The 56,314-nt window shown below is 65.2% G+C and carries 52 protein-coding genes, 7 tRNA genes, 1 pseudogene and 1 riboswitch (1 of these 61 cut by a window edge); of the genes and pseudogenes, 27 read left to right on the forward strand and 33 right to left on the reverse strand.

Annotated features, from left to right (window positions below):
* Positions 1 to 156: 156 nt before the first annotated feature.
* Both QK290_RS09130 and QK290_RS09135 read right to left on the reverse strand, forming a co-directional pair.
* Positions 157 to 393, reverse strand: a pseudogene (locus QK290_RS09130) (ParB N-terminal domain-containing protein); the annotation flags it as partial.
* Positions 394 to 400: 7 nt separating this feature from the next.
* A complete protein-coding gene (locus QK290_RS09135; RefSeq protein ID WP_282330459.1) occupies positions 401 to 811 on the reverse strand; it encodes a hypothetical protein in 411 nt (136 codons plus the stop codon).
* Positions 812 to 1,506: 695 nt separating this feature from the next.
* Between QK290_RS09135 and QK290_RS09145 the strand changes: the two genes are divergently transcribed.
* The 7 genes from QK290_RS09145 (at position 1,507) to QK290_RS09175 (ending at position 8,152) form a co-directional block, all read left to right on the forward strand.
* Positions 1,507 to 2,865: an amidohydrolase family protein gene (locus QK290_RS09145; protein WP_282330368.1), complete on the forward strand. Its 1,359-nt coding sequence runs from the start codon at positions 1,507 to 1,509 to the stop codon at positions 2,863 to 2,865.
* A gap of 33 nt (positions 2,866 to 2,898) precedes the next feature.
* Positions 2,899 to 3,666 carry an IclR family transcriptional regulator gene (locus QK290_RS09150; RefSeq protein WP_282330369.1) on the forward strand — a complete coding sequence of 256 codons (768 nt, stop codon included), beginning with the start codon at positions 2,899 to 2,901 and terminating at the stop codon, positions 3,664 to 3,666.
* Positions 3,667 to 3,720: 54 nt separating this feature from the next.
* On the forward strand, positions 3,721 to 4,977 hold the full coding sequence (locus QK290_RS09155) for a M20 family metallo-hydrolase (protein ID WP_282330370.1): 1,257 nt from the start codon (positions 3,721 to 3,723) through the stop codon (positions 4,975 to 4,977).
* Between the two features lie 65 nt (positions 4,978 to 5,042).
* Positions 5,043 to 6,389: an MFS transporter gene (locus QK290_RS09160; RefSeq protein ID WP_282330371.1), complete on the forward strand. Its 1,347-nt coding sequence runs from the start codon at positions 5,043 to 5,045 to the stop codon at positions 6,387 to 6,389.
* Between the two features lie 117 nt (positions 6,390 to 6,506).
* A complete protein-coding gene (locus QK290_RS09165) occupies positions 6,507 to 6,662 on the forward strand; it encodes a hypothetical protein (protein ID WP_282330372.1) in 156 nt (51 codons plus the stop codon).
* Between the two features lie 381 nt (positions 6,663 to 7,043).
* The gene (locus QK290_RS09170) at positions 7,044 to 7,451 is read left to right on the forward strand and encodes a hypothetical protein (protein ID WP_282330373.1); all 408 of its coding nucleotides are present in this window, start codon (positions 7,044 to 7,046) and stop codon (positions 7,449 to 7,451) included.
* Entirely contained in the window at positions 7,430 to 8,152 is a 723-nt protein-coding gene (locus tag QK290_RS09175; protein ID WP_282330374.1) for a nucleotidyl transferase AbiEii/AbiGii toxin family protein, read from the forward strand. The genes QK290_RS09170 and QK290_RS09175 overlap by 22 nt, the downstream gene beginning before the upstream one ends.
* 679 nt (positions 8,153 to 8,831) lie before the next feature.
* Here the strand turns inward: QK290_RS09175 and QK290_RS09180 are convergent.
* Positions 8,832 to 8,913 (reverse strand) — tRNA-Leu (locus tag QK290_RS09180).
* Positions 8,914 to 9,117: 204 nt separating this feature from the next.
* Here QK290_RS09180 and QK290_RS09185 point away from each other — a divergent pair.
* Positions 9,118 to 9,723, forward strand: a complete 606-nt coding sequence (locus QK290_RS09185; protein WP_056345656.1) for a response regulator — start codon at positions 9,118 to 9,120, stop codon at positions 9,721 to 9,723.
* Positions 9,724 to 9,785: 62 nt separating this feature from the next.
* Here QK290_RS09185 and pyk read toward each other — a convergent pair whose 3' ends face one another.
* The 11 genes from pyk to hisI all read right to left on the reverse strand — a co-directional run bounded on the left by pyk (position 9,786) and on the right by hisI (position 25,074).
* Positions 9,786 to 11,267, reverse strand: coding sequence for a pyruvate kinase (pyk, locus tag QK290_RS09190; protein ID WP_282330375.1), 1,482 nt, complete (start codon positions 11,265 to 11,267; stop codon positions 9,786 to 9,788).
* 71 nt (positions 11,268 to 11,338) lie between these two features.
* Positions 11,339 to 12,796: a glutamate synthase subunit beta gene (locus QK290_RS09195; protein WP_282330376.1), complete on the reverse strand. Its 1,458-nt coding sequence runs from the start codon at positions 12,794 to 12,796 to the stop codon at positions 11,339 to 11,341.
* Positions 12,789 to 17,402 (reverse strand): glutamate synthase large subunit, encoded by a 4,614-nt coding sequence (gene gltB, locus QK290_RS09200; protein ID WP_282330377.1) that lies wholly within the window; start codon positions 17,400 to 17,402, stop codon positions 12,789 to 12,791. The genes QK290_RS09195 and gltB overlap by 8 nt, the downstream gene beginning before the upstream one ends.
* 263 nt (positions 17,403 to 17,665) lie before the next feature.
* Positions 17,666 to 18,820: a prolipoprotein diacylglyceryl transferase gene (lgt, locus tag QK290_RS09205; RefSeq protein WP_282330378.1), complete on the reverse strand. Its 1,155-nt coding sequence runs from the start codon at positions 18,818 to 18,820 to the stop codon at positions 17,666 to 17,668.
* A gap of 5 nt (positions 18,821 to 18,825) precedes the next feature.
* Entirely contained in the window at positions 18,826 to 19,632 is an 807-nt protein-coding gene (gene trpA / locus QK290_RS09210; RefSeq protein ID WP_282330379.1) for a tryptophan synthase subunit alpha, read from the reverse strand.
* The gene (trpB, locus tag QK290_RS09215) at positions 19,632 to 21,038 is read right to left on the reverse strand and encodes a tryptophan synthase subunit beta (RefSeq protein WP_282330380.1); all 1,407 of its coding nucleotides are present in this window, start codon (positions 21,036 to 21,038) and stop codon (positions 19,632 to 19,634) included. Before trpB ends, trpA begins: the two co-directional genes overlap by 1 nt.
* A 74-nt stretch (positions 21,039 to 21,112) precedes the next feature.
* Positions 21,113 to 21,934, reverse strand: coding sequence for an indole-3-glycerol phosphate synthase TrpC (trpC, locus tag QK290_RS09220; RefSeq protein WP_282330381.1), 822 nt, complete (start codon positions 21,932 to 21,934; stop codon positions 21,113 to 21,115).
* On the reverse strand, positions 21,934 to 22,221 hold the full coding sequence (locus QK290_RS09225; RefSeq protein ID WP_104062004.1) for an HGxxPAAW family protein: 288 nt from the start codon (positions 22,219 to 22,221) through the stop codon (positions 21,934 to 21,936). Before QK290_RS09225 ends, trpC begins: the two co-directional genes overlap by 1 nt.
* A 117-nt stretch (positions 22,222 to 22,338) precedes the next feature.
* A complete protein-coding gene (locus tag QK290_RS09230) occupies positions 22,339 to 22,941 on the reverse strand; it encodes a Trp biosynthesis-associated membrane protein (RefSeq protein ID WP_282330382.1) in 603 nt (200 codons plus the stop codon).
* Positions 22,938 to 24,542, reverse strand: coding sequence for an anthranilate synthase component I (locus tag QK290_RS09235; RefSeq protein ID WP_282330383.1), 1,605 nt, complete (start codon positions 24,540 to 24,542; stop codon positions 22,938 to 22,940). The genes QK290_RS09230 and QK290_RS09235 overlap by 4 nt, the downstream gene beginning before the upstream one ends.
* A 124-nt stretch (positions 24,543 to 24,666) precedes the next feature.
* On the reverse strand, positions 24,667 to 25,074 hold the full coding sequence (hisI, locus tag QK290_RS09240) for a phosphoribosyl-AMP cyclohydrolase (protein ID WP_282330384.1): 408 nt from the start codon (positions 25,072 to 25,074) through the stop codon (positions 24,667 to 24,669).
* A gap of 135 nt (positions 25,075 to 25,209) precedes the next feature.
* On the opposite strand from hisI, the gene QK290_RS09245 reads away from it, so the two are divergent.
* On the forward strand, positions 25,210 to 25,854 hold the full coding sequence (locus tag QK290_RS09245) for a TIGR03085 family metal-binding protein (protein ID WP_282330455.1): 645 nt from the start codon (positions 25,210 to 25,212) through the stop codon (positions 25,852 to 25,854).
* A gap of 102 nt (positions 25,855 to 25,956) precedes the next feature.
* On the opposite strand, the gene hisF is transcribed toward QK290_RS09245, so the two are convergent.
* The 14 genes from hisF to QK290_RS09315 all read right to left on the reverse strand — a co-directional run bounded on the left by hisF (position 25,957) and on the right by QK290_RS09315 (position 37,113).
* On the reverse strand, positions 25,957 to 26,733 hold the full coding sequence (gene hisF, locus QK290_RS09250; protein ID WP_282330385.1) for an imidazole glycerol phosphate synthase subunit HisF: 777 nt from the start codon (positions 26,731 to 26,733) through the stop codon (positions 25,957 to 25,959).
* Between the two features lie 58 nt (positions 26,734 to 26,791).
* Positions 26,792 to 27,652 carry an ATP phosphoribosyltransferase gene (gene hisG, locus QK290_RS09255; protein ID WP_104061999.1) on the reverse strand — a complete coding sequence of 287 codons (861 nt, stop codon included), beginning with the start codon at positions 27,650 to 27,652 and terminating at the stop codon, positions 26,792 to 26,794.
* A gap of 100 nt (positions 27,653 to 27,752) precedes the next feature.
* A complete protein-coding gene (locus QK290_RS09260) occupies positions 27,753 to 28,016 on the reverse strand; it encodes a phosphoribosyl-ATP diphosphatase (protein WP_056345618.1) in 264 nt (87 codons plus the stop codon).
* A 113-nt stretch (positions 28,017 to 28,129) separates the two neighbouring features.
* Positions 28,130 to 28,615, reverse strand: a complete 486-nt coding sequence (ribH, locus tag QK290_RS09265; RefSeq protein ID WP_160670188.1) for a 6,7-dimethyl-8-ribityllumazine synthase — start codon at positions 28,613 to 28,615, stop codon at positions 28,130 to 28,132.
* A gap of 17 nt (positions 28,616 to 28,632) precedes the next feature.
* Complete coding sequence (gene ribA, locus QK290_RS09270; RefSeq protein WP_282330386.1) at positions 28,633 to 29,364, reverse strand: GTP cyclohydrolase II; 732 nt, start codon at positions 29,362 to 29,364, stop codon at positions 28,633 to 28,635.
* Positions 29,365 to 29,374: 10 nt separating this feature from the next.
* Entirely contained in the window at positions 29,375 to 30,091 is a 717-nt protein-coding gene (gene ribB / locus QK290_RS09275; RefSeq protein ID WP_282330387.1) for a 3,4-dihydroxy-2-butanone-4-phosphate synthase, read from the reverse strand.
* Positions 30,088 to 30,723: a riboflavin synthase gene (locus QK290_RS09280; protein WP_282330388.1), complete on the reverse strand. Its 636-nt coding sequence runs from the start codon at positions 30,721 to 30,723 to the stop codon at positions 30,088 to 30,090. Before QK290_RS09280 ends, ribB begins: the two co-directional genes overlap by 4 nt.
* Complete coding sequence (gene ribD / locus QK290_RS09285; protein ID WP_282330389.1) at positions 30,723 to 31,841, reverse strand: bifunctional diaminohydroxyphosphoribosylaminopyrimidine deaminase/5-amino-6-(5-phosphoribosylamino)uracil reductase RibD; 1,119 nt, start codon at positions 31,839 to 31,841, stop codon at positions 30,723 to 30,725. Before ribD ends, QK290_RS09280 begins: the two co-directional genes overlap by 1 nt.
* A gap of 174 nt (positions 31,842 to 32,015) precedes the next feature.
* A riboswitch (FMN riboswitch) is annotated at positions 32,016 to 32,169 on the reverse strand.
* 40 nt (positions 32,170 to 32,209) lie between these two features.
* Complete coding sequence (gene rpe / locus QK290_RS09290; protein ID WP_282330456.1) at positions 32,210 to 32,890, reverse strand: ribulose-phosphate 3-epimerase; 681 nt, start codon at positions 32,888 to 32,890, stop codon at positions 32,210 to 32,212.
* Between the two features lie 18 nt (positions 32,891 to 32,908).
* Positions 32,909 to 34,486: a transcription antitermination factor NusB gene (locus QK290_RS09295; RefSeq protein WP_282330390.1), complete on the reverse strand. Its 1,578-nt coding sequence runs from the start codon at positions 34,484 to 34,486 to the stop codon at positions 32,909 to 32,911.
* Positions 34,483 to 35,403, reverse strand: a complete 921-nt coding sequence (gene fmt, locus QK290_RS09300; protein ID WP_282330391.1) for a methionyl-tRNA formyltransferase — start codon at positions 35,401 to 35,403, stop codon at positions 34,483 to 34,485. The genes QK290_RS09295 and fmt overlap by 4 nt, the downstream gene beginning before the upstream one ends.
* Positions 35,400 to 35,978 (reverse strand): peptide deformylase, encoded by a 579-nt coding sequence (gene def / locus QK290_RS09305; protein WP_282330392.1) that lies wholly within the window; start codon positions 35,976 to 35,978, stop codon positions 35,400 to 35,402. The genes fmt and def overlap by 4 nt, the downstream gene beginning before the upstream one ends.
* A 108-nt stretch (positions 35,979 to 36,086) precedes the next feature.
* The gene (locus tag QK290_RS09310; RefSeq protein WP_185263309.1) at positions 36,087 to 36,947 is read right to left on the reverse strand and encodes a cytochrome; all 861 of its coding nucleotides are present in this window, start codon (positions 36,945 to 36,947) and stop codon (positions 36,087 to 36,089) included.
* A gap of 94 nt (positions 36,948 to 37,041) precedes the next feature.
* Positions 37,042 to 37,113 (reverse strand) — tRNA-Val (locus tag QK290_RS09315).
* Positions 37,114 to 37,341: 228 nt separating this feature from the next.
* Here QK290_RS09315 and QK290_RS09320 point away from each other — a divergent pair.
* The 6 genes from QK290_RS09320 (at position 37,342) to QK290_RS09345 (ending at position 38,304) form a co-directional block, all read left to right on the forward strand.
* Positions 37,342 to 37,414 (forward strand) — tRNA-Gly (locus QK290_RS09320).
* Positions 37,415 to 37,461: 47 nt separating this feature from the next.
* Positions 37,462 to 37,532 (forward strand) — tRNA-Cys (locus tag QK290_RS09325).
* Between the two features lie 39 nt (positions 37,533 to 37,571).
* Positions 37,572 to 37,646 (forward strand) — tRNA-Val (locus QK290_RS09330).
* A 58-nt stretch (positions 37,647 to 37,704) separates the two neighbouring features.
* A tRNA-Gly gene (locus QK290_RS09335) sits at positions 37,705 to 37,777 on the forward strand.
* Between the two features lie 44 nt (positions 37,778 to 37,821).
* Positions 37,822 to 37,893, forward strand: a tRNA-Val gene (locus QK290_RS09340).
* 153 nt (positions 37,894 to 38,046) lie between these two features.
* Positions 38,047 to 38,304, forward strand: coding sequence for an antitoxin (locus QK290_RS09345; RefSeq protein WP_282330393.1), 258 nt, complete (start codon positions 38,047 to 38,049; stop codon positions 38,302 to 38,304).
* Between the two features lie 113 nt (positions 38,305 to 38,417).
* Here the strand turns inward: QK290_RS09345 and zapE are convergent, their stop codons facing one another.
* Positions 38,418 to 39,455: a cell division protein ZapE gene (zapE, locus tag QK290_RS09350; RefSeq protein WP_282330394.1), complete on the reverse strand. Its 1,038-nt coding sequence runs from the start codon at positions 39,453 to 39,455 to the stop codon at positions 38,418 to 38,420.
* 215 nt (positions 39,456 to 39,670) lie between these two features.
* On the opposite strand from zapE, the gene QK290_RS09355 reads away from it, so the two are divergent.
* Genes QK290_RS09355 through ybaK form a run of 3 tightly spaced genes read left to right on the forward strand, consistent with a single transcriptional unit; the run spans position 39,671 to position 41,576 of the window.
* Complete coding sequence (locus QK290_RS09355) at positions 39,671 to 40,582, forward strand: sulfurtransferase (RefSeq protein ID WP_282330395.1); 912 nt, start codon at positions 39,671 to 39,673, stop codon at positions 40,580 to 40,582.
* A 10-nt stretch (positions 40,583 to 40,592) separates the two neighbouring features.
* Positions 40,593 to 41,054 carry a SufE family protein gene (locus QK290_RS09360; protein WP_282330396.1) on the forward strand — a complete coding sequence of 154 codons (462 nt, stop codon included), beginning with the start codon at positions 40,593 to 40,595 and terminating at the stop codon, positions 41,052 to 41,054.
* Between the two features lie 24 nt (positions 41,055 to 41,078).
* The gene (gene ybaK / locus QK290_RS09365) at positions 41,079 to 41,576 is read left to right on the forward strand and encodes a Cys-tRNA(Pro) deacylase (RefSeq protein WP_282330397.1); all 498 of its coding nucleotides are present in this window, start codon (positions 41,079 to 41,081) and stop codon (positions 41,574 to 41,576) included.
* Here ybaK and QK290_RS09370 read toward each other — a convergent pair.
* Entirely contained in the window at positions 41,573 to 42,838 is a 1,266-nt protein-coding gene (locus QK290_RS09370; RefSeq protein ID WP_282330398.1) for an alpha/beta fold hydrolase, read from the reverse strand. The genes ybaK and QK290_RS09370 overlap by 4 nt on opposite strands.
* Before the next feature lie 157 nt (positions 42,839 to 42,995).
* Between QK290_RS09370 and QK290_RS09375 the strand changes: the two genes are divergently transcribed.
* The 9 genes from QK290_RS09375 to QK290_RS09415 all read left to right on the forward strand — a co-directional run bounded on the left by QK290_RS09375 (position 42,996) and on the right by QK290_RS09415 (position 53,164).
* Positions 42,996 to 43,487 (forward strand): hypothetical protein, encoded by a 492-nt coding sequence (locus tag QK290_RS09375; protein ID WP_282330399.1) that lies wholly within the window; start codon positions 42,996 to 42,998, stop codon positions 43,485 to 43,487.
* A 14-nt stretch (positions 43,488 to 43,501) separates the two neighbouring features.
* On the forward strand, positions 43,502 to 44,011 hold the full coding sequence (gene msrB / locus QK290_RS09380; protein WP_282330400.1) for a peptide-methionine (R)-S-oxide reductase MsrB: 510 nt from the start codon (positions 43,502 to 43,504) through the stop codon (positions 44,009 to 44,011).
* Between the two features lie 152 nt (positions 44,012 to 44,163).
* Positions 44,164 to 45,531, forward strand: a complete 1,368-nt coding sequence (locus QK290_RS09385; protein WP_282330401.1) for a DUF6421 family protein — start codon at positions 44,164 to 44,166, stop codon at positions 45,529 to 45,531.
* Positions 45,528 to 46,289, forward strand: a complete 762-nt coding sequence (locus QK290_RS09390; RefSeq protein WP_282330402.1) for an SDR family oxidoreductase — start codon at positions 45,528 to 45,530, stop codon at positions 46,287 to 46,289. The genes QK290_RS09385 and QK290_RS09390 overlap by 4 nt, the downstream gene beginning before the upstream one ends.
* Positions 46,290 to 46,379: 90 nt before the next feature.
* Positions 46,380 to 47,495, forward strand: coding sequence for a low specificity L-threonine aldolase (locus QK290_RS09395; RefSeq protein ID WP_282330457.1), 1,116 nt, complete (start codon positions 46,380 to 46,382; stop codon positions 47,493 to 47,495).
* A 61-nt stretch (positions 47,496 to 47,556) separates the two neighbouring features.
* Entirely contained in the window at positions 47,557 to 48,207 is a 651-nt protein-coding gene (locus tag QK290_RS09400; RefSeq protein ID WP_282330403.1) for a DUF3000 domain-containing protein, read from the forward strand.
* Between the two features lie 31 nt (positions 48,208 to 48,238).
* Entirely contained in the window at positions 48,239 to 49,567 is a 1,329-nt protein-coding gene (locus QK290_RS09405) for an HRDC domain-containing protein (RefSeq protein WP_282330404.1), read from the forward strand.
* A 121-nt stretch (positions 49,568 to 49,688) separates the two neighbouring features.
* Positions 49,689 to 50,990: a thiolase family protein gene (locus QK290_RS09410; RefSeq protein ID WP_282330405.1), complete on the forward strand. Its 1,302-nt coding sequence runs from the start codon at positions 49,689 to 49,691 to the stop codon at positions 50,988 to 50,990.
* Positions 50,987 to 53,164: a 3-hydroxyacyl-CoA dehydrogenase NAD-binding domain-containing protein gene (locus QK290_RS09415; RefSeq protein WP_282330406.1), complete on the forward strand. Its 2,178-nt coding sequence runs from the start codon at positions 50,987 to 50,989 to the stop codon at positions 53,162 to 53,164. Before QK290_RS09410 ends, QK290_RS09415 begins: the two co-directional genes overlap by 4 nt.
* Before the next feature lie 94 nt (positions 53,165 to 53,258).
* Here QK290_RS09415 and QK290_RS09420 read toward each other — a convergent pair whose 3' ends face one another.
* The 3 genes in view from QK290_RS09420 to QK290_RS09430 are tightly spaced (at most 10 nt apart) and all read right to left on the reverse strand, a layout consistent with a single transcriptional unit that may run on beyond the window.
* Positions 53,259 to 54,785, reverse strand: coding sequence for an ABC transporter ATP-binding protein (locus QK290_RS09420; RefSeq protein ID WP_282330407.1), 1,527 nt, complete (start codon positions 54,783 to 54,785; stop codon positions 53,259 to 53,261).
* Between the two features lie 2 nt (positions 54,786 to 54,787).
* Positions 54,788 to 55,531 carry an energy-coupling factor transporter transmembrane component T gene (locus QK290_RS09425; RefSeq protein ID WP_282330408.1) on the reverse strand — a complete coding sequence of 248 codons (744 nt, stop codon included), beginning with the start codon at positions 55,529 to 55,531 and terminating at the stop codon, positions 54,788 to 54,790.
* 10 nt (positions 55,532 to 55,541) lie between these two features.
* Positions 55,542 to 56,314, reverse strand: partial view of an ECF transporter S component gene (locus QK290_RS09430; protein WP_282330409.1) — the 3' portion only. It continues 76 nt past the right edge of the window; 773 of the gene's 849 nt are visible here — the last part of the coding sequence; the start codon falls outside the window, past its right edge — the gene reads right to left on this strand; the stop codon is at positions 55,542 to 55,544.

Consider the following 56,314-nt stretch of genomic DNA (forward strand, 5'->3'; position numbering starts at 1 on the left):
CGTTTTGGTCTGGGCAAGCTCATCCGGTTTCATGCCTCGAAAATTAACAGGATCGGTCAGGGATTAAAAGCCGCCACGCCGACCTAACTAAGTACTATTAGATGCCCGCAGCGATGGCCGGGCAGAGGTTTGCATGAAGGCGATTAGAGTCCGATGCCTCTCGGCGTCTTTCGCGCTGTCGATGATCATGACCGGGATGGCTGGCCTTACCGCTTCGACGGCGGCGCGGGTTCGGCGCTGTCACCTGAGGACGTGCACCGCGCCGTCGTCCCTGCGGGCGGCAATGACCGGTTCCATAACGCCCTATTCCTTCATGCTGTCCACGAGGCCGGCGGAAAGGGTTGCGTCCTTGCGGACGTTAACATCAACGGTCAGCGTGAACAGGTCGAGCATTCGAGGGTTATAGGACAAAACGTGTGTAAATCCCGGGCATGTCATGACCGTCCTGCCCAGCCTTTCCGGTGCCAGAGGCCTTCGTCGGCGCTGAGCCTGGTGATGTAGTGCTCCGGACCGGGGCCGGCTCCGTTGGTGCTGCGGTTTCGGTCTTGGATGGGTGGTGGTGGTGGTGGGTTTCGATGAGCTTTGGCGGGCGGCGCCGGTTGTTCGCCGTGCAGGTAGTGCTACCATTCGATCGCCCGTTTCTGGTATTCCTCTCCCATGCCCAGTGTGCCCTGAGCTGGGCGTTCGTTCCGCCTTCGGTCTTGCTCGTCGTCGAGGCGATGTCCAGACCGACGTACTCGCCGCCCAGGTACTTGAAGGGCGTTCCGGCCTGGCCGAGGCGTTCCAGGAGCCGGTGGGCCTTGAGGAGCATGTCGTGCGTCTACCACCAGGACTCGTTCGCCCGCACCCATCCCGGGACCGTGGCGTTGGGGCTGCGGCAGGCATTCCAGTCAACGCGGTCGCTCCTGGCACCGTTGCCACGGCGATGACACGCGAGCTGCTCGCTTCAGAACAAGGTCGCGCGATGTTCGACGCTGCCCCTTTTCTCCGCTTCAAAGGCCCCACGCCAACTGCCGCACCCCGCGTAGAGGGGGTGCGGTTCTTCGTTGTCCTGAGAAAATTGATCCAGCCGGAGGGGTGGACGCGTGTTGGCAACCGGTCATGCCTGCGCTCGTTGCTGGAGTCCTGCCCAGGGCGCGCAACACGCCTGGTCTCTGGAGTCTTCACAGCGATTCCACCTCCCTTCATCCCTTACATGGTCCGAACGGCCGACAGCCACATGACCGGAATGAGTAGTCCTCCTGCAGAAGGCCTTAAGGCCCCTGACGGAACGGGGGTAAGGGCAGGAATCGACCGGCCATGAAGTCACCGCAGGCAGAGACACGGACCGCCCGTCCGCATCCCCTGAGCTGGCAGGGGATCGCGCCGATGCATCCGACTTCCTCGTCCCCGGCCCCATAAAAGTAGCCTTAACGAAGACCGTCCGTCAGGCAAATCTAAGATTAACGGTTCTCAATCTACGGGAATCAGTTGTCCACTTTTCTCATTCTGACTCATTCTGAATCCATGAATGAATCACGCATCGACTTGGTCGTCACCGGACTGGTGCAGGACGGCCCCGAGTGGATCCGCAAGGACATCCACGTCCTCAAAGGCAGGATCCACACCATCGCCGATACCGGCACCCGCGTGGAGGCAGCCCGCCGCATCGACGTCAAGGACGCCTACGTCCTCCCCGGAATGGTGGATGCCCACGTGCACTCCCTGTCCCACCCGGGTGAAGGAATCGCTGCCTCCACACGCTCCGCCGCAGCCGGAGGCGTGACCACGATCGTCGAAATGCCCTTCGACCTCACCGGCCCCATCAATTCCACGGAACGCTTCAACGTCAAGCGCGAGCTCGCCGAGAACGAGGCGTTCGTCGACGTCGCACTGATGGGGACGCTGGCGCCCGAAGGAGGCTGGCGTTCCGCCGAGGCCCTCGCCGAAGCCGGCGCTGTCGGTTTCAAAGTTTCACTCTTCGACACTGACAAGGACCGTTTCCCGCGCATCACCGACGCCGAGTTGCGCAATGTCATGGCAGCAACCGCCGGAGCGGGCCGCACTGTCGCGGTACACGCGGAAAACAACGAAATCGTCCAGGCAATGCTCGCAGTCGAACGGGAGCTCAATCCCTTCGACCCGAAGGCCCACGTACGCAGTCGCCCGCCCGTCAGCGAAACCCTCGGCGTCCTGACCGCCCTCGAGGTGGCGCACGAACAGAACGCCCGCCTGCACCTGTGCCATCTCAGTCTGCCGCGTTCGGTGGATCTGGTTCAGTGGTACAAAACACAGGGCCTCGATGTCACGTTGGAGACCTGCCCGCATTACCTGACATTCACCGAGGATGACCATGACGCCCAGCGTGGCCGGCTGAAGATCAACCCGCCCCTGCGTAAGAGCATCGACCGCGAGGGGATGTGGGAGCGGATAGTTTCCGGATCCATCGACGTGGTTTCCTCGGACCATGCTCCGTGGCCCACGGACTACAAGGACCATGAGGGCATCTTCGCCAACCATTCTGGCGCCCCGGGTGTCCAGACTTCCATGGCCATCACACTCTCGGGTTCGCTGTCCCGTGGCAAGGAAGACTTTAACGCCGCAGTCCGCAGCCTCACGGAGTCGCCCGCACAGCGTTTCGGCCTTGGTGACACCAAGGGGCGTATCGCTGTTGGCTATGACGCTGACTTCGCGGTCTTCGACCCCGACTCCGGGTGGGACATTGATGCCGGGGACATGTATTCGAACGCAGGTTGGACGCCGTATCAGGGCATGAAGACCAGTGGTCGGGTGACCACGACCATCTCCCGCGGTACCGTCGTTTGGGATGGCAATGAACTGCTCGGCGGGCGGGGACGGGGAGAAGTTGTCGGTGCTGTGTCCTGAGCCAGCCCGCACCCCTGACCGAAAGGCGCCCAGGTGAGTTTGACCTCGCTGCAGCGAGGATTGGAAATGCTCACCAAGGTGACCCAGCTTGGTCCCATGCGGGTGGACGAAATCGCGGTCGCCCTGGACATGCCAAAATCCACGGCCTACCGCTACGTGAAAATGTTCAAGGACGCCAATTTCCTGTATGAGATCGACGGCGTCTACTCGGCCGGGCTGATGATCTCAAGCCGGGACGAACAGAGCGAAAAGCAGCACATTGTGGAGATGGCCGCTCCGGCCATGAAGGAACTGCGGGAGCTCACGGACGAGACAGTCATTCTCACGGTCCGCGTGCAGGCGGCCGCACTGTGCCTGGAACGGCTGCCCGCCGGCCGGACCAACATGCTCTCCTTCTACCGCGGATCCGTGCGGCCGCTTTACGCGGGCGCGAGTGCCACGGCACTGCTGGCCTATGCTCCTGCGGACGTCATTGAATCAGTCCGAAAGGGAACCATGCGCAGGTTTACAGGCCTGACGCCCTCTCCGGAGCGTTTGGGTCAGATACTGCCAGCCATCCGCTCCAACGGCTATGCCGTCAGTGAAGGTGAAGTCGATCCTTTCATGGTGGGCGTGGCTGCGCCGGTGTTCCGCCACGGGCACTGCATCTGCGTGTTGTCGGTGGCCGGAAAACAGAGCTCCCTCCAGGGTCAAAAGCTCGACGACGTGGTGCAGCAAGTGCGTGGTGCCGCGGACAAGCTGGGCCCGGCCCTCGAATCCGACGCCGGCAGCGGCGCCTGGATGACTGAAGAAGGCTGGTAGGCGCGTGGATCACCCCTACTTACCATCCGCTTTGACTACAGAATTGGAAGAAAAATGACTGAAACTCAAGTCAATGTCCTGGTGCCGGATACGGACCGGATGTGGGCCGACATCATGGAGCTTTCCTGCATGGTGGATGACCGAAGCCCCGGATGGTCCCGCGAAGTCTTCTCCGAGCCGTACAAGGCATCCCGGCAGTGGACCCTCAAGCGCATGCTCGACGCCGGTCTGGAAGCGTCCATTGACGCGGCCGGCAATATCGTGGGCCGCCTGTCAGGCACGAACCCCAGCGCCCCGGCGATCATCACGGGCTCCCACACCGACACCGTTCACTCGGGCGGCCGCTTCGACGGAATCGTCGGGGTCATGGGCGCGATCGAGGCAGCTCGCTTGCTTCAGGAATCCGGAACCCGGCTCACTAGCGACCTGGTGGTGGTCGACTTCCTGGGCGAGGAAGCCAACCCCTTTGGCGTCAGCTGCATCGGGTCCCGGGCGATCGCGGGAGTTTTGGACCCGGCGCACCTCGAACGACAGGATGAGGACGGCGTTTCCATGGGGGCTGCCATGGCCAAATTCGGGCTTGACCCGGCCGCCGCCGTCGCCATGGCCTGGAAGCCGCGAGACGTGAAGTCCTACATTGAACTCCACGTCGAGCAGGGTCCGATGCTGGAAAACGCCGGAACCGAGATCGGTGTCGTCACATCGATCGCCGGCATCGAGCGGCTCATGGCCGTGTTCACCGGCCGGGCAGACCACGCAGGCACCACGCCGATGAACCAACGTGCAGACGCCCTCATCGCCGCTGCTGAAGCGATCCTGACGGTCGAGCGTGTCGGCTGCGGAGCGCCCGTCCACGGCGTCACCACCACAGGCAAGATTGCCACGGGCCAGGGCGCCTTCAATGTTGTTCCGGATTCGTCCACGATCTGGGCAGAGATCCGGAGTATTGATCCAAGCTGGCTAAGCGGTGCACGACGCCGGATCGCCGACCAGATTGCCGAGGACGCTGCCAAACGCGGCGTGGAAGTCGCTATCGACCTCCTAAATGATCAGGATCCCGTCCCCGCGTCCAAGTCGATGCAAGACACGGTCGCCCGGGCGGCCGATTCGCTTGGGCTGAGCTGGGCGGCTGTGCCTAGCGGTGCCGGCCACGACGCCGCACATATGGCGCATCTTGGCCCCATGGGCATGATTTTTGTCCCGTCCAAGGGCGGCAGAAGCCACTGCCCGGACGAATGGACCGACAAACTGCATCTTGGCTCCGGCGTACAGGTGCTGGCCTCAACGTTGCTCCAGCTGGATAACGCCTAACCGGAGCCAGCCTCCGCCGGCACCCTCACTCTTCAATCCAAACAATCACCCAAGAAGGTATCCCCATGACAACAATCCCGCCGTCGACGATGGAGTCGCAGGACAAAGAACTGGCGGTGAAGCGCCGCGGCGCACTCCGCGGAGGCATCTTCGGCTATTACGTCGACCAGTTCGACATCTTCCTGCCGATTATTACGTTGGCGCCTGCCATGAGCTACTTCAATGGAGCCGGCGCGTCTGCCGAGAACGTCGCGCTTTTCAGCTCGCTGATCTTCATCTCAACCCTCGTTGCCCGCCCTCTGGGCGCGGCAATCTTCGGACATTTCGCCGACAAGACCGGCCGCCGTCTCACCACGCTGATCGCCATCGGCGGCTTCGGCGTTGCCACCCTGCTGATGGCATTGCTCCCCGGTTTCGCAACGATGGGCCATTTCGGCTTGTATGCCCTCATCATTCTGCGATTCATCGGCGGCTTCTTCCTGGGCGGCGAATATTCGATCGCGATCCCCCTTGCGATGGAATGGTCGCCGAAAGAACGCCGCGGCCCCCTGAGCGGGATGATTACGTCCATGGCGTCCATCGCCAACGTGACGCTCGCCCTGATTACTTTCGGCCTCCTCTCGATCATGCCCGCTGCCGGACCGGATTCTGCATACGCCGTGTGGGGCTGGCGCGTCCCCTTTATTGGCGGCGCCCTCCTTGCGTTCGCACTGTTCTTCTATTACCGCAACAACGTCCATGACACTCCGAACTTTGAAACCTCGGAAAAGGCCGAGAACCCGTTCAAGGCCCTGTTCAAGGGTGTCCACCGCCGCAGCCTGATCCAGATCTTCATCCTCATGACCGGAATGTGGATCCTGAGCAACCTCAGCAACGCGGTACTCACAGGCCGCCTCAAGGCGGACGCGCATATTCCCGACCAGACTGTCAGCCTCATCATGTCGATCGCTCCGTTGATCACGGCCGGCTGTTTCATCGCTTCGGGTTTTATCTCGCAGAAGGTGGGCCGCCGTACGTTCTATCGCTGGTACGCCGTGCTGATCACTTTGGTTGCACCGGCTATGTATGTCCTTGCGATGACCGTGGGCAACAGCAACGTTATGCTGACTGCCGTACTCGCCGTCCTGGTACAGGTGACCAGCCTGTGCGTCTTCGCCCCCGTGGGGGCATACCTGAGCGAACGCTTCCCCTCCAGTATCCGGGCCAGTGGATACGGAGTGGGCTACAGCTTGGCCGTCATCCTGCCCGCGTTCTACGAGTTCTACATCAAAGCGCTGGGCAACATCATGCCGGACAGGTTCGCCGTGGCCTCCCTGATCTGCCTTGCAGGAGTACTTGTCTGGATCGGCGCCACGATGGGTCCGGAGACCAAGGACGTCAACCTGGCGGACGACGCAAGCTTCACCGTCTGATTTCATCTTGACCGAGGGCGGGAGTGGCGGGAGATTCTCGCTGGTCCCGCCTTCAGCATGTGCATCGCAAGCAATGGACACACCTCGCGAATGTGGACTGGGCACCCCAAGGAGGCAGTGCAGCTTCGCAGCACCCGTGGCCTGGCACCGCCCCGGCGCACCATCAGCACAACGCTCGACGACCGGCTCACCGCAGCGTTCCCTACGCTATTCAATCCCAACGTTTGTGGGACCGAAGCGCCGGACAGCCGTGAACGTGGCAAGCACGAATGAGCCCGCACACGCTTCGACGTCATTCTCACACAGGACGAAGTCTGAACTCGCAGAAAGTCCGTATTTTGTGGTGTCGCAAAGCCGTATTCAGAACTGGCACGACCGAACGAGATAAACGACCTGCCACGCATCGTCGAGGCCTGGCCTCTCTTGAGAACTCCGAAAATGCGGCCTCGTATGGTGTCATGACACTGCTCTTTCGGGGTGTCATGACACTGCTCTTTCGGGGTGTCATGACACCCTGTAGACTTGGCAGTGAAGATCAAACCCCCTGATAGACGGGAGCGCGTCATGTCGGCAGGGACGCCTCGGCACACGATCCGCGTCAGTGATGACTTGTGGAACGAAGCCCACCGCAAAGCAGCGTGGGAAGGTACGTCCGTGTCCGAACTCATCCGTACCCGGCTCCGCGATTATGTCTTGGCCCCGGTCGAGCACCGGCACACCATCGCGGACTCCCTCGTGTACCTGGTCCCGTACGCTTTCGAGGACCTTCAAGGACCCGTCGTCGGAACAGTGGAACTCCCGCTCCATCTGGACTGGGGACCAGAACGAACGTACAACGTGGACGATGACGGCAGCTGCTCAGTTTTGTACCAACTCACCCTTCAAAATTCCGGGTCCATCGAGGAAATCTGCCGCATCGTCCAGGCAGCACGGCTGAGCGCCCTGTGGCCGACCATGATTCTTCCTGCACGGTGCAGGCACCTCTGGGAAACATCCTTTCCCGCACTCCCCGTCTTCCACGAAGCCAAGGAACATCACTCGTGGACGACTCTCAGCGCGTAGCAGCAAAGCTCGCCCTTGCCGTTCTGGCAGCTGATGGCTTCGTCCTCGCCGGCGGTCAAGCCCTGTTTGAACACGGCATCACCCAGCGCCCCTCAGAGGATATCGACCTCTTCGCCCTGCACCGCCGCCACACACCGGCAACCTTCGCCGCCTCGGTACAGAAGATGACAGACGCGCTCGAAGATTCCGGATACACGGTCGAGATCACCCGACAGTACGACGGGTTCGCCAGCGTCACCGTCGGACATGACCAGGAAGCCGTCGTCATCGATCTTGGCCTGGACTGGTGGGAGAACTCACCCGCCATCATCGATATCGGACCGATACTCTCTCTGAAGGATTCGGTAGCATCCAAGCTGCTGGCCGTCTACGGCCGGGGGTACGCCCGCGACTACCTCGACGCCTACTCCATCATCTCCAGCAGACGCTTCACGCACCAGGAGCTCATCAGGCTCTGCCAACGTCGAGACCCGCACCTGGACCTGCCACTGTTGGCCGCATCCATCACCAGGCACCGGGCCCTCCCCACCACAGAATTCATCAAATACGGCCTGCCGCCCAGTGAACTCCCCACGCTCAGTTCCACGCTCCTCAGCTTCGCCGAGACAATTCACAAAGCCGCCCAAACCCCCAGCGCAGCGCATAACGCCCCCGACCTCCTCGGACCGGGAAACGCAGAGCCCGGCCCGGAACTGCTCTAACCCTGGCCGATTCCTGCCGCCAGCGCGGATGAACCCGGGTGCTTCTTCAAGCTGATCCATGCCTGACCTTTCAGGTTTCACCCGCACCCGGACGGTGTCTGACCGGCCACTCCGTCTCCGGCGTCACGGACTCCCTGATCAAACACTTCGAACCCCAACCCGCCGGCACCGCCCGCCGACAGACGCGACCTCGGCGACCAAGAATGGACCAGCACCCGGTTCGACGTCATCCTCGCACCGCTGAGGCCTAAAGTTGCCAGAGAGCCGGGGTGTGCACATTGCGCACACCCCGTTCTTGGTCAAGCACCCAGGTGTGGACACTGTCCACACCCTTTTGGACGGACATTCGGCCCGAATCCCACCCTTCGGGTCGACAGATAGAGGCTAATCGAGGAGAAAATCCTCAAGAACTTTCCCTTTAGTCATGTCCACTCCACAACGCCGGGACATGAACAAGTGAAGGCCAACCACGGCCATCAAAAAGGTTAGAAAGGAGACCCCATTACCCCCCGATCCCAGCAGCGGAGCGCCCACCAGCCAGAGCCCTGAACCCGCCACCCACACAACTTCACAGGCCACCGCGGCGCCAGGCACAGACCGCGGCCAGTGTCAGAGGGACCCGCGGAGGGTCAATGTCAACACATTAAAAGCAAAACCCCCTCTGACGAGGGGGAATGCGTGCCCGAGGTGGGACTCGAACCCACACACCTTTCGATACCGCATTTTGAGTGCGGCGCGTCTGCCAATTCCGCCACTCGGGCGCGGAATACGTTGTGCAAACCGGTACGCCCACAGCTGATTGTGAGCAACGCGATCGCTTCACGTACGCGGAATCACTCTACATGCAGATAGGCTGAATTCCAGAATCGCGCCGCTGACGCCGCAATAGACCATGCAGATCAAAGTACGGCCAAGGGCGCACCTAAGATGGTGATGTCCTCGCCGTACATTTCCAAGGAGATCCCGTGACTGAACAAACGGAGTCAAAACCCACGTCCCAGCCGGCGCGCCGCGTCATTGTGGCCGAGGATGAAACCCTCATTCGACTCGACATCATCGAGATCCTGCGCGGCGAAGGCTATGACGTGGTAGGCGAAGCCGACAACGGCGAGAAGGCCGTGCAACTGGCCGAGGAACTCAAGCCGGACCTCGTCCTGATGGACGTCAAGATGCCCATTATGGATGGCATCACCGCGGCCGAGAAGATCGTCAAGGCCCGCATCGCCCCCGTAGTGCTGTTGACTGCTTTCAGCCAGAAGGAACTCGTGGAGCGCGCCCGCGACGCTGGCGCCATGGCCTACGTGGTCAAGCCCTTCACCCCGGCAGACCTCATTCCTGCCCTGGAAATCGCGCTCTCCCGCCACGAGGAAATCAAGGCCCTCGAAAGCGAAGTGTCTGACCTGCAGGAGCAGTTCGCCACGCGCAAGCTCGTCGAGCGTGCCAAGAGCCTGCTGACCACCAAGATGGGCCTGACGGAGCCGGAAGCATTCCGCTGGATCCAGAAGACCTCCATGGACCGCCGCCTCAGCATGCGCGAGGTTGCCGAGACCATCATCAACCAGGTGAACTAAGCCACTAAGCACATAAAAGGAAGGACCCCTGCCAGCCGGCAGGGGTCCTTCCTTTTAGGCTGCTATGCCGTCGGCCACGGCCCGAGCTTCTCCCTGGGTGCGCCAGCCTCGCCGCCGAGACGCGAGGAGTCGGCCAAGTCGCCCACCTTGTGCGCCTTCAGCGAATTGGTGGAGCCTGCCTTTCCGGGAGGGGACCCGGCGGCAATGATCACGAGGTCACCGTCCTCGACGAGCTTCATTTCGAGCAGGCTGCGGTCAACCTGCGCGGTCATCTCGTCGGTGTGGCCCACCATGGGGACCAGCACCGGCTGGATGCCCCAGGTCAGTGCCAGCTGGTTCCACACGTGCTCCACCGGGGTGAAAGCGAACACCGGCCGGATAGGACGCAGGCGTGAGAGGCGGCGTGCGGAATCCCCGGACTGGGTGAAAGTACAGATGTACTTTGCTTCCAGCTGGTCGGCGATTTCGACGGCGGCCCGCGTGATGGCCCCACCACGGGTCTTTGGCTTGGTGCCAAGCGGCGGAACGCGTTCCAGGCCGTGCACCTCGGTGGATTCAATAATCCTGGCCATGACCTTGACGGTTTCGATCGGGTACTTGCCCACGCTGGTCTCGCCAGACAGCATGACGGCGTCCGCACCGTCGAGCACGGCGTTGGCGCAGTCCGAAGCTTCTGCGCGGGTGGGGCGCGGGTTGTCGATCATCGATTCGAGGACCTGCGTGGCCACGATGACCGGCTTCGCCCAGCGGCGAGCCAGTTCGATGGCGCGCTTCTGCACGATTGGCACTTCCTCCAGCGGAAGTTCCACTCCGAGGTCGCCACGGGCCACCATGATGGCGTCAAAGGCGTCGATGATCTCGTGGAGCTGCTCCACTGCCTGCGGCTTTTCGATCTTGGCGATGACCGGCACACGGCGGCCTTCTTCGTCCATGATCTCGTGCACGCGGACGATGTCCGAGGCGTCACGGACGAACGACAAGGCAATCAGGTCAACACCGCGGCGCATGGCCCAGCGGAGATCGTCCTCGTCCTTTTCGCTCAGTGCCGGCACGTTGACCGCAACGCCGGGAAGGTTAATGCCCTTGTTGTTGGACACCATTCCGCCGACGGTGACGACGGTGACAACCTTGACGGCGTCGACCTCGGTCGCCCGCAGGGCCACCTTGCCATCGTCGATCAGCAGCGCATCCCCCACGTTGACGTCCTCGGTGAGGCTCTTCAGCGTGGTGGAGCAGATGTCCTTGGTGCCAGGAACGTCTTCGGTGGTGATGGTGAAGATGTCACCCTCCGCCAGGGCATGGGGTCCGTCCACAAAGCGTCCAAGACGGATCTTCGGGCCCTGGAGGTCAGCCATGACTGCCACAGGCTTGCTCAGCTGGGCTGCTGCCTTCCGGACATTCTCGTACGTGTGGTCGTGCACGGCGTAGTCACCGTGACTCATGTTCATCCGGGCAACATCCACACCGGCTTCCAACACCGCGAGCGTGTTCTCAAAGCTGGCAATTGCCGGGCCGAAAGTGGCCACAATCTTAGCGCGTCTCATATACCTACCCTAGTAGTGTCCTGCATTGGTTAAGTTGTTGTGGAGGTTAATCCCCGGCGAACTGACTGGTATCAGAGAACCGTGATGGCCCGGTCTGTCGGAGCCACCGGCGCTGGCAGAATGGTGCTGCCCATGAGGAAATTGTCCACGGCGGCGGCGCAGGCACGGCCTTCGGCGATGGCCCACACTATGAGCGACTGCCCGCGGCCGGCATCACCGGCAACGAAGATTCCCTCCGTGTTGGTCATGTAGTACCCGTCGCGGGTCACGTTGCCGCGCCCGTCGAACTCGGCGCTGACCTGCTCGGTGATGCCCGCAGGCTCCGCTCCGGTGAAGCCCAGCGACAGGAACACCAGGTCCGCCGGGATGATCCGGTCGGTGCCCGCTTTGGGGAGCCGCTTGCCGTCAACGAATTCCGTTTCTGCAACCTTGACGCCGGTGAGCTTGCCGTTCTCTCCGACAAACTCCACGGTGGAGGCGAGGTACGTGCGTTCGCCGCCCTCCTCATGTGCGCTGGCCATTTCGAACAGGGTGGGGAACGTGGGCCAGGGCTGGTGCCCGGCACGATCCGCCGGTGGCTGCTTGCCGATGGCCAGGGTGGTCACCGATGCGGCTCCATGGCGATGCGCAGTACCGAGGCAGTCAGCACCGGTATCACCACCGCCCAGGATCACCACGTGCTTGCCCTTCGCGTGGATCTGGTTCTCCACCGTCTCCCCCGCGACAACACGGTTGGCCGGCACCAGGTAATCCATGGCGAAGTGCACGCCTTCAAAGTCACGGCCCGGGATGGGCAGGTCCCGCGGGACGGTAGCGCCAGTGGCAACCACGACGGCGTCGTAGCGGCGTCGCAGCTGCTCCCACGTCACGTCGGTGCCTACAGCGACGCCGGTGCGGAAACGCGTCCCTTCGGCCTTCATCTGCTCAACGCGGCGGTCCACCTGCTCCTTCTCCATCTTGAAGTCGGGGATGCCGTAGCGGAGGAGGCCGCCAATCTTGTCGTCACGCTCGTACACGGCAACGGTGTGCCCCACCCGGGTCAGCTGCTGCGCAACGGCCAGGCCGGCAGGGCCGGAGCCGACGACGGCAACGGTCTTTCCGGTCAGGCGCGTCGGAGGCAGCGGGTTGACCCAGCCGTTTTCGAACGCTTCGTCGATGATGGAGACTTCAACCTGCTTGATGGTCACCGCAGGCTGGTTGATCCCCAGCACGCAGGACGCCTCACACGGTGCAGGGCAAAGCCGGCCGGTCCACTCGGGGAAGTTGTTGGTGGCGTGCAGCCGCTCAATCGCTTCCTCGCCCTTGTCCCGCCAGGTGAGGTCGTTCCACTCGGGGATCAGGTTGCCCAGCGGGCAGCCCTGGTGGCAGAAAGGCACGCCGCAGTCCATGCAGCGTCCGGCCTGGGCCTTCAGGACACCCTTTTCCTGCGCCTCGTAGACTTCCTTCCAGTCCATGATGCGGACCGGAACGGGGCGGCGCGGCTGGGTTTCACGCTGGCGTACTTTAAGAAATCCGCGTGGATCAGCCACCGGTTACCTCCAGGATTCGAGCCCATACTTCTTCGCCATCGGGGTCAAGGCCCTCTTCGATGGCGTCCAGTCGGGTTTGCTGGACTGCCGCGTAATCGCGCGGCAGCACTTTGGTAATGCGGGCAGCCGTGTCGTCGAAGTTCTCCAGCAACCGTGCCGCGTGGAGCGATTCCGTTTCCTCGACATGCTTCACCAGCAGACCGTGGACAATGTCCCGGTCTTCGGCGTCGAGTTCAACGAGCTGGAGTTCGCCGGACTGCAGCGCGTCCTTGTTGACCTGAGTGGTCTGCAGGTCCAGCACATAGGCCGTGCCGCCGGACATGCCGGCGCCGAAGTTACGGCCGGTGCGGCCGATGATCAGCGTCTGCCCGCCGGTCATGTACTCGCAGCCGTGGTCACCGATGCCTTCAACAACGGCGGTGGCTCCGGAGTTGCGGACCAGGAAACGCTCGCCCACCTGGCCGCGCAGGAACATCTCGCCGCTGGTGGCGCCGTAGCCGATCACGTTGCCGGCAATGACGTTACTTTCGGCCTTGAACACGTTGGTGCGGTCCGGCCGGACGATGATTCGTCCGCCGGAAAGGCCCTTGCCCACGTAGTCGTTCGAGTCACCGAAGAGACGCAGCGTGATGCCAGCGGGCAGGAAGGCACCCAGCGACTGTCCCGCGGTACCGGTCAGGGTGATGTCGATGGTGTCCGTCGCCAGCACGTCCGTGCTGAACGTCTTGGTCACGGTGTGGCCCAGCATCGTGCCTACCGAGCGGTCCGTGTTGATCACGTCCACCGCGATCTTCACCGGGCTGCGGTCGGTCAGCGCCTCCGTAGCCATGGTGATCAGCCGCTGGTCAAAGTGCTTGTCCAGCTCGTGGTTCTGAGAGGTCATGTTCCGCAGCGGAGCGTCGTCGTCGAACTCGAGCCCGTGCAGGATCGGGTCCAGGTCCAGGCCGTCAGCCTTCCAGTGGTTGACCGCTTCGCGGGCGTCCAGCACCTCGGCGTGGCCGATCGCCTCCTCGATGCTCCGGAAGCCGAGTTCCGCGAGGATCTCGCGGACTTCCTCGGCCAGGAATTCGAAGAAGTTGACCACAAATTCGGGCTTGCCGGTGAAACGGGCCCGAAGTTCAGGGTTCTGTGTCGCGACGCCCACCGGGCAGGTGTCCAGGTGGCAGACGCGCATCATGATGCAGCCTTCCACCACCAGCGGGGCGGTGGCGAAACCGAACTCCTCGCCGCCGAGCAGCGCGGCGATTACAACGTCGCGGCCGGTCTTGAGCTGTCCGTCCACCTGGACCACCACGCGGTCCCGCAGGCCATTGAGCATCAGCGTCTGCTGCGTCTCAGCGAGCCCCAGCTCCCACGGAACACCCGCATGTTTCAGCGAGTTCAGTGGGGACGCGCCGGTTCCGCCGTCGTGGCCGGAGACGAGTACGACGTCGGCCTTCGCTTTGGTGACACCCGATGCCACAGTGCCGATCCCCACTTCGGAGACGAGCTTGACGTGCACACGGGCCGAGGGGTTGGCGCGCTTCGCATCGTAGATGAGCTGCGCGAGGTCCTCGATCGAGTAGATGTCGTGGTGCGGCGGCGGCGAAATCAGGCCGACGCCGGGTGTCGAGTGGCGTGTCCGGGCAACCCAGGGGTAGACCTTTTGCGCCATCAGCTGGCCGCCTTCGCCGGGCTTGGCACCCTGGGCCATCTTGATCTGGATGTCATCAGCGTTGGTCAGGTACAGGCTGGTGACGCCGAACCGGCCCGACGCGATCTGCTTGACGGCAGAGCGGCGCTTCGGGTCGAGCAAGCGGTCCACGTCCTCGCCGCCTTCACCGGTGTTGGACTTGCCGCCCAACTGGTTCATGGCGATCGCGAGGGTCTCGTGGGCTTCCTTGGAAATGGACCCGTAGCTCATGGCGCCGGTGGAGAAGCGCTTCACAACGCTGGAGACGGGCTCCACTTCCTCCAATGGGACCGCAGGACGGTCGTTCTTGAACTTGAGCAGCCCGCGCAGGGTCATCAGGTTCTCGGACTGGTCATCCACGCCCTTTGTGTAGGCCTTGAAAATGTCATAGCGGCGCTCACGCGTGGCGTGCTGGAGCCGGAAGACGGTCTCCGGGTTGAACAGGTGCGGCTCGCCGTCGCGGCGCCACTGGTATTCGCCGCCGCCCAGGAGCGGGCGGTGCGGCATTTCGATGCCGCCTTCGGGGTAGGCCATCTGGTGCCGCGCCGAAACCTCGGCGGCGATGACATCCAGGCCCACGCCGCCCAGCTGGGAATGCGTGCCGGCGAAGAACTCGTCCACCAGTTCCTGTCCGAGGCCCAGGGCCTCGAACGTCTGCGCGCCGGTGTAGGACGCAACCGTGGAAATGCCCATCTTGGACATGATCTTCAGGACGCCCTTACCGAGGCCCTTGATCAGGTTGTAGACGCCGTCCTGCGGCGTGACCCCAACAACGTCACCGGCGGTGATGAGCTGCTCCACTGACTCCATGGCCAGGTACGGGTTCACGGCAGAGGCACCGTAGCCGATCAGGACAGCCACGTGGTGCGTCTCGCGGACGTCGCCGGCCTCGACTACCAGCGCGGTCTTCGTGCGGTTGGCGCTGCGCAGCAGGTGGTGGTGCACGGCGCTGACCAGCAGCAGCGAAGGAATCGGGGCCCACTGCGCGTTCGAGTCACGGTCGGACAGCACAACGTACTGCACGCCGCGGTTGATCGCACCGGACACCTGCTCGCAGATCTCGGTGAGCCGGGCACGCAGCGCGTTCTCGCCGCCTTCGGGGCGGTAAAGGCCGCGGACCTTCATGGCTACCCGGTCGCCGTCGGGCGTTTCGATGTTTGCGATCTTAGCGAGCTGGTCGTTGTTGATCACCGGGAACGGCAACATGACCTGCGGCTGGCGGACCTGCTTGGTATCCAGCAGGTTGCCGTTCGGGCCAATGGCGCACGTCAGCGACGTGACCAGCTCTTCCCGGATGGCATCCAGCGGTGGGTTGGTGACCTGCGCGAAGGACTGCACAAAGTAGTCGAACAGCAGCCGGGGACGCTTGGACAGCACCGCAATCGGGGTGTCCGAACCCATGGCACCCAGCGGCTCGGCGCCGGTGCGGGCCATCGGGCCGAGCAGGATCTTGAGCTCTTCGGTGGTGTACCCGAAGGTCCGCTGGCGGATGTTGACGGACGCGGCGGTATGGACCACGTGCTCGCGCTCGGGGAGGTCCTTGAGGTCAATCAGGTTGTCCTTGACCCACTCGGACCACGGGTTCGCGGCAGCGACCTCGGCCTTGACCTCTTCGTCGTCGATGATACGGCCGGCCTCGGTGTCCACCAGGAACATCTTGCCCGGGGAAACCCGGCCCTTTTTGACCACCTTGGAAGGTTCGACGTCGATCACGCCCACCTCGGAGGCGAAGATGATCAGCCCATCTTCGGTGATCCAGTAACGTCCGGGGCGCAGTCCGTTGCGGTCCAGGGTGGCGCCGACGAGGTTGCCGTCGGTAAAGGAGACGGCCGCGGGGCCGTCCCACGGCTCCATCAGCAGGGAGTGGTACTCGTAGAACGCACGCCGTGCCGGATCCATGGTGGCGTGGTTTTCCCAGGCCTCGGGGATCATCATCATGATCGAGTGCGTGATGGGGCGGCCGGAGAGCCAGAGCAGCTCAGCGACTTCGTCGAAGGACGCGGAGTCTGATGCACCAGGGGTGCAGATGGGGTACAGCTCTTCCGGGGAGTCACCCAGCAGCGGGTTCGCGAGCTGGGACTGGCGTGCGCGCATCCAGTTCCGGTTGCCCTTGACGGTGTTGATTTCACCGTTGTGGGCGATGGTCCGGAACGGCTGGGCCAGCGGCCACGACGGGAACGTATTGGTGGAGAAACGCGAGTGGACGATTGCCAGCTTGGTCTTGAAACGTTTGTCGGAAAGGTCCGGGTAGAACGGCTCCAGCTGGGCCGTAGTGAGCATTCCCTTGTAGACGATGGTCCGCGAGGACAGCGACGGGAAGTACACGCCGAACTTGTTCTGGGCGCGCTTGCGGATGCGCCAGGCGCGTGAGTCCAGCTCGTTGCGGTCCAGTTCCTCGCCGGTTGCCGAGGCCAGGAAGGGCTGTGAGAAGTAGGGCATGCAGGCGCGGGCCATGGCGCCCACGAGGTCAGCGACGATCGGCACTTCGCGCCAGCCGAGCACGGTCAGGCCTTCATCGGAGGCAAGGCCTTCAATGCCGGCCTTGGCGGCGTCGGCTTCTCGCTGCTCGGCAGGGAGGAAGGCGGTACCGGCCACGAACTGTCCCGGCGCGGGGAGTTCGAATTCTGTGACGGCGCGGAAGAACTCGTCCGGGATCTGCATCAGCAAGCCGGCGCCGTCACCAGTTCCCTCGTCGGCACCCACAGCTCCACGGTGCTCCAGGTTGCGGAGCGCGGTCAGCGCGGCGTCGACAATGTCGTAGCCGGGCTCGCCGCGGAGCGTGGCGATGATCGCCAGGCCGCATGCGTCTTTTTCGTTCTCTGGGTTGTATAGACCCCGGGCCTCGGGCAGCGCCGCGAAGCGCTTGAACGGCGACATGGCAGCCTCAGGCTGGTCCGGTTCGGACCAGCTGGGAGTGTGAAGAGTTTGACTCATGGGAGACGTCCTTCCTCCTGATCGTGCGTATGGAAGGGACACCGTTGGCCCCACTCGTCAGCGCCTCCGTGATGGGCACAACAAAGTGTTATTTACAGGAAATTGTAGGCCAGACCGGCCTGCTGACTGAACAGTTACGCAGGCCCCCGGCCCGGGCTTGACCGGCCAGCTGCTGTCTGCTGAACGGATGGGCCCTGTTGCCACGACGCTGTGGTGTGTGGGCGCTCCGAGTGTTGACTCTGCTACCCTGCCGTGCTGGCGTCCTACTTGCTTGTGCCAGCCTCCGGCGCGGATTCCGTTGCCTTGTGGCCGGAACTTCCGGATACCGGCGACTCCGGAGTTGGCTGGTAGCCGTCCCCGGATGCCGGGTCCTCCTCCGTTGGGGCGGAAGGGATCCGGGCACCATTTTGGTTATCTGGGAGATTATCACGCGATTCACTATCTGAGACAGGAAAGTCCGCATCGCGGACGGGATCCTTTTCTTCTCCCGCAGCGTCAATGACGTCGTCTGCTGCCGGTGCGCGGCCGGCCAGGAACGGTGTGTCCGGTTCCGGGCGGCCTTTCAGTCCCACGAGGACAAACACGATGAGTGCTGCCACAAAGACAAAGATGCTGGTCCAGACGTTGAGCCTGGTGGTGATGCCGAAGAGGTTGATTTGTTCGGCGTCGTCGATCCGCATCGCTTCGATCCAGACCCGGCCCAAAGTGTAGTACATGGCGTAGAGCCAGAAGAGCCGGGCACGGCGGAAATCGAATCGGCGGTCCAGTGCCAGCAGGATGAGCACGCCGGCGACGTTCCAGAGCGACTCATACAGGAACGTGGGGTGGAAGAGGGTGTCGGCCGGCATGCCGGCCGGAAAGTTGGCGTTGTCCGCATCAATCTGCAGGCCCCACGGCAGGGTGGTGGGCCCGCCGAAAAGTTCCTGGTTAAAGTAGTTACCCCATCGGCCAAGCGCCTGGGCCAGCAGCAGACCGGGCGCAGCGGCGTCCAGGAAGGCGGTGAGTTTCACGCCTGTCCGGCGGCACCCGATCCAGGCGCCCAGGACGCCCAGAACCACGGCACCCCAGATTCCGAGTCCGCCACGCTGGATCTGCGGGATGAGCCACAGGTCCCCGGTCCCGTCGAAGCCGGGCCCGAAGTAGGCGTCCGGAGAGGAAACCACGTGATAGAGGCGGCCGCCGATGATGCCAAAGGGAATCGCCCAGATGACAATGTCCCAAACGCTGCCTTCGGGCGCACCGCGGCGGGCCCACCTGACGGACGTAAGCCACAGGCCCGCGATGATCCCGGCGAGGATGCACAGGGCATAAGCGTGGATCCGCAGAGTCCCCCACGGCAGCGGGATGTCGAAGCCGGACCAGTCCGGGCTGGGGATGCTGGCCGGCACCAGGGCGGCGGCCTGAAGGAGAATCTGCATGGTGGTTAGGCTTCTTCCCTGACGAGTCCCGCGCTCAGGTCCCGGGTGAGGTCCGCGACGGCGGCGACTCCCCCGTCACGGATGGCGGCCACGAGCGCTGTGCCAACGATGACACCGTCCGCGTAGGCTGCGATCTCGCGGACGTGGCTGGCGTTGGAGACACCGAGTCCCACGCACACGCGTTCGGCACCGGCGGCGTGCGTGTCGGCGACGAGCTTCTCTGCGCTGCTGCTGACAGCCAGGCGCGTACCCGTCACGCCCATGATGGAGACGGCGTACACAAAGCCCCTGCTTGCCTTGACCGTCATGGCCAGGCGTTCGGGGCTGGAGGACGGCGCCACGAGGAATACGCGGTCCAGTCCGTACTTGTCCGACGCAGCGAACCATTCCGATGCTTCGTCCGGGATGAGGTCGGGCGTGATGAGCCCGGCTCCCCCGGCCTCGGCCAGCCGGCGGGAGAACTCGTCCACACCCAACCGGACCACGGGGTTCCAGTAGGTCATCACCAGCACGGCGACGTCTGTGGCCGCCGTAATGCCGGCGACCACGTCAAAGACGCTTTCGACCCGGAATCCGTTGGCTATCGCTTCGGTGGTGGCAGCCTGGATGACAGGGCCGTCCATGACCGGATCCGAGTAGGGAATACCGATTTCGATCAGGTCGGCACCGTTCTTCGCCATGGCAATGCCTGCGTCGATGCTGGCCTGGACGTCCGGGTACCCGGCAGGAAGGTAGCAGACGAGCGCTGAGCGTCCGGCGTCCCGTGCTCGGTCGATGGCGGCGGCGGACTTGCTGGCCGTCTGTTCAGTCATCAGTTCTGGTCCTCGTTATTGTCCGCGGCGCTGCTGGCAGGAGCGGCTGTGGCGGGAACGGCTTCAGTCTCTGCCCGGTCGGCAGGGCCCTTGGGCTTACGGGTGGACAGGTTGGTGCCCTTGACCTTGCCCTCCTCATCGAGCATGTCAAACCATTCGGCGGCGGTCTCAACGTCCTTGTCGCCGCGGCCGGAAAGGTTCACAATAATCACCGTTTCGGACGGGTTGGCAGTGCCTTCGGTGAGGCGCTTGCCAACCTTGATGGCACCCGCGAGGGCGTGTGAGGACTCGATGGCGGGAATGATGCCCTCCGTCCGGCACAGCAGCTTGAACGCATCCATTGCTTCGCTGTCGGTGATGGGCCCATAGCTGACGCGTCCAATATCGGCCAGGTAGGCGTGCTCCGGGCCAACACCCGGGTAGTCCAGGCCTGCCGAAATCGAATGCGACTCGATGGTTTGGCCGTCGTCGTCCTGCATGAGGTAGGAGCGTGCGCCGTGCAGGACGCCGGGCTTGCCAAGGGTGATGGTGGCTGCGTGCCGGCCGGTGTCCACTCCGTCGCCGCCGGCTTCAAAGCCGTAGATCTTAACGGACGGATCATCCAGGAATCCGTGGAAGATGCCGATTGCGTTGGAACCGCCGCCGATGCAGGCGCAGACGGCGTCGGGCAGTTTGCCGGTCTGCTCCAGGATCTGGGCGCGGGCTTCCTCGCCGATGACCTCGTGGAAAAAACGGACCATGGCCGGGAACGGGTGCGCCCCGGCGGCGGTACCCAGCAGGTAGTGGGTGTTGTCCACGTTGCTGACCCAGTCCCGGAGGGCATCGTTGATGGCGTCCTTAAGGGTCTGCGAACCGTTCACCACGGGCACCACGGTGGCGCCCAGCAGCTGCATCCGGGCGACATTCAGCGCCTGCCGGCGGCAGTCCTCGGCGCCCATGTACACAACGCATTCCAGGCCGAGGAGCGCGGCGGCGGTGGCGCTGGCAACGCCGTGCTGCCCGGCACCGGTCTCGGCGATGACGCGGGTTTTGCCCATGCGCTTGGCCAGCAGGGCCTGGCCCAGGACGTTGTTGATCTTGTGGGATCCGGTGTGGTTGAGGTCCTCGCGCTTAAGGAAAATCCGGGCGCCGCCGGCGTGCTCGGAAAACCGCTTGGCTTCGGTCAGCAGCGAGGGACGGCCGGAGTAATTCTTGTTCAGGTCCGAGAGCTGGGCAAGGAATTCGGGATCTGCCTTGGCCTTTTCAAAGGTATCTTCGAGCTCGTCCAAGGCGGCGATCAGCGATTCCGGCATCCAACGCCCGCCGTAGCCACCGAAGTATGGCCCCGGGGCGTGCTTCAGCGAGCCGCCCTGCAGGAAAGCGTCCGCAGCGTTGTTGTCAGCGTTTTCTGAGGGTGCGTCAACCATCAGTCTCACCGTCCTGTTCAAGTTGGTCGTTCGGAAGTGTTGTACCGCCGGCGCCAGGCCGGCGGGTGCCCGGACTAGGCCCGGGCGGCGATGGCGGCAGCGCCGGCCGCCGTGAATTCGGCGATCCGGTCACGCGGCGTTGAGTCGCTGACCAGGGCCTCGCCCACCAGGATGGCGTTGGCGCCGTTGGCGGCGTAGTGCGTCACGTCGTCCACGCCGCGCACACCGGATTCGGCGATGACCAGCGCTTCGGCCGGAATCAGTCCGGCGAGTGAGGCGAAAACTGAACGGTCGACGTCGAGCGTCTTCAGGTTGCGCACGTTGACGCCGATGATGCGCGCCTCAGCCGCCACTGCACGTTCGATCTCCTCTTTCGTGTGCGTCTCCACGAGCACGTTCATGCCGAGTTCGCGGCTGAGGGCGCTGAACTCCCGGAGTTGGCTGTCGGCGAGCGACGCCACGATGAGCAGGATCAGGTCCGCGCCGTGGGCGCGGGCCTCCCAGATCTGGTACTCGTCGAGCGTGAAGTCCTTGCGGAGCAGCGGAATGTCCACGCGGGCACGCACGGCGTCCAGGTCCGCAAGGGACCCGTTGAAGCGCCGCTGTTCGGTGAGGACGCTGATCACTGCTGCGCCGCCGTCGGCATACTGCTCTGCCAGCGCTGCCGGATCCACAATTGTGGCGAGGTCACCCTTGGACGGGCTGCGCCGCTTGATTTCCGCGATGACCTTCAGCTGGTCCCGCTGCACCGCGGTGCCGCCGAGTGCCGACCAGGCGTCCCGGGCGGGTGCCGCGGCCGCAGCCATGTCCTTCAGTTCCGCGAGCGGAACGAGACGCTTCCTGGCCTCCATATCCTCCCTGACACCGGCATTGATGTCATCGAGAACAGTCGCCATCAGTGGCCGGAGCTCTTCAGCTTGCTGCCTTCGACACCGTAGCCGGCCTTGCGCATGACGTAGCCGAGGATGAGGCCGAGGACCATCACGGCCGCGCCCGCGATGAAGATGGGGGTGTTGGCAATGACAAAGGCGATGGACGCTATGAGGGCGCCGACCAGCATAACGATGACGCAGGTCCAGGCCGCGGGGCTGTTGCCGTGGCCAAGTTCCTGGCTGTGGTCAACGACGCCGGGGGCAACGGTCCGGGTGCCTGATTTCGATACGGAAGCGGGTGCTTTGCTCATGTGAATCTCCTCGGGATGAATACTGCTTACATTCTGCCATTTTTTGGCCGCGACCTGACCATCGGCAGACCGGGCTCAGGTTTTAGCGCGCTGCACGGCTCTGGCTGCGGGCGGGGTTCAGGTGGGGTCGTCGCCGCGCGAGAGCCGGTCCCAGCTGTCGATCTCGTCCACAGGACCAGTGGCGGCTGGCGCGCTGCCGGCGGGCGCCCCATAGGTGGCCGCGTCATATTTGGTCCGCGATTTCCAGTGCCGGCCAGCGGGGATGATCAGCAGGGCGGCCAGCGCCAGCAGGGTGGCGGCGACGACAGCGAGGACAGGGAAGGCGGTAACAGCCACTTCCGCGTGGCCGCCGGTGACCCCTGTGGCAGCGGCGATCGAACCCTGCGCGGCGCCCAGCGGGTCAGCCAGCACAGTGGCGGCCGCGGCGATGATGCCTACGGAGGCAAACACGATGAGGGCGATGATGACCCACCGAGCGAACTTTCCGGCGATGGATGCTGCCAGTCCGCCTGCCAGGGCAACGACAGCCAGGGCCGTCACCGCGGTAGCGGCCTTGCTGCCCTGGACCGGAAGGGTGTTCTGGTCCCCCGCGGCCTGGCCCACCTGGTTGGCGTCCAGGCTGACAGTAATCCAGGTCTGGGTGGTGGCTCCGAACACGGCCAGGGCAAGGAAGGCAATCAGCAGTACCAGCGTGGATTTCCTGGCCCAGGCCGGCGTCATACGGCGCCCTGGCTTTCACCGGCGGAGGTGCCGGCGTCGCTGGTCTGAGAGGTGGCGGGGAGCGATTCCGCCGCAATGTTGTGCAGCGATCCGGCGGTGTGCACGGCCCGGAGAGGAGCGGCGGCCTTGTTCACGGTCTCCAGCGCTTCTGTGGGGTTCACCGAGTCCGCCACGATGCCTCCGCCGGCCTGGACATAGGCGCGTCCTTCGCGGAGAAGGGCCGAGCGGATGGCAATGGCCATATCCATGTCGCCGGCGAAGTCGAGGTACCCCACCACCCCGCCGTAGATGCCGCGGCGGTGCGGTTCCAGCTCATCCAGCAGACGCAGAGCCCTGGGTTTCGGGGCACCGGACAGGGTGCCCGCGGGGAAGGTGGCTTTCAGGACGTCGTAGGCGTTGGCGGCCGGGGACAGCTTGCCCACCACAGTGGAGACCAGGTGCATGATGTGGCTGAAGCGCTCCACCTCCATAAACTGGGTGACGTCCACGGTTCCCGCGACGCAGACCTTGGACAGATCGTTGCGGGACAGGTCCACGAGCATCAGGTGTTCGGCGCGTTCCTTCTGGTCGGCCAGCAGTTCCTCCGCAAGGGCTTTGTCTGCCTCCACGGTTTTGCCGCGAGGCCGTGAACCGGCGATCGGGTGGGTGATTACTTCCTCACCGGTCACCGTCACCAGAGCCTCGGGCGAGGACCCCACGATCGAGTACTCCCGCCCGTCGGCGTCCTCGAGGCTGAAGATGTACATGTACGGGCTGGGGTTGGTGTTTCTCAGGACCCGGTACACGTCAAGCGGCGAGGCCCCGCATTCCATCTCGAAGCGGCGTGAAATCACCACCTGGAACACTTCGCCGTCCACAATGGCTTTCTTGCCGCGGTCAAGGGCGGCCAGGTACGAGGGTTCGTCCCACCGTTCTTCGACGCTGGCAGCGAAATCCAGGGCGGCGGGTTCCAGTACGGAGACCGGCTGGGCCACGGGCGTGCTGATCCGGGTGAGGAGGGCCTTGACCCGTGCTACGGCATCTTCCCAGGCCTCGTCCACACGGTCGGAGCTGCCATCGAAGTTGATGGCGTTGGCGATCAGCAGCACGGTGCCGTCATGGTTGTCGTGCACTGCCATGTCGGTGACCAGGTTCAGCGCCATCTCGGGCAGGTGGAGGTCATCCTCCGGCGGGCTGGTCAGCCGTTCCCAATGGCGGACGGTCTCCCAGCCCAGGAAGCCGACGAGTCCGGAAGTGAAAGGCGGCAGTCCGTCAAACCTGTTGGTCCGCAGGGCTTCGATGGTGTCGCGGATGGCGTCCACGGGGTTGCCGTCCAGGGGCACGCCCGCAGGTGGCTGGCCCAGCCAGTGCGCCTGGCCGTTCTTGGTGGTCAGGGTTGCCCGGGACTTCGCGCCGATGAAGGAATACCGCGACCACGTGCCGCCCACCGCCGCGGACTCCATCAGGAACGTGCCGGGCTGGCCTTGCGCCAGCTTCCGGTAGAGGCCGATAGGCGTTTCCGCGTCCGCCAGCACTTTGAGCGTGACGGGGATGACCCGGCTGTTGCCGGCGAGTTCGCGGAACTCCTCGAGGCCCGGGCTGATGATTCCAAGGTCCTGCATGGCTATGCTTCGCCGCCTGTTCTTGTGTGTCGACTGGTGACTGCCGCCGGGTGTGGAACCGCGCCAGTCATTGCTGCCAATAAGTGTGTGCCCACCGGGCGGTCATCCGCCCATAGGCCGTGGATCAGAGCGCCTCGCCTGTCTGGACTTCCAGGTCCCTGCCGTCGAAGCAGGTCCGGGTGCCGGTGTGGCATGCCGCGCCGACCTGGTCCACGCGGATCAGGAGGGCATCGCCGTCGCAGTCCACGGCAACGGATTTGACCCACTGGACGTGGCCGGAGGTGTCGCCCTTGCGCCAATACTCCTGGCGGGAGCGGGAATAGAACGTGACCCGGCCGCTGGTCATGGTGCGGTGCAGTGCTTCGTCGTCCATCCAGCCCAGCATCAGCACCTCGTTCGTATCGAACTGCTGCACAACGGCGGCCACGAGCCCGGCGCCGTCACGCTTAAGCGCGTCCGCGATGGCGGGTGGAAGCGGGCTTGTGGCGGGGGCCGGGACAATTACGGGGGCGGAGGCGGGCTGCTCAGACATCAGACCAAGTCTAGTGCCTGATCAACGGCCCCCGAATATGCACAAGCAGGCATGCAAGCAGTGTATGAACAAGGGCACCCCCGGCTGGCGGTTCCGATGCCCAACTTCGCTGCTCTCGTGCTAGTTTCACAAGTGATGCATTTCGTCGAACCGTCCCGAGAAGTCCTGGCCGAAACCCTGCTGGCGGCCGGCCCTGATGCCCCCACCCTCTGCCGAGGCTGGCGCACCAGGGACCTAGCCGCGCACCTTTACCTGCGCGAACGCAAGGCGGCCGTGGGCCTGGGCCTCATCATCAAAAGCCTGTCCAAGGCTTCTGATAAGGCCACAGCCAGGCTCGCGGCGAAGCTTACAACCGGTGCCGACTACACCGGTCTGGTGAACACCTTCCGCGGCGGCCCGCCGGCGCTCTCTCCCATGAACATCAGGGCATTGGACGAGAGCTCCAACCTGATCGAATATTTCGTCCACACCGAGGACATCCGCCGGGCCGTGGACCGCTGGGCGCCGCGCGCCCTCGACGAGGCCTATTCGGACGCCCTCTGGGATGAGTTGATCAAACGGGCAGCCATTCTTTACCGCGGCGTGGACCTGGGTATTGTGCTGGTGCGCCCATCCGGGCCGCGGCACGTCGCCAAGCGGGCACCCGTTTCGGTGGCGATCGTTGGTGAGCCGGGCGAACTGCTGATGCACGCCCACGGACGGACCCGCCACGCTTTGGTCACCTTCGAAGGCCAGCCAGACGCCGTCGCCCTGCTGCAGTCAGCAGAAGTCGGCCTTTAACTAAAGCAACGCGGGGTCACTTAGCGCCCATCCCGGAAGGGATTACGGGCGCGAAGTGACCCCGCGTTGCTTGGGCCCACGTCTCCAGGGAACGGGTGGGGACTAACGGACGTCGAAGCCCGCTTCGCGGATGGCCTGCTTGACCTGGGACATCATGTTGTCCGGTCCCCAGTGGAAGATCGACGCTGCCAGCACGGCATCCGCTCCTGCGGCAACGGCAGGCGGGAAGTGCGCCGGTTCCCCGGCGCCGCCTGAGGCAATGATCGGCACTTTCACCGCTGCCCGGACCATGCGGATCAGTTCCAGGTCGAAGCCGTCCTTGGTGCCGTCGGCGTCGATGGAGTTGAGTAGGATTTCGCCGATGCCGCGGTCTGCGGCCTCCCTGGCCCACTCGATGGCGTCGATCCCGGTACCCGTACGTCCACCGTGGGTGGTCACTTCAAACCCCGACGGCGTGGGCCGGGACCCCGGGCGGGTCCGGCGGGCGTCCACTGACAGGACCAGCACCTGCGAACCGAAGTGCCGGCTGATTTCGTTGATGACGTCCGGCCGGGCAACGGCGGCTGTGTTGATGGAGGCCTTGTCCGCGCCGAAACGCAGGAGTTTGTCCACCTCGGCGACGCCGCGGACACCGCCGCCCACGGTCAGGGGGATGAAGACTTCTTCGGCCGTGCGGCGAACCACATCGAAGGTGGTTTCACGGTTCCCGGAGGACGCCGTGACGTCCAGGAACGTCAGTTCGTCGGCGCCCGCATTGTCGTAGCGGTGGGCCAGCCCCACCGGGTCGCCCGCGTCGCGGAGCCCCTCGAAGTTGATGCCCTTCACAACGCGCCCGGCGTCGACATCGAGGCAGGGGATGACTCGTACAGCTACAGCCATGGGGACTCCTGGAATTCTCGGGTGGATTCTGCGGCGCGGGGTGAACCGGCCGGGACGCTCAGATACGGCAGGCGTGGATGCTGCTGACCAGGATGGCGCGGGCGCCGAGGTCGTAGAGCTCATCCATGATCCGGTTGGTTTCCTTCTTCGGAACCATGGACCGGACAGCCACCCAGTCGGAGTCGCGCAGCGGCGAGACGGTGGGCGATTCCAGGCCGGGAGTCAGCGCGGCAGCCTGTTCCACGAGTTCCTTGCGAATGTCGTAGTCCATCAGCACGTACTGGCGCGCCACGAGGACGCCCTGCAGGCGGCGGATCAGGACTTCAATCTCCTTGACGGTGCCGTTCGCGGCGCCGCCATCGCCGGTGCGGCGGATCAGGACAGCTTCTGACTTGAGGATCGGCTCGCCGAAGATTTCCATCCCGGCGGCCTTGAGGGTGTTGCCCGTTTCCACGACGTCGGCGATGGCGTCCGCTACGCCGAGGCGCACGGAAGACTCCACGGCACCATCAAGCCTGACCACCTTTGCGTTGATGCCCCGCTCGGCGAGGTAGCCGCGGAGCAGCCCGTCGTAGCTGGTGGCGAGGCGCTTGCCTTCCAACTCTTCAGCGGCGGCGAAATCGCCCACGGGTCCGGCGAAGCGGAATGTGGACGCAGCGAAGCCCAGGGGCAGCAGTTCCTCGGCCTCCACCTCGGCGTCAAGCAGCAGGTCGCGGCCGGTGATGCCAACGTCGAGGGTTCCGCGTCCAACGTACACGGCGATGTCGCGCGGGCGGAGGAAGAAGAACTCAATGTCGTTGTCAGGGTCCATCATGACCAGCTCGCGGGTGTCACGGCGCTGGCGGTAGCCTGCTTCAGACAACATGGCGGAGGCGGCTTCGGACAGGGAGCCCTTATTGGGTACGGCTACTCGCAGCATGGGGGTCTTTCTTGGTTGGGAGGTCTATGGATCAGGCAAACGGGCCACGCAGGGCACCGGCAGGCAGCTGTCGGCCGCCGGGTGCCGGGTGCCGCAGTGGCTACAGATGCTTGTAGACGTCTTCCAGGGTCAGTCCTTTAGCGAGCATCAGAACCTGCAGGTGGTAGAGCAGCTGCGAGATTTCCTCAGCCGTGGCCTCATCGGATTCGTACTCAGCGGCCATCCAGACTTCGGCTGCTTCCTCCACGACTTTCTTGCCAATGCCGTGGACTCCGGACTCCAATTCAGCGACGGTGCGGGAGCCTGCCGGGCGGGTGGCTGCCTTCTCACTCAGTTCAGCGAACAGCGTCTCGAAATTCTTCACGCCCTACAGCCTACTTGCTGCCGGCCCGGGGGCGCCTTTCGGGCCGCTGCATGACGGGCCCGATGTGAGCGAACACACACCGCGTCCGGCAGCTTGCCGCCAACAAGCGGCTGCTACTTGTACTGCTTGAGGAGCACTGCGGTGGCCAGGGCCGCCGTCACTGCCTCGTGGCCCTTGTCCTCGCTGGAGCCCGGCAGGCCGGCACGGTCCAGTCCCTGCTGCTCCGTATCGCAGGTCAGCACGCCGAATCCCACCGGCACGCCGGTGGAGACACTGACATCGGTCAGTCCCGACGTCGCCGCCTGGCAGACGTATTCAAAGTGCGGCGTACCGCCACGGATCACGACGCCGAGGGCCACCACTGCGTCAAAGTGCGGTGCCAGCCGCGCGGCAGCGACGGGAAGCTCGAAGGCACCGGGAACGCGCAGTACGGTGGGTTCGCTGATGCCTGCATCTTTGGCGGCGCGCAGGGCACCGTCCAGCAGTCCGTCCATGATCTGGGTGTGCCAGCTGGCTGCCACAATGGCCAACCGCAGCTGCGACGTTTCCGCAGGGTTGAGGGTGGTGAGGTCAATATCTGGTGCGCCGTGTCCGCTCATGCGTGAATCTGGTCCGTTCAGTTTTGGTCGTGGTCGAAATCGTCGGCGGCGCCGCTTGGCACCGTGACAATGTGTGTGTCCAGCGTCAGCCGGTGCTCCATGCGGTCCTTTTTGGTCTGCAGGTAGCGGATGTTCTGGTCACGGGACGGCACCTCCGTGGGCACCATTTCCACTACCTTCACGCCGGCTTTGGCGAGCCTGTTCTTTTTGTCCGGGTTGTTGCTCAGGAGCCGGATCTCGTGGAGGCCCATCTCGGCCAGGATCTGGGCGGCCGCCTTGTAGCAGCGGGCGTCCACCGGCAGTCCCAGCTGTTCGTTGGCCTCCACGGTGTCAAAGCCCGCTTCCTGGAGGGCGTAGGCCTTGATTTTGTTGGCCAGGCCTATCCCCCGGCCTTCCTGCCCGCGCAGGTACAGCAGCGTGCCGCCAAACTCGTTGATCAGCTCCAAGGCATAGGCCAGCTGTTCGCCGCAGTCACAACGGTAGGAGCCGAAGACATCGCCGGTCAGGCACTCGGAATGCAGCCTGACCAGCGGAGCAACGCCATCGTTGGGCGGGTTGGGCGAGCTCACCGCCAGGTGCTCGGCGCCCGTGACCAGGTCTGTCCACGCTTGGGTGATGAAATCGCCAAAGGCCGTGGGCAGCTGCACAATAGGACCGCCGCTCACGGGGTGGTGGGCCCGGCCATTGCCGGCCGCCCCCTGATGGTGGCCGTTCTGGTGGCTGTCGTCCGAAACTCCGGAAGCCGTCATCATTACTCCTCTACTCCGCCCGGGCGTCCGGCCCGGTGTCACTGTCGGCGGGCGTCCCGGCTCCTGCTTCAAGGTAGGCCACCAGATCCTCAATCGAGATCAGGGGGCACCCGTGTTCAGCAGCGAATCCCCGCAGCCCGTCGAGCCGCATCATTTCACCGTCGTCGTACACAACCTCGGCGATCACGCCCACGGGCTCCAAGCCGGCGAGCCGGCAAAGGTCCACGGCCGCTTCGGTATGGCCCGGGCGTTCACGCACTCCACCGTTAACTGCCCGGAGCGGGAAAATATGCCCGGGCCGGGTCACGGCCGCCGGGCCGGCGCCCGGGTCTGCGAGGACGCGGGCCGTGAGGGCCCGGTCCGTGGCGGAGATTCCGGTGCTTACACCCACCGCCGCGTCGCAGGAAATGGTGTACGCGGTGCCCTTCGCGTCCTGGTTCACGGCCACCATTGGCGGCAGTGCGAGGGCGTCGGCGCGCTCGCCGGTCAGGGGGACGCAAATGACGCCGGAGCTGTAGCGGATGGTCCAGCCCATGAGGGCAGGGGTGGCATGCTGTGCGGCGAAGATGATGTCGCCTTCGTTTTCGCGGTCCTCGTTGTCCACCACCAGCACGGGCCGGCCGGCGGCCATGGCGCGGATGGCATCTTCCACAGGGTCAAGTCCGAAGGTTGCGCTAGGCACCGGGCCGGCGTCCGCGGCCGGTTCCAGCCGGACGGTGCCGTTCATTGTTCGCCCCCGGTGGTTGCGCCGGTGCTGAATGCCAGTAACCGTTCGGTGTATTTGGCCAGCACGTCGACTTCAAGGTTGACCCTGCTGCCGGTGTTCTTGGCCCCCAGGCCGGTCTCCGCCAGCGTGGTGGGGATCAGCCCCACTTCGAACCAGGGCTGCGGCTCCACGGCCGGGCTGACGGCCGTGACGGTGAGCGAGACGCCGTCGATCGCGATGGAGCCCTTCTCCGCGATATAGCGGGCGAGGTTGGCTGGCACACCGAAGCGGAGGCGATCCCAGTTGCCGAGCGGCTCGCGCTCCAGCAACTGCCCGACGCCGTCGACGTGGCCCTGGACGACGTGGCCGTCCAGCCGGCCGCCGGCGGGGACACAACGCTCAAGGTTCACCGGGTCACCGGTGGCAAGTTCGCCGATGGTACTGCGGACGAGGGTTTCGCCCATCACGTCAACACTGAATTCTTTGCCGTCGATTGCGGTGGCCGTCAGACAGACTCCGTTGACAGCGATGGAGCCGCCCAGCCCGAGCCCTTCGGTGGTGCCGGGCGCGCGAAGGCGGAGCGTTGCGCTGGCATCCCCGTCCCGCTCCACGGACAGAACTTGTCCCTGCTCGGCAATTATTCCGGTAAACATCAGTAGCCTCCCATGGCTGGTTCCGCGGCAGCGCGGGATAGTTGTGGTTCAAAAGCTTCGGTTGGTTCTGGTCGGAGGTGCAGCCTCAGGTCCCGGCCCAGGGTCAGGACCGCGCCGCCGTCGGAGGGGTCCCAGTCCCAGTGCCGGGCATCCGCGAGGGTGGTGATTCCGAGTCCGTTGAGGGCGGGAGTTCCGGAGCCCAGCAGGGTGGGGGCAACGTAGACAATGAGTTCGTCCACAAGTCCGGCAGCCAGAAATGAACTGAGGATGTGTGAGCCGCCTTCCACCATGACGTGGCGGACTCCCTCTGCGTAAAGGAGCGAGAGCGCCTCCCGGGGATCCCGCGTGGCGAGGTGGAGCACGTTACCGTCATCACCGTGGACGGCGGCGTCGGCCGGAATGTCGCGCAGGCCCATCACGGCCCGCAGCGGCTGCTTGCCCGATGTCGCTCCGGACTCGTCCCGGGCTGACAGCCGGGGGTTGTCCACCAGCACGGTCTGGGTCCCCACGAGGATGGCGTCAATCCGCCGCCTGAGCCCGTGGTTGTCAGCGAGTGACTCGGGCGAGGAGATCCACTGGCTCGTGCCGTCCTCGGCGGCGATCCGGCCATCCAGCGTCTGGGCGATGTGCAGGGTCACGAACGGGCGTAGTGCGGCCACTCCCAAAAACCACTGACGGTTCAACTCGAACGACTCGCCGGCAGCGAGGCCGCTGCGGACGTGCACGCCGGCCTTCCGGAGGGTGGCCGCGCCGCCCGCCGCAGGGTCATGCGGGTCGTCGACGGCATAGACCACGTCCGTGATTCCGGCACGGACGATCGCCTGTGTGCAGGGACCCGTGCGGCCGCTGTGGTCACAGGGTTCCAGCGTGATCACCATTGTGCAGCCGCTCAGGTCCAGCCCGGCGGCCTCAGCCTGGGTGATGGCGTCCGCTTCCGCATGGGGTGTGCCGGCGCCGCGGTGGTAGCCCGTCACAAGCCGGTGACCGGCAGCATCGATGACGACGGCGCCCACCAGCGGATTCGCCCCGCGCGGACCCTGCAGGGCTGCTTCGAGCGCCGCGTCCATGGCGGCGGTTTCGGCGGCGGTGAACGCCGTGACGTTTTCGATCCGGGTCATGGGGCAGCCACCAGTTGGGCGGCTGCGGTTCCCGGAGCATGGGAAATCCTGGCTTCAAAGAGCCATCGCAAGGGGTTCATGTGTGTTGTCGTTCCTTCCCTCTAGAACCGCGATGGCTCCGGGGGTATACGACAGCAGAAGACCGCAGCGCCAAAGGGCGCCGCAGATACAGCTGTACGTGCTTCTCTCATCCAGACTTTAACTGTCGGTACCGGAATTTCACCAGTTCAACCGTCCGCCGGTTCCTTCCCTGAAGGGGAAAACGCCGGCTCGCGGGTCGCGGACTATCACCGCCGGTTCGGACTTACACCGACCCCGGAGCACGTATTGTGTGTTGCTATTGTGCCATAACCACAAGGTGGCCCAGACTATTCCGCGGACGCCGCACGTAACTTTATGCTGCCGGCTTCGCGGAGCCGTCCGATGGCTGCAGCCGGGTCCTCCGCGCCGTAAACAGCCGAACCCGCGACGAACACGTTCGCGCCTGCTTCGGCGGCGCGCAGAATGGTTTCCTCGGTAATGCCGCCGTCCACCTGGATGGCGACATTGATTCCGGAGCCGTCAATGGCTGCCCGGGCCCTGCGGATCTTGGGCAGGGTGAAGTCCAGGAACGCCTGACCACCGAACCCCGGCTCCACCGTCATGATCAGGAGCATGTCCAGTTCCTCAAGCATGTCCAGGTAGGGTTCCACAGCCGTGGCAGGGCGCAGCGCCATGCCGGCCTTGGAGCCGCGGGCCCTCAGTTCGCGGGCCAGTTTGACCGGCGCAATGGAGGCTTCAGCGTGGAAGGTCACGGAGGCCAGCCCTGCGTCGGCGAACCCCGGCGCCCAGCGGTCGGCGTCGGAGATCATCAGGTGGGCGTCCAGCGGGACGGGGCTGACCGCCTGGATCCGTTGGACCACCGGCAGGCCCAAGGTGAGGTTGGGGACAAAGTGGTTGTCCATAACATCCACGTGCACGGCGTCAGCGTTGCTGATGCGCTGCAGTTCGGCTTCGAGGTTGACGAAGTCGGCGGACAGGATGCTGGGATTGATGCAGCATTGCGGCATGGCGGAACCTTTCACGGGTCAGGCTTTCTTCCGGATGAGGGCCAGGAACATGGCATCGGTGCTGTGGATGTGCGGCCAGAGTTGCGCGGTGTGTTCGTGCCCGGCGTCCAGGTGGCCGGTCAGGCTGACGCCGTCCAGCACAGCGCCGGCGTCGATCAGTTCTAGGTCCTCGCGCTTGCGCAGCACATCACTGACGACGGCGGTGGTCTCTGCGGGGTGCGGTGAGCACGTCACGTAGGCCACGACGCCGCCGGGTTTGACAGCAGCAAGTGCGGACATGAGCAGTTGGCGCTGCAGCGGTCCGAGGTCCGTCAGGTCCTTGGGGGTGCGCCGCCAGCGCGACTCGGGGCGGCGGCGCAGGGCGCCGAGCCCGGTGCACGGCGCGTCGACGAGGACACGGTCAAAGCTCTCCGCCATCTCCGTGCCGACCTCGCGGCCGTCGCCGGTGCGCACATGCCAGATCTCGTGCGGAACTGCGGCCAAGGCCTGCCTGACCAGCTTGGCGCGGTGCGGTGCGGGCTCGTTAGCCAGCAGGGTCGCGCCCTGCTGCCGGGCGAGGGCGCCGAGCAGCGCGGCTTTGCCGCCGGGGCCGGCGCAGAGATCGAGCCAGCGTTCGCCTGCCCCGTCGCTGCCGGTACCAAGATCTACGGCGGCCATGGCGCGGGCCACCAGTTGGGAGCCGACATCCTGGACGCGCGTGCTGCCTTCCCGGATGGACGCGAGGCGGCCCAGGTCTCCGCCGCTGGAGAGCGCCGAGCCCTCCACTAGTTCACCGGGGGTTGCCCCGCCCTCCAGAGCTTCATCCAGGCTGCCCAGGCCGGGCAGGGCCACGAGGTTAACCACCGGAGCCGCGTTATCGGCTTCCAGCAGATCGTTGATTTCGGCGGCTGACCGTCCATGGGCCACCAACGACTGGCGCATGGCCCGGACAATCCATTCGGGGTGGGCGTACCGAAGGGACGCGATGGTGGTTTCGTCGCTTTCACCGGCGACGAGGATCTCAAGCCACTCCTCCAGCGTGTGTGCTGTGACTTTCCGCAATACTGCGTTTATCAGGGCGGAGGGTCCGGCGCCGATGACGGCGCGGGCCAGGCCCACAGTCTGATCCAGGGCGGCGTGAGCCGGGACGCGCATGGCCAGCAGCTGATGGGTGCCGATCCGCAGGGCGTCGAGAATGGCAGGGTCAAGCTGGTCCAGCGGCCGGTCAACGCAGCGGGCCAGGATGGCATCGTACGTGCCCTGGCCGCGCAGGGCGCCGTAGCTAAGCTCGGTGGCGAAGCCGGCGTCGCGCTTGTCCAGGCCGTGATGGCGGATGCGGGACGGGAGCACCAGGTTGGCGTAGGCATCCTCGGCGGCTACCGCGCGCAGGACTTCAAAAGCCACCAGCCGCGCGGGGTCAGCCCGGCGGGTCCGCTGCGCAGGAGCGTTTTCGGTGAAGCTCCGCTGGGAGGGGCGGTTGCGTTCGCGGCCCTGGGCGTTGCGCTGGCTGGAATCCCGCGGCCCGCCCTTGCCCCGTCCGCTGTTGCCGCGTCCGCCGCCCGGGGCGCCGCTGCCGCTGCCGCCCGTGCCGCTTGCATTACCGCCGGATTCGCTCATTCGAAGACCACGCTTTCCAGTGTTGCCATGCCACGCGCCCAATCGGCGGCGGCCATCATCTTTTTGCCCGAAGGCTGGATCCTCGTCAGCTCCACGGCGTGGGATCCGGTGCCCACCAGGACGCTTTTCCCGTCGAGGAATACTGCGCCGGGCTGCAGGTCAGTGTCACCGGGCCGCAGCCGGACGGGTTCGAGTTTGACGCGCTGTCCGTCCAGGGTGGTCCAGGCGCCGGGCTCGGGGGTTACGCCGCGGGCGCGCCTGCCGATGGCCAGGGCGGGCTGCTTCCAGTCAAGCCGGCCGTCATCGATGGTCAGTTTGGGGGCCAGCGAAACGTCGCCGACCTGCGGCTGCGCAGCTGCCCTCCCGGCCTCGACGGCGGACAGCGTCTGGGCAAGGAGCACAGCCCCGCTGTAGGACAGCCGCTCCAGCAGTGCTCCAGCGGTGTCTTCAGGGCCAACGCCCTCGGTCAGCGTTCCGAAGACCGGGCCGGTGTCCAATCCTTCCTCCAGCAGGAAGGTGACTGCACCGGTGACGTCGTCGCCGGCCATCACGGCCCGCTGCACGGGGGCGGCTCCACGCCAGGCGGGAAGCAGGGAAAAGTGCAGGTTAATCCAACCGTGCGGGGGTACATCCAGGGCGGCGCGCGGAATCAGTCCGCCGTAGGCCACGATGGCAGCCACGTCCGGCTTGGCCGCTTCGATCTTCGCCGTTACGGCCTCGTCCACGCGGGCGGCGTGGATGATCTCGATTCCCAGCTCGGCAGCGCGGGCTGCAACGGGCGACGGCGTCAGCACCCGTTTGCGCCCTATCGGTGCGTCGGGACGGGTCAGGACCGCAACGATTTCAAAGCCGGCCGCAATCAGGGCATCGAGGGAGGGGACCGCCACGGCGGGGGTGCCGGCAAAGAGTACCCTCATGTGGTGGTGCCGCCGCCGAAGCTGGCACCACCGAAACTGGACCCGACCGTCTTGGCGCGCTTCGTCGTCGTGCGTTCCGTGATGGCGTCATAGTTTGCATTGCGGATGGAGCGCAGCGCCGTCTTCCGGTCCACGCCTTCCAGCCTGTCGGTGAACAGGATGCCGTCCAGGTGGTCCGTCTCGTGCTGGAAGCAACGGGCCAGCATGCCCGCCCCCTCTACAGCGACAGGAATCCCGTTGAGGTCGACGCCAGTGGCGCGGGTGGCGCGGAAACGCCGGACCGGGAACGCCAGGCCAGGAATCGACAGGCAACCTTCAACCTGGTCCGCCTGGAAGTCCTCGCTGTTTTCCAGGACCGGATTGATGATGTGGCCCTCCACGCCGTCGATCCGGTAGGTGAAGACCCGCTGGCTGACGCCAATCTGCGGGGCCGCGAGGCCGGCGCCGTCAACGTCCTCCATGGTTTCCATCATGTCCGCAACCAGTTTGGCAAGATCAGGACCGAATTCCGTCACGGGATCGGCCACTGTGCGGAGCACGGGATCACCAATGATGCGGATATTCAGAATGGCCATGTGCTGTCTTTCCTCACGGTGGGCGTTATTGGCGAACCTATCCAGTTTAGGTGCAGGGGCACCAGTCGCGGGACTGGGGACAGGCGGCCTGGGCACACGCGTGCCCTGCTAGGCGCTGCGGGCCTGCGCGGAGACGGGCGGCGCAACCGGAAGAAGCGCGGAACCGGCGGCGAGCGTATCGGCCGACAGTTCCCAGACCCGTCGCAGCGCGCAGAACTTCCACCAGTGATGCTTGAGGACGTCGGGGTTGGCGCGGACCGGACGGACTTCTGTTTCCCCGATGGCCACAGCTAGCAGCAGCGGGTTCTCGCCGTACTTCCAAGGCTCCCATTCCCCGGCCACGGCATCCACCAGGCTTTCTTCGGCCTTCATGCCCGCCACCAGTTGCATGACAACTTTGTCGTCCAGCGGCTTGACGGTGCCGTCCCGCGTGGTGCCCTTGGTCTTGTAGTCAATAACGCAGATCCGGCCGTTGATTTTGGCCACGAGGTCCAGCGTCCCCGCGTAGCCCACTGACTTGTTCCAGACGGTGATCTCCGGGGCGATGGGCTCCACTCCGTAGAGCTCCCACCATTCATCGAACCGCAGGGCAAAGCCTTCCTCGCCGTTGGCTGCAAGGGCCTCTCGCGTCTCCCTCATGGTGTGGGGCCGGCCCAGGGCACGGAGCGCAACCTGCTCGCAGTAGTTATGGACGCGGTCACCGCGTTTGGCTGCCTCGTCGCGGTATTTTTCCGCGGCCTTGGAGGCCCGGTTGACGGCCTGCCGGATTTTCGCCGGACTGCCCAGGCAATCGGCCAGCAGCGGATCCTTCGCCAGGCTACTCGCCCCCATGTAACCGAACCAGCCGTCCAGTCCGTGCGGCTGCTGGCCGATCACGGTGGTGATGGACGGAACGGAAAACTGCTCGGAGGTGGACCGCGCATACATCCGGCCGTATTCCGTGGCGTGGGCAAGGAGTGGATCAGTCATACAAAGACTCTTTCACAGGGGGCTGACAGAATGGCGGACACACAAAAAAAGTCCGTTTCCGCTCGGCTGAGCGGAAACGGACCAGATTCCTCGGTGGGCGATACTGGGTTCGAACCAGTGACCTCTTCGGTGTGAACGAAGCGCGCTACCACTGCGCCAATCGCCCCGATGCCTTTGAATGCTAGCCGACCCGGCGGGGTTTATGGAAATCGAGCCGGGACCAGCCTCGAATTACACGCCTGTAATTAGAAAGATCCCCTAGATTGCAGGGATCCAGGGGCATTGCCGCCGTTGCGGCACGTTCGATTTGGAGAATCCCTGAACCTCCTATAGAGTTCTTACTCGTTGGAACGCGAGGAAATGCCCGAAACGGCACGGATTCTGCGGCCCAAATGCGGACGTAGCTCAGCTGGTAGAGCACCACCTTGCCAAGGTGGATGTCGCGAGTTCGAATCTCGTCGTCCGCTCGCAGGACACTGTCACGGCAAAGGTTTTTCGGAATCAGAGCTAACACGGTGGGTTGGCCGAGAGGCGAGGCAGCGGCCTGCAAAGCCGTTCACACGGGTTCGAATCCCGTACCCACCTCGGTGAAAACCATGGATTCCGGTTCAGGCCGGACGAAATGGGCGATTGGCGCAGCGGTAGCGCGCTTCCCTGACACGGAAGAGGTCACTGGTTCGATCCCAGTATCGCCCACCAAGCAAGGAAACTTGCTTCATGCAGTCGGCCAGGCCACCCGCCGGGCTGTACTTCATACGCGGACGTAGCTCAGCTGGTAGAGCACCACCTTGCCAAGGTGGATGTCGCGAGTTCGAATCTCGTCGTCCGCTCTCCACCCCAGTAATAAATCCGAAATGGGCGGATTCCCGGTTCCGGGCGATTGGCGCAGCGGTAGCGCGCTTCCCTGACACGGAAGAGGTCACTGGTTCGATCCCAGTATCGCCCACACACAGCAGCTCCCCGTGAGCTGCTTTTTTGTTGCCCGAAAAGGCCGGCCCCGACTTTACAACATTTGTCACAGCGCTTGGCACGCCCTGCAGACAGGTCTAGGATCGGTTGCGGAGGAGCAAACTGGCTCCGCGATTGAAGGGAGGTGCTCGTGGGACTGATTGACGATCTTAAGGGCAAGGCTCAGGGTCTTATCCACGGCAACGAGCAGGCCATCAGGGACGGCATCACGAAAGCCGGCGATTTCGTCGACTCAAAGACTGGCGGCAAGTATACCGGTCACGTGGACAAAGTCCAGGAGGGCGCTTCCAAATTCGTTGACGCAAATGACGGAACACCCGGCGATGCACCTGCCACCGAGCAGGCTCCGCCAGTCACCCCGGTTCCGCCGGTTGACAAGGCTCCGTAACAAGGATTTGGCCTGGGCTCTGCCCGAGCACGTCAAGGGGGCGCGGGTCCCGCCGGGAGGCGGCACCCGCGCCTTTGTCGTTTAACTGAAGGCCCGGCTTCCCCGGCCGATGCCTAGGACGGCTCGTGGTTCTGGCCCTCGCGGGCCAGCGCGGTCAGGCGGGACACCGCACGGAAATACTTCTTGGTGTACCCGCCGTGCATCATCTCGTCCGTGAAGAGCTTGTCGAAGGGGACGCCGCTGGCCAGGATGGGCACATCCTTGTCGTACAGCCGGTCCGCCAACACTACGAACCGAAGCGCCACGGCCTGCTCGGTGATGGTCTCCACGTTGCGCCAGACGACGCCGTCGATGCCGTCGATGAGTTGCCGGTAACGGCTTGGGTGGACACCGGCAAGGTGGCCGATCAGAGAACTGAATTCGTCCTCCGCCACGGTCTTTCCGTCGAACTCGGCCTTCATCTGCGCAGCGAGCTGGCTGTTCTTCAGCGGTGCCGGAGCGGCGGGCAATCCACGGTGGCGGAAGTCCTCACCGTCAATCCTGATGACGTCGAACTGGTCCGCCAGAACCTGGATTTCACGGGCAAAGTCGACGGCGGCAAAGCGGCCGTCACCCAGCGAACCCGGCAGGGTGTTGGACGTCGCAGCAAGCTTGACGCCGGCGTCGGCCAGCTCACGCATCAAACGGGACATCAGCACTGTGTCGCCCGGATCATCCAGCTCGAATTCGTCAATGCACACCAGCTTGAAGTGGCTCAGGGCTTCAACAGTCTTGCGGAAGGACAGTGCCCCCACGAGGTTGGTGTATTCCACAAATGTGCCAAAGGCTTTGGGGCCCGGCGCGGCATGCCACAGCGAAGCCAGGAGGTGGGTTTTGCCGACGCCGAATCCGCCATCGAGGTAGATCCCCGCCCGGGTTGCGACCTTCTTGGTGAAGAGCTTCTTGAACAGGCCGTCGCCGTCACCGGCTCCAACTCCCCCGGCGAACGCTTCCAGGGCCTTGACCGCCGCCGTCTGGGACGGCTGGTTCGGGTCCGGCCGGTAGCTGGCAAAGGAGACCTGGCCAAACCGTGGGGACGGATAAAACCCTTTGAGGAGCTCATCCACCGACACCGCCGGAGTGCGGGCGGCAAGCTGTTCGATCTGTACCAAGGTGGTCCGTTCTGCTGGTGGGTTGTCCCCAGAAAGAATACCGGCAACGGCCCGGGCCTCCCCCGCCATCCGGCCGGCACGGGGCCATGGCGTGACGAAGGCCATATTTCCCACTGTTAACAAGGTGACGGACAGGGCGGCCAGCCGTGGCTAGGGTGGGAGGCAGGTTTTCCTTCTTCAGCAGATCCGCCCTGTGTCTCAGTGAAAGGCCAACAATGTCATACGCAGTTGAACAAAACGAGAAGTTCGCCGCCTACGCCAACCCGGAGCGTCTGGTATCCACCGAGTGGCTTGCCGCCGCACTTGAGTCTGGCGCCCTTGCGGACGGAAAGCTTGTGGTCGTCGAGTCCGACGAGGACGTCCTCCTTTACGAGACCGGCCACATCCCCGGATCCGTGAAAATCGACTGGCACACGGACCTTAACGATGAAGTGACACGCGATTACGTAAACGGCGAGGCCTTCGCGGCCCTGGCCGCTGGCAAGGGCATCTCCCGCGACACCACGGTGGTCATCTACGGGGACAAGTCCAACTGGTGGGCGGCCTATGCCCTCTGGGTCTTTACCCTGTTCGGGCACGAGGACGTCCGGCTGCTCGACGGCGGCCGGGACAAGTGGATCGCCGAGGGCCGCGACCTGACCACGGACCGGACTGTCCCGGCGTCCGGCGACTACCCCCTGGTGGAGCGCAACGACGCCCCCATCCGCGCGTTCAAGGACGATGTGCTGGCACACTTCGGCAAGCCTCTGATCGACGTACGCTCCCCCGAGGAATACACCGGCCAGCGGACCCACATGCCGGCCTATCCGGAAGAAGGCGCGCTCCGCGGCGGCCACATTCCCACGGCAGCATCCATTCCCTGGGCACGCGCCGCCGCGCCGGACGGAACGTACCGCAGCCGGGAAGAGCTCGAAGCCCTATACCTGGGCGAGGCCGGCCTGACCGCCGGCGACGACGTGGTGGCGTACTGCCGCATCGGCGAGCGTTCCAGCCACACCTGGTTCGCACTCAAGTACTTGCTGGGTTTTGAAACTGTCCGGAACTACGACGGTTCCTGGACCGAGTGGGGCAACGCCGTACGGGTTCCGATCGCGAAGGGCACCGAACGCGGCACTGTCCCGGCGTAAACTGGAACAGATGACTACACATGACCTGCCCGCCGCTTTGGCGGAAATCGTTGACGACTTCCAGGCCCTGAGCGAACCTGACCGGCTTCAGTTGCTGCTGGAGTTCTCGCGCGAACTGCCCGAGCTGCCGGACCGGCTGAAGGACCACCCCGAACTCCTGGAGCAGGTGGTGGAATGCCAGTCGCCGCTGTTCCTTGCCATTGAGACGGAAAAGAACGACACCGGCCCGGCCGGCGCCATTCGGCTCTACTTCAAGGCGCCACCGGAAGCCCCCACCACGCGGGGGTTCGCCGGTGTGCTCCATGAGGGACTCGACGGACTCAGCGCCGCCGAAATCCTGGGTGTGCCGGACGACATGCCGGAACTGCTGGGCCTGACAAGGGCCATCACGCCACTGCGGATGCGCGGCATGACCGCCATGCTGGGACGGATCAAGCGCAAGGTCGCTGCTGATTACCGGCCCGCATCCTAATCCCCTGACAGGGAACTGAACGCTTTGGCACGCAAGAGTTCTTCAAACGGAACGCCGGCCACAGCCGCACTGGCTGCAGCCGGCGTTCCCTTCGTAGTGCATCCGTATGCCCACGATCCTTCCGCCGCCAGCTACGGCACGGAAGCCGCCGAGGCCCTGGGCATTGCACCCGAAAAGGTCTTCAAAACCCTCATGGTCGATGTGGAGGGCCGGCTGGCTGTCGGGGTTGTGCCGGTCAGCGGAAACCTTGACCTCAAGGCATTCGCTGCCGCCCTGGGTGCCAAGAAGGCTTCGATGGCAGACCCCGCAGTTGCGGAACGCCGCAGCGGCTACGTCCTCGGCGGGATCTCGCCGCTTGGCCAGCGGCAGTCATCGCCCACAGTGGTGGATAGCAGCGCCCTTGATCTGGGGACGATGCTGGTTTCCGGTGGTAAGCGTGGCCTGGACGTCGAGCTTGCGCCGGCGGACCTTATCCGGCTGACGTCCGCTGTGACAGCCGCCATCGGCACCCGCACGCCTTAGCGGTTCTGCCCGGGATTAAGCCGCGGAGCCAACTGAGGCCGAAGCCACGCCTTGATCAGGTTCTCCCAGCGCCCGGGATCGACGTTCCATTCCTTCGTGTGCCTGGCGTGATTGAACGTCTCGAATGTGACCATCTCCGGATTCCGCTCGGCCAGGAGGGCGGAGGGTTCATAGGGAACGTACTCGTCATCAACGCTGTGGATGATCAGGGTGGGCGTCCGGACTTCCACGGCGCGCGCCACCCAGTCCATGGCCTTGAGGTCCACGGGTGCGGCCAATCCGGTGAGCCTCCGGCCCACGGGGTGGCCCAGCATCAGCTGCCCGTAACGGCCCACCAGGGACGGAATGCGGTTGATCTGCGCATGGTGGGCCAGCACATCGACCCAGTTGATGACGGGCGCGTCCAGGACCATGGCCCGGATCAGGTGACGGTGCGGCGAGAGATCGGCCGTCTGCAGGCAGATGGCACCGCCCATGGACCAGCCAAAGAGGACAATTTCCTCGGCGCCGCCGGCCAGGGCGAACTCGATGGCGGCCTCCACATCGTGCCATTCCGTGGATCCCAGCCCGTACCGGCCGTCCTCGGCTGATGGCGCCAACCCGTCGTTCCGGTATGAGACAAGCAGGCTGGTGAGCCCCAGTTCGAGTGCGGGGCCTACCGCCCGGAGGCACTCCTGGCGGGTGGCCCCCCGGCCATGAACCATAATTGCCCAGGTCCTGGACGTCCCGCCGGCCCGGACCAGCCATGCCGGTGCCGTGCCGCCGTCGACCTCAATCAGCACGTCCTCGGCCGCAATGCCGGCGGTGGCGGGATCAGGGTAGAGCGCACCGCTCCACCATCCGCGGCGGGCCGTATCGAGATCGCCGGCATAGACGGCTTCCACTTCGCGCAGGACCGTGCCGTCCGCCGGCGAATAGGACACAATCCGCCCGATCCGGGCGTGCCCCTTGCCGCCGTCGAAAAACAACCCATAGACGCCCTCCACTGTGGTCTCCGGAGTTGCTGTCAGGATGACCTGCTTGCCGCCGCCTTCCCGGAGCACGGCGAGGACTTCCTGGTCCGCCGTCCGCCGCCGGACGGGCGTGATCACACGCCTGGCAAAATAGAGGGCCAGCGCGGAGGACCCTGTGGCCAGCAGTCCGGCAAGCGCCCCGCCGCCAATGACGCCGCCTAGCGCCCATTTGGCGCGCAGCGACATACGGCCGTCAGCCTGGATCGGAACTGCCGCCGTCAACGTGGGGGTGCGCGTGGAAGGTGCCATGGAACCATTCTTACTGCCGCAGGCGGGTTGACCATATTCCGTCCGGCCCGTGGCGCCGGAATTCTGCCGGCCCCGAGGACTCCGCGCGTATAAGACCACAACCACCATGCGGCCCCAAATGGATGCAGGCGCCGGTACGCACGACTAGGCTGATGCCATGAGCGATCCAATCGTCATCCTGACCGAAGAACCCCTGGGCGCGGACGACCGCGTCAACATAGAACGGCTGGTGGACGGGCAGGACACCCCCCTTGTCCTGCTGGTTCCAGGTAACACTGAACGGCACCTGCTGGTGGATTTTCTCGAGAATCTCTCCCTGCTGGACGTCGCTAAAGCGTTCCGCGAACTGACCGCCCATGCCCCGGACCCCTCCGCTGAACGGGCCGAGGCTGCGGAGACGCTCGCCGTCTCGCTGACTGCCCTGGCGGGGCTGGGCGCAGGAGTCACAGGCGAGGTGGTGGACGGTGGAGCCGTCAACGGCCTTGTGGCCAAGGTCAAGGAGCTTGGCGCTGCCCAGGCAGTCGTGGTCACCCGTCCGCACGCAGTTGCGGATACGTTCCACACCGACTGGGCCAACAAAGCCCAGGACCAGCTGGGGCTCCCCGTGCTCCACCTGTACGCCGGTTCGGGATTTATCGGCGACTCCTGAGCGTTGAGCTGACTATGAGCATCTTTGGTAAGAACATTTTCGACAACAAGGCCACGGATTCGGTCCCGGATCAGGCTGCCGACGCCACCGCTGCGGAACCTGCATACCGGAAATCCGACGCCGAGTGGCGGCAGGAACTCACGCCGGAGGAGTATCGCGTGCTGCGGCAGGCGGGTACGGAGCGCCCCTTCACGGGAGAGTATGTGGACACCCACACGGAGGGTGTTTACCAATGCCGCGCCTGTGGAACCGAGCTCTTCAGGAGCAACGAAAAATTTGACTCGCATTGCGGCTGGCCGTCCTTCTGGGCGCCGCTCGCCACAAGCACCGTCCGCTACATCCACGACCGGACGCTCGGCATGAAGCGGGTGGAGGTCCGGTGCGGGAACTGTGACTCGCACTTGGGCCACGTGTTTGAAGGCGAGGGCTACGGAACGCCCACGGACCAGCGCTTCTGCATTAATTCGGTGTCCCTGACGCTGGTACCGCGCGGCGTTGCCGGGGAAGAATCCGCGGAGTCCTGAGTCCGCCAGCCGTGGTTCCGCCTATGTGTGGCGGACCCACGGGGCGCTCGAGCCCGAGAGTCTCTTATGCTTAGGCTCTATTTGAATTAGGGACTCTGGTTGCTTGCTACGCTCACGGTAGATGCCCAAGCAATGAGAAAGGCAGTCAAACCATGACCGTCACCGTGACCGGCGCCCCACCAAGGATCACCGCCGAAAATCCCGCCTGGCTCCGCCTCCGGAGCGCCGCCGAGTCCCTGCAGGAGCTGCAGATCAAGGACGGCTCCGTACCCGACGCGGGCCACCACCCAGCCGCAGCGGCCGAAGTTGCCGAGCTCACAGAGTCGCTCACCGAGCTGGCACCGCTATTCCCGCACGACGCAGCCTACCTTGACGCCGTCGTCGCTGATTTCCAGGCGTGGGCCAAAGCGGGCTTCGGTGAGCCGGACTTCCTGTCGTCACTGCTGGCGTTCCAGCCCCAGCTGCAGCGCCAGGATGGCCTGCCGCACGTTGTCATCTTCCCCATGTACACCCAGAACGGAAGCACCAGCCGGCTGGTGGAGGCCGTGCTGATCGAGGTCATCTGGCCCGATTTTGTGGCCGGCCTTGAGGCAGGGGACTATTCCAACAAGCTGTTTGTGCCGATCAGGTTCCTGGACTTCACCCGCGGCTATGACACCAACTCGGCGGTGCTGTTCCCCGAAACCGTTGCCGTCCGGGAAACACCCGCCTTCACCTGGGGCGCCATTTTTGCAGACCGCGAAGCTGCCCGCTTCCGGAGGGTCCTGCGCGCAGCCGCAGACATCACCTCACTGGACCTGCCCGCCGGTGCCGTGGAACTCCTGGCCGACCAGGAACTGACCGAGGCCACGTTTGTGATGTGGGACCTGATCCATGACCGGACCCACATGCGCGGCGACCTGCCCTTTGACCCGTTCATGATCAAGCAGCGGATGCCCTACTTCCTGTATTCGCTCGAGGAACTGCGCTGCGACCTCACAGCCTTCCGCGAATCCGTCCGGATCGAACAGGACGAAGACGCCGGGCCGGAAGCACGCCGGCACGCGAAACTGGTGCAGTACGCCATCATCTTCGACCGGATCTTCCGCTTCGCGATCACCGGCGACCGGGTGCGCAACTACGACGGCCTCGGCGGGCAGTTGCTCTTCGCCTGGCTGCACCAGCACCACACCCTGCACTGGACCGACAGTCGGCTCAGCATCGACTGGGACCAAGTGCCGGACGCGGTGATCGCCCTCGGAGCCTCGATCGACGAGCTCTACTGGCGCTCCATTGACCGGCCGAAGATGGCCCACTGGCTTGCCGCGTACCAGCTGATCTCCGCCACAGTCACGCCCAACCCGGCATCAACCTGGGCGAAGGGACCCGACGCACTTCCGGTTGCCGGTCCGCCGCGCGGCCTGACGGACCAGGTGCTGGATGACGAATTTCCGCTGTCCATGTTCTACGAAGCCTTGGAGAAGAAAATGCGACCGGTCATCGACTCCACCGCCGGCATCACCGGAGCGTCCGCGCTGTGAGCGCATCCGGCGGCCCGCGCGTTGTCCCTGCTCCGGACCGTTCCCCTGGGCTGAATGTCCTGGTCACCGGCGGTAGCGGACCCACCGGGATCGCGGTGGCCCGGGCCCTGCGCCAGGCGGGGTTCCGGGTCTTCACGGTCGGCTCGGACAGGACGCGCATCGATGCAGCCGCAACAAAAGCGGGCGACGGCGTCACTCCCCTGGTGTGCGATCTCGCGGATCCCGCTGACGTCCAGGTTCTCCGGACGGCCCTGGCGGGCACCGCCGGAGCGATGGACGGAGTCATCCACCTTGTGGGCGGCTGGCGTGGTGCCAAGGGCATCACGGACCAGAGCGACGCCGCCTGGGACTTCCTGGAGCGCGGTGCCATCACCACGCTCCGGAACGTCTCCCGGGCCTTCTACGCCGACCTCGCCGCCGCCGGAACCGGAAGGTTTGCCATGGTGTCCTCCACGGCGGTGGACAAGCCCACCGCCACGACGGCCAGCTACGTGGCGGCGAAGGCCGCCGCCGAGACCTGGACGCTTGCGATGGCGGAGGGACTGGCCCGCGAGGCCGCGGATAACGGCACCGCCCTGCGCGGCGCCGCCGTCGTCCTGGTGGTGAAAGCGCTGGTGGACGCGGAACTCCGGACGGCGCACCCGGAACGGACGTTCCCCGGTGCCACCGACGTCGAGGACCTGGCCGCCGCCGTCGTCGGACTGTTCAGCCGCCCGGCAGCCGAACTGAACGGCCGGCGCCTGCTCCTTACCCCATGACCGCAACATCCCCTAGCCGCAACGCCTCTGACGGACTGCCCCCTGACCGGCCGGACCCGACCTCCCTAAACTGAGAACGTGAGCAAACCAATGACAACAACGGCAACTGCCGCCCCCCGGCTTGAAAATCCCTCAGCCCGGCTGCATGACGCGTCCGTCCGCGGTTTCGCATCGGACAACTACTCCGGTGTGCACCCCGAGGTCCTGGCCGCTCTCGCGGCCGCCAACGAGGGCCACCAGGTCTCCTACGGCGAAGACGACTACACGGCGCGGCTGCAGGGTCTGATGGAGGAGCATTTCGGCCCCGGCATCGAATGTTTTCCTGTGTTCAATGGCACAGGGGCCAACGTGTTGTCCCTGCAGTCGTTGCTCCCGCGCTGGGGTGCTGTGGTGTGCGCTTCGACGGCGCACATCAACATGGACGAAAACGGTGCTCCGGAACGGATCGGCGGGATCAAACTCCTGCATGTCCCCACCCCCGACGGCAAGCTGACACCGGAGCTGATTGACCGCGAAGCGTGGGGTTGGGGGGATGAACACCGGGCGCAGCCGCTGGCCGTGTCCATCACCCAGACCACCGAGCTCGGCACGTGCTACACCCCGGATGAAGTCCGGGCGATCTCCGATCATGCACACGCCAAAGGCATGAAACTCCACATGGACGGCGCCCGGCTGGCCAACGCCGCCGCGCACCTGAACGTGCCGCTGCGGGCTTTCACGCGCGACGCCGGGGTGGACATCCTCTCCTTCGGTGGCACCAAGAACGGACTGCTGTACGGCGAAGTGGTGGTGGCTCTGAACCCCGAAGCGGCCCATGGCCTGATATTCCTGCGCAAGATGAACATGCAGCTTGCCTCCAAAATGCGCTTCTTGTCCGCCCAGTTCATCGCCCTGCTGGAAGGCGACCTGTGGCTCCGCTCGGCATCGCACGCCAACGCCATGGCCGCCCGCCTCCGCGCCGCGGTGGACACAATCGAGGGCGTGGAGCCCACGCAGAAGACGGAGTCCAACGGCGTGTTTGCCGTCCTGCCGGCCGGCATCGCTGACCGGCTGCGGGAGTCGTTCCGTTTCTACGACTGGGATGAAGCCGCCCGCGAGGTCCGCTGGATGTGCTCCTTCGACACCAGCGAAGACGATGTCGACGCCTTTGTGGCCGCGATCCGACGGGAACTTGCGGCCCACCACGCGGACACGGAAGCCGGATAGCACGGACCGGCCGACGGCGAGCCTGCACTGGGAGCCCTCTGCCGTTGCGTAATCTGCGAAGGTGAACGCACTAGCCCAGGTTCCCCCGGAATTTGTCCACGCCTTGGGATCCCTCAGGAAGGCCCAATGCCGGAGTGAGCTGCGCCTGGCGGAAATTCCCGCCCCGGCGCGCCTGGCACCGTTCGCGGTGGCGCTCGGGGCCGAAGTCATGGCGTCCGGACCGGGCAGCGGCACCAAGCCCGTCCACGGGCCCGCCGCCATGGCCCTGGCCGCGGCGTCCGGCACCGCGGGCGACGACGACACCGAGCTGGCCACGGGCCGATTCATCCTGCTGCACGACCCCGACGGCTCAGCAGTCTGGGACGGCGGATTCCGGATTGTCACCTACATCCGGGCCCAGCTCGAGGCCGAAATGGGCAACGACGAAATGCTGGGCACGGTCGCCTGGACCTGGCTGGTGGAGGCCCTGGAGAATCACAAGGCCCCCTACCGGGCGGCCGGCGGGACCGCCACTCGGGTCCTGTCGGAGAGCTTTGGAACACTTTCAGACCGGCCCGGGTCGATCGATATCGAGTTGCGCGCCTCCTGGACTCCGGCGTCTTCGGACGTCACTGCCCATCTGGAGGCATGGTCCGACATGGTCTGCACCTTCGCCGGCCTCCCCCCTCTGCCCGACGGCGTCGCGGCCCTTCCGCGCCGGCGCCGGAGCTAGGGATGTCCCTTGTCGGTAAACTGAAGGCATCATGACCCCTCAAATTCCCGAAAACACCACGGCCGGCGCTCCGGCTGCTGATACCACTCCCCACATCACGGTGGAAGGCTTCGACAGCCAGGTCCCCGTAGTCATTGACCTCGATGCACCTCGCGACGGCGTGCCGCTGGTTATCGAAACGCAGTCCGGGCTGGAGCGGTGCGCGGCAGCCATCGCCGCCGGAACAGGGCCCGCAGGGGTTGATGCAGAACGGGCCTCAGGATTCCGGTACGGCCAGCGCGCGTTCCTGGTGCAGATCCGGCGCGAAGGCTCCGGTACCTGGCTGATCGATCCTGAACCGTTCGAGAACCTGTCCATCATCAACGATGCGCTCCAAGGGGTGGAATGGATCCTGCATGCAGCCAGCCAGGACCTGCCCTGCCTGCTAGAGCTGGGCATGTGGCCGGACAAACTCTTTGATACGGAGCTCGCCGCGCGGCTGGCCGGGCTGCCACGCGTTGGCCTGGCTGCCGTCATCGAACAACTGCTCGGCTTTGGCCTGGCGAAGGAACATTCGGCCGCCGACTGGTCCACCCGGCCCCTCCCCGAGCCATGGCTGCGCTACGCCGCCCTGGACGTCGAAGTCCTGACCGAACTGCGCGAAGAACTCATCGAGCTGCTGCAGGCCGACGGCAAGCTGGACTACGCGGAGCAGGAATTTGCCGCGATCCTTGCCGCCGGCGTTGCCCCGCCCCGGGTTGACCCCTGGCGCAAGACGTCGGGCCTGCACCAGGTCCGCGACCGGCGCCAGCTGGCCGCGGTCCGCGAGATGTGGCTGGAGCGCGATTCCCTGGCACAGAAGCGCGATGTGGCGCCGGGCCGGCTGATTCCTGATTCAGCCTTGGTGTCCGCCGCCAAAGCCATGCCGTCCACGGTTCCCCAGCTGCTTGGTACCAAGGGCTTCCACGGCCGTGCGGCTCAGCGTGAGGCACCCCGGTGGCTCCGGTGCATCGCCGCTGCCCGCGATCTTGAGGACCTTCCGCCCCTGCACCTGCCCACCAACGCACCGCCCCCGCCGCGCGTGTGGTCTGATCGCGACCCCGAGGCCGCGGCACGCCTGTCCACCGCACGTCCGCTCCTGCAGGCGAAGGCCGAGGAACTGAACCTTCCCGTGGAGAACCTGCTGACGCCGGACTACCTGCGCCGCGTGGCGTGGCGTCCGCCGTCGGATATTACAGAAGAAGCAGTGGCCGCTGACCTGCGCACCCTCGGTGCCCGCGAATGGCAGATCGGCGTGGTGGCACCGCTTCTCACGAACGCGTTCCTCAACCCGCAACCGCTGCCGGCCAAGGAATCCAGGGCAACCGCAACCACCGAGTAATCGCCTCCTGACCGAGCCTTGCACACTATGTTACTGACGAGTAACATAGTGTTCACTGCCGTCCTGGCGAGTGCTGCCCTTTGGCCTCCGGACGGCGCCAACGTCTCGATGAGGAGTAAACGTGAGCCAAGCCCGTCACAGCGGAGAACACAGCAGCGGATCCCCGCGAACTGTCCGCGACGTCGTTTTTGTTGACGGCGTCCGCACACCCTTCGGCCGGGCCGGCGAGAAAGGCATCTACGCCGGAACCCGCGCCGATGACCTGATGGTGAAGTGCATCCGCGAACTTCTGCGCCGCAACCCCACCCTGCCCCCGGCCCGGATCGACGAAGTCGCTGTTGCCGCCACCACCCAGACCGGCGACCAGGGACTGACCCTCGGCCGCACAGCCGCCCTCCTGGCAGGGCTCCCCCGCACCGTCCCCGGCTTCGCCATCGACCGCATGTGCGCCGGCGCCATGACCGCAGTGACCACAACGGCGAGCGGCATCGGCTTCGGCGCCTACGACGTCGTCATCGCCGGCGGTGTAGAGCACATGGGCAACCACCCGATGGGCTCCGGCGCGGATCCAAACCCGCGTTTTATGTCCGAGCGCCTGGTAGACCCCGCCGCCCTGAACATGGGCAACACGGCCGAAAACCTGCACGACCGTTTTCCCGCCATCACGAAGGAACGCTCGGACGCCTACGCCGTTGCCTCGCAGGACAAACTGGCAGCCGCCTACGCACACGGCCAGATCCAGCCCGACCTCGTTCCGGTCGCTACCCTGAAGCCGGGACAGGGCTGGACGGTGAACAGCATTGATGAGCCGCCCCGCCCGGGCACCACGCTCGAGGACCTGGCGGCCCTGCGGACTCCCTTCCGCGCCCACGGCCGCGTGACGGCAGGTAACGCGGCCGGCCTGAACGACGGCGCCACGGCCGCTGTCCTCGCTTCCTCGGAAGCGGCCGCGGAACTGGGCCTGCCAGTCAAGATGCGGCTGGTCAGCTACGCCTACGCCGGCGTCGAACCGGAGGTCATGGGCATCGGCCCCGTACCCGCCACCGAAAAGGCTCTGAAGAACGCCGGCCTCAGCATTGAGGACATCGGACTTTTCGAGATCAATGAAGCGTTTGCCGTGCAGGTTTTGAGTTTCCTGGACCACTTTGGGATTTCCGACGACGACCCCCGGGTCAACCGCTACGGCGGCGCCATCGCCGTGGGCCACCCTCTCGCCTCCTCCGGGGTCAGGCTGATGAACCAGCTTGCCCGGCAGTTCGAAGATGACCCCTCCGTCCGGTACGGGATCACCACCATGTGCATAGGCTTGGGCATGGGCGCCACCGTCATCTGGGAAAACCCGCACCACCCCCATTACAGCGGTGCCGTCGCAGCAGACGGCCACGAAGCAGTCACAGCAGCCACCACCGAAGGAGCCGCATGAGCGCCGCCGATTTCACCAAGCTTGCCGAGCTCTTCCCCGACGAAACCGTGACCCACTCGTACGTCCAGGACATCAGGCTGCCGGCGGCCGCCGGCCAGCAGAGCCCCGGGGTGTTCGCGCTGATCACCCTGGACAACGGCCTGGACCATTCCAAGCCCACCACGCTGGGACCCAATACCCTGGTAAAACTGGGCACGGTCCTCGAAGGCCTGAAGGAACGTGCGGCCCGCGGCGAGATCGTGGGTGTGGGCGTGACCGGCAAGCCCTACTTCCTCGTGGCCGGCGCCGACCTGTCGGCGGTGAAGTCGCTGGAGAACCGCGATCATGGCTTGTGGATGGCGCAGCTCGGGCATGACGTTTATGCCACGCTGGCCAACCTCGGCGTCCCCAGCTTCGCCTTCATCAACGGCGTTGCCCTGGGCGGCGGCCTGGAGATCGCCCTGCAGTCCACGTACCGCACGGTGTCCGCCGGCGCCGGCGCACTGGCGCTGCCCGAGGCCTTCATCGGCCTGGTCCCCGGCTGGGGCGGCGTCTACATCCTGCCGCGGCTGATCGGTCCCGAGAACGCCGTCAAGGTGATGATCGAGAACCCGCTCAGCAACAACCGGACGCTCAACGGTCCGCAGGCCTTACAGCTCGGCATCGCCGACGCCCTGTTCGAACCGGCAGACTTCCTGGAACAGTCGCTCGCCTGGGCGGCCACGGTGATCACCGGCGAGACGGTCCCGGAGCGGGCCAATGCTGTGGACCCGGCTGACCCCGCTGTTGCCGGGCGCTGGTCCGCAGCCGTCGGCGTCGGCCGGACCTTCGTGGAGGCCAAGACCTCCAACGCCTCCCCTGCACCGGCCAAGGTCCTGGACATCCTCGAAGCCAACCGGACCATGTCCCAGGCAGAATCCGCCGCCCTTGAGTGCGAAACCCTTGCCGGTCTGATGCAGACAGACGAGTTCCGCGCCACGGTTTACGCGTTCCTGGATTTGGTCCAGAAGCGTTCCAAGCGGCCCGCCGGCGCACCGGACCGGAAGCTGGCACGGCCGGTCACCAAGGTCGGCGTTGTGGGGGCGGGCCTCATGGCCAGCCAGCTGGCCCTGTTGTTCGCCCGCCAGCTCAAGGTCCCCGTGGTGATGACGGACATCGACCAGGCCCGTGTGGACAAGGGCGTGGGCTACGTCCATGCCGAGGTGGACAAGCTCCTCGGCAAAAATCGGATCAGCCAGGACGCTGCCAACCGCACCAAGGCACTGGTCACAGGATCGGTCTCCAAGGAGGCCTTCGTGGACGCCGACTTTGTTATCGAGGCTGTCTTCGAAGAGCTGAACGTCAAGAAGCAGGTCTTCGCCGAGGTGGAGGCAATCGTCTCGCCGGACTGCATCCTCGCCACCAACACGTCCTCGCTGTCCGTCACGGCCATGGCCGAAGACCTCGCGCACCCGGAACGGCTGGTGGGCTTCCACTTCTTCAACCCGGTGGCCGTGATGCCGCTGCTCGAAATCGTACGCGCGCCCAAGACTGACGATGCCGTGCTGGCCACCGCTTTTGAGCTCGCCAAGGGCCTGAAGAAAAGCGCGGTCCTGGTTAAGGATGCGCCGGCCTTTGTGGTCAACAGGATCCTGCTGCGGCTGATGGGCGAAGTGACGGCTGCCTTCGACGAAGGAACCCCTGCCGACGTTGCCGACACCTCGCTGCGCCCCATGGGCCTGCCGATGACCCCGTTTACGCTCGGTGCCATGGTGGGCCTGCCGGTGGCCCAGCATGTCCAGGAGTCCCTGAACGCCGCCTTCGGAGACCGCTTCGCCGTGTCCACGAACCTGCAGAAACTGATCGAGAACGGCGTGAAATCTCTCTGGGTCCCGGCGGCCGACGGCTCCCAGGAGATCCTGGAGTCCACCCTGTCGCTGATGTCCTTCGGCACGTCAGCGTCCAGCGGGGATGATGTGCTGCGCCGTGTCCAGGATGCCCTGGCCGAGGAGATCGGGCTGATGCTGGATGAGGGCGTTGTGGCCGGTCCTGAAGACATCGACCTCTGCATGATCCTCGGCGCGGGCTGGCCGATGTTCCTGGGCGGCATCACACCGTACCTGGACCGGGTGGGCGCCTCAGAGCGGGTCAATGGCAAGCGGTTCCTGGCTCCCGGAGTCGCGTGCGCCGCGTCGGTGTCCCCGGTCCCAGCCTGACCCGCGCCTGAAGAGTTTTTGGTCAGATAACGTCCCCTGAAGGTCCTTAAATCCGCGTTATCTGACCAAAAACTCCAGCGTTTGGCGCTGGCCCTCAAATACCCCGCAGGCGGCCGGCCTCGAGGCACACCAGCCGGTGCGCGATGGACCGGGCGTAGTCCAGGTCGTGGGTGACCAGCACGACGGCGTTGCCATCGGCCGTCGTGCTGCGCACCACCCGGTCCAGCCGGTCCAGCCCGGGGCCATCCAGGGAAACGGTTGGCTCGTCGAGTGCAAGCACTGAGGGACGTCGGGCCAGTACCGTCGCCAGGGCCAGCAGGCGCTGCTGGGACGCCGGCAGTTCCGCCGGGTGCCGCCCGGCAAGGTGATCCAGGCCAACGGCGGCAAGGGCGCGCTGCACCGCCTGGTCCGCCGCGAGCCCGTCGCGTCCGAGTCCGAAGCGTACTTCCCGTTCCACGGTCCGCTCAAACAGCTGGTCCCGGGGCTGCTGGAAGAGGAGCCCAACGTCGCGGGACACCTGTCCCGCCGGGTGCCCGCCGATGTTCCGCCCCTGGACCAGCACGCTGCCGGCGGTTGGTTGGAGCAAGCCGTTGAGATGCCTCAGCAGCGTGGACTTTCCGGAGGCGTTGGGACCTGTCACCGCGAGGATCTCGCCCGCGTCGAGGGTGAGGCTGAGTCCGTGCAGGACAGGGTCAGCAGGCGGGCCCGGCTGTGACTTGAACCAGCCTCGGCGCCGCGTACGCCGGTACGTGAACGAGACGTCACGCAGCTCCAAAGCCGTCGGACCGTTGACGGCGGATTGATAGTCGACTCCTGCCCTCGGCCGGGCAACTGTAAGCGGGCGGGGCCGGATCACACCAGCCATTTCCAGCGCCCCGGCAGCCACAATTTCTGCCGGCGTGCCAGTCGCCGCTACGGTACCACCGGTGAGGACCAGCCAGGTATCGGCGGTGTGCAGGAAGGGCTCGGCACGCTGGCTCATGATCACGACGGCGGTGCCGTCTTGTGCCAGGTTCCGCACCAGGGCAGCGAGAACTTCGGCTCCGTCCGTGTCGAGGGAGGCGAAGGGCTCGTCCATCACGAGAACTGCGGGGCGCTGAATGACCGCGCAGCCGATGGCCAGGCGGCGGAGCTGACCGCCGGAAAGCGTGGCGGGATCCCGGTCCAGCAGGTGGGCCAGGCCGGTCAGGGCTGCTGTGTCCCGGACGGCGCCGGCCATACTCGCACGGTCAACCCCCGCGTTTTCCAGGCCGAAGGCCAGCTCTTCGGCCACCGTGACACGGACCGTGGACAGAGCGCCGGCCGGATCCTGTGGCACAAAGCCCACCTGGCGGCCCCAGCGGCCGGGATCGATCTGCGGATCGGCAGCTGTTCCAGTGAACCTGACGGTCGTGCCGGCGAGCTCAAAAAAACCCGTGAGTGTCCCGCCGTCGCCGGGCAGCAACCAGCCGGCGAGGAGGCGTCCCAGAGTTGATTTGCCGCTGCCGGAACCGCCCAGCACCGCTGTCAGCGATCCTGGGACCAAGGTCAGGCTTATGCCCGCCAGGACGGGTTCCGTTTCGCCGGGGAAGACGAATTTCTCGATGCCGGCAGCCAAGGCCGGCGGTGGGGTCTGCACCATTGCTAAGCACCCGCCGTCGGCTGCCAGAGGCGGAAGACGATGGCCGCCAGCGCCGCGAGCAGCAGAACCACGCGCGCCCACCGCTGGACCGGAGAATCCAGCACCTGACGGTAACTGGTGATTGGACCGGCACTACCGAAACCGCGGGCCTGCAGGGCCGCAGCGCGGGTGCCTGCTTCCTCCACGAGGGACAGCAGTAGGGGAACCGCCTGCCACCGGAACGCGGCCACACGCCCGGGAATTCCAGGCCTGATCACCAGGCCACGCGCTTCCTGGGCCTGCCTGATCCGCTCCAGCCGTGAACTGATGGCCGGCAGCAGCGTCAACGTGGAGGCGAGCACAAACGCGAACCGGGCGTTGACACCGCGGGTGGACAGGACAGCCACCAGGTCCGGAACGCTGACGGTGAAGGAACCCAGCAGCAGCACAAGCACGGCCGCGGAAAGCTGCGCTGCCCGCTCGAGCGCGAACTGCAGGCCTTGTGCTGTGACACGCGCCGGTCCCCACTGCGCCAGCACGGTGGTGCCCTCAGGAAAAAACAGTCCGTGCAGGGCCAGCAGCGACAGCACCAGCGGAACCAGAATGACCGCCGCGGCCGGCAACATCCGGCGCGCCGCTCCCTGCGCGAAAGATAAACCCACGGCCGCCGCGATCACGGTGAGGGACACCGGCCAGCTGGCAGCCGCCGTCGTTATCACTGCCGTGCTGCCGGCAGCCGCCAGCGACGTCAGGGGGTGAAGGCGCATCAGGGGTGCGTCAGGCGTCCTGGCCGGTTGAGTGGCCGGTGGGCTGGTTGCCGGGGTGGTTGGAGGCTGTGCCGGCCAGCACGCGGTACTGCCGGACAAAAGGGAATTGCAGGCGCGTGCGGCGAGGGAGGGCGTAGACCAGGACGGCGACGAGGGTAAAGACGATGGCCTTGTCCATGGGGTCCGAGATCAGGGCCTGCTTGGTGATGGCGGCGAGCAGGCTGTCCCCCATGGAGCGGAAGGCGCTGACAATGGCGCCGGTGGCGAGGCCGGAGGTGCCGCCGAAGACGAAAGCGGCAACGGGAGCGGAGACCACACCGCCGACAATACCGGTCAGGAAACCCGCCACCGGGGCCAGATAGAAACGCCGGAACAGGCCATAGCGCGCGGCGAGGCCGGCCAGGCAGCCGATCAGGGCCGCACCGGCGGCGAAGGGCAGGACGGTCGGGTTGAAAAAGGACCAGATAATGCTGCTGAGTGCACCCGTAGCGGCCCCGGCGGCGGGTCCGGCGAGAACGGCGATCAGGACGGTGCCTATGGCGTCGAGGTAGAACGGCACCAACGTGCTGCCGACAAATTGTCCCAGGACAATGTTCAGCACCAGGGCCACCGGAATCAGCACCAGAGTGGAAACCGGCAGCGTGGGCAGCACGCCGATGATCAGGAGCACGGCTCCCACGAGGAAGCCGGACAGTGCGATCAGGGCCGAGGCGCTGCCCGGGCCGCCGGTGATGTCCGCGGGCTGGTTCAGGACCAGGTAGATGTACGTGCCGGCGATGGCTA

It is taken from the genome of Pseudarthrobacter sp. AL07 (genome assembly GCF_029960665.1).
Lineage (GTDB): Bacteria > Actinomycetota > Actinomycetes > Actinomycetales > Micrococcaceae > Arthrobacter.

Coding starts and splice junctions, on each gene's coding strand:
- QK290_RS09230 (WP_282330382.1), bottom strand. CDS start 22,941: ATGACGCCGGCCTGGGCCAGGAAATCCACGCTGGTACTGCTGATTGCC.
- QK290_RS09295 (WP_282330390.1), bottom strand. CDS start 34,486: ATGAGCGAATCCGGCGGTAATGCAAGCGGCACGGGCGGCAGCGGCAGC.
- hisF (WP_282330385.1), bottom strand. CDS start 26,733: ATGGCTGTAGCTGTACGAGTCATCCCCTGCCTCGATGTCGACGCCGGG.
- def (WP_282330392.1), bottom strand. CDS start 35,978: ATGGCCATTCTGAATATCCGCATCATTGGTGATCCCGTGCTCCGCACA.
- QK290_RS09145 (WP_282330368.1), top strand. CDS start 1,507: ATGAATGAATCACGCATCGACTTGGTCGTCACCGGACTGGTGCAGGAC.
- QK290_RS09160 (WP_282330371.1), top strand. CDS start 5,043: ATGACAACAATCCCGCCGTCGACGATGGAGTCGCAGGACAAAGAACTG.
- gltB (WP_282330377.1), bottom strand. CDS start 17,402: ATGAGTCAAACTCTTCACACTCCCAGCTGGTCCGAACCGGACCAGCCT.
- QK290_RS09235 (WP_282330383.1), bottom strand. CDS start 24,542: ATGCAGGACCTTGGAATCATCAGCCCGGGCCTCGAGGAGTTCCGCGAA.
- QK290_RS09225 (WP_104062004.1), bottom strand. CDS start 22,221: ATGAGCAAAGCACCCGCTTCCGTATCGAAATCAGGCACCCGGACCGTT.
- QK290_RS09370 (WP_282330398.1), bottom strand. CDS start 42,838: ATGGCACCTTCCACGCGCACCCCCACGTTGACGGCGGCAGTTCCGATC.
- lgt (WP_282330378.1), bottom strand. CDS start 18,820: ATGCAGATTCTCCTTCAGGCCGCCGCCCTGGTGCCGGCCAGCATCCCC.
- QK290_RS09135 (WP_282330459.1), bottom strand. CDS start 811: ATGCTCCTCAAGGCCCACCGGCTCCTGGAACGCCTCGGCCAGGCCGGA.
- QK290_RS09425 (WP_282330408.1), bottom strand. CDS start 55,531: ATGCGCCTTCACCCCCTGACGTCGCTGGCGGCTGCCGGCAGCACGGCA.
- QK290_RS09245 (WP_282330455.1), top strand. CDS start 25,210: ATGCATTTCGTCGAACCGTCCCGAGAAGTCCTGGCCGAAACCCTGCTG.
- QK290_RS09355 (WP_282330395.1), top strand. CDS start 39,671: ATGTCATACGCAGTTGAACAAAACGAGAAGTTCGCCGCCTACGCCAAC.
- QK290_RS09360 (WP_282330396.1), top strand. CDS start 40,593: ATGACTACACATGACCTGCCCGCCGCTTTGGCGGAAATCGTTGACGAC.
- QK290_RS09405 (WP_282330404.1), top strand. CDS start 48,239: ATGACCCCTCAAATTCCCGAAAACACCACGGCCGGCGCTCCGGCTGCT.
- msrB (WP_282330400.1), top strand. CDS start 43,502: ATGAGCATCTTTGGTAAGAACATTTTCGACAACAAGGCCACGGATTCG.
- ribB (WP_282330387.1), bottom strand. CDS start 30,091: ATGAACGGCACCGTCCGGCTGGAACCGGCCGCGGACGCCGGCCCGGTG.
- QK290_RS09280 (WP_282330388.1), bottom strand. CDS start 30,723: ATGTTTACCGGAATAATTGCCGAGCAGGGACAAGTTCTGTCCGTGGAG.
- hisG (WP_104061999.1), bottom strand. CDS start 27,652: ATGCTGCGAGTAGCCGTACCCAATAAGGGCTCCCTGTCCGAAGCCGCC.
- trpC (WP_282330381.1), bottom strand. CDS start 21,934: ATGGCGACTGTTCTCGATGACATCAATGCCGGTGTCAGGGAGGATATG.
- QK290_RS09395 (WP_282330457.1), top strand. CDS start 46,380: ATGACAACAACGGCAACTGCCGCCCCCCGGCTTGAAAATCCCTCAGCC.
- ribA (WP_282330386.1), bottom strand. CDS start 29,364: ATGACGGCTTCCGGAGTTTCGGACGACAGCCACCAGAACGGCCACCAT.
- QK290_RS09385 (WP_282330401.1), top strand. CDS start 44,164: ATGACCGTCACCGTGACCGGCGCCCCACCAAGGATCACCGCCGAAAAT.
- ribD (WP_282330389.1), bottom strand. CDS start 31,841: ATGACCCGGATCGAAAACGTCACGGCGTTCACCGCCGCCGAAACCGCC.
- trpA (WP_282330379.1), bottom strand. CDS start 19,632: ATGACTGAACAGACGGCCAGCAAGTCCGCCGCCGCCATCGACCGAGCA.
- QK290_RS09375 (WP_282330399.1), top strand. CDS start 42,996: ATGAGCGATCCAATCGTCATCCTGACCGAAGAACCCCTGGGCGCGGAC.
- pyk (WP_282330375.1), bottom strand. CDS start 11,267: ATGAGACGCGCTAAGATTGTGGCCACTTTCGGCCCGGCAATTGCCAGC.
- QK290_RS09420 (WP_282330407.1), bottom strand. CDS start 54,785: ATGGTGCAGACCCCACCGCCGGCCTTGGCTGCCGGCATCGAGAAATTC.
- ribH (WP_160670188.1), bottom strand. CDS start 28,615: ATGAGCGGACACGGCGCACCAGATATTGACCTCACCACCCTCAACCCT.
- fmt (WP_282330391.1), bottom strand. CDS start 35,403: ATGAGGGTACTCTTTGCCGGCACCCCCGCCGTGGCGGTCCCCTCCCTC.
- trpB (WP_282330380.1), bottom strand. CDS start 21,038: ATGGTTGACGCACCCTCAGAAAACGCTGACAACAACGCTGCGGACGCT.
- hisI (WP_282330384.1), bottom strand. CDS start 25,074: ATGTCTGAGCAGCCCGCCTCCGCCCCCGTAATTGTCCCGGCCCCCGCC.
- QK290_RS09155 (WP_282330370.1), top strand. CDS start 3,721: ATGACTGAAACTCAAGTCAATGTCCTGGTGCCGGATACGGACCGGATG.
- rpe (WP_282330456.1), bottom strand. CDS start 32,890: ATGCCGCAATGCTGCATCAATCCCAGCATCCTGTCCGCCGACTTCGTC.
- QK290_RS09310 (WP_185263309.1), bottom strand. CDS start 36,947: ATGACTGATCCACTCCTTGCCCACGCCACGGAATACGGCCGGATGTAT.
- QK290_RS09415 (WP_282330406.1), top strand. CDS start 50,987: ATGAGCGCCGCCGATTTCACCAAGCTTGCCGAGCTCTTCCCCGACGAA.